Below are 57,671 nucleotides of genomic sequence, written 5' to 3'. Positions count from 1 at the left end.
GAGATCACGACCGCCGTCGCTGCAATCATCACAGCTGACAGTCCGTCCGCACGCAGCGCGACGCCAAGCGGTGGCACCCAGCCGCCGAGCAAATAGACGAGGTGACCATCGTTCTGCGGCAACGCCAGCAGAATAGCCACAGCGACCGCCAGCCCCAACGGCATGACTGCGAAGGCAACCAGCCGGACGTGACGGTCACCGAGAGCGAAGGCCAGCACGACGCCCGCGACCGGCAGGACGATCGACAGCACCAGCAGGAAGCCGTTTGCCGTCGTCGCCAGCGCGGGAGCAGCGGGCAGCATCAACCACCGGAGGCGTCGGCGCGCCGGCCCATGCGCGGCGCGTCGCTGCGCAGTGTCGTGGAGCCGGAGGTCTGGAACAGCCGCAGCAACAGGGCGATCGCAAGGGCTGTCGCGGAGAACGCAACGACGATCCCGGTAATCACCAGGGCCTGCGGCACCGGATCGTTGCCAAAGCCCGCCGCAGCGCCCCGGCGTCCGATGATGCCGAACAGGAGGAATACGCCGCTGCCGAGCAGGTTGAACGCGATGATCTTGCGCAGCGGCTGCGGGTTCGTGATCAGGCCGTAGAGCCCTAGTCCGACCGCGGCAGCCGCGCTCAATCCGAATACCGTCACGGCGCTCATCGCTGCACACTCCGTTCCGGTGCGCCGGCGAGCAGCAGGGCGAGCGTGGCCGCAATCGTCAGCAGCATCGCGATCTCGATGCCCAGAATCAGCGGCTTGGCGAAGGCGATCGGATAGGCAAGAAACGCCGAGCCGAAGCAGAGCCCGCCAAGACCGATGAGGAGGAACAGGCCGGGCCCGGCCACGAGGACAAGTCGCAACCGTCGGCTGCTCGCAGGCGGCGTGTCCGCCAATCCCGCCATGATGACCAGGAGCCACATCGATGCCAGAACCGCGCCGCCCTGAAACGCGCCGCCCGGATGATCGGCGCCGGTCCACAGGATGTAGATGCCGATGACGATACCGGCGGGCGGCAAGAGACGCGCAAGAAAGGCGAGAACGCCATTCGGATCGGCTTCGTGGCGGGGTCCCGGACGGCCCCCCCAGGCCTGATCCGATGCGAGCGACCAGACACCGATGGTGGCGAGCAGGAGCACGACTTTCTCGAGCATGGTGTCCATCCCGCGGAACGCCATCAGCACGTTGGTTACGGGGTTGGCGAGGCTTGTCGCCGAGGCATTCGCGACGGCTGCCGGCGCGAGCGTTGGTGCGGGATCAGGCAAGAGCAGGATCAAGATCGCTAGTGCGGCAGCGACTGCCGCGGAGAGTACAGCCCCGCCGAGACGCACCATCCGGCTCGGTGTTTCCGTGGTCGTCGCCTCTGTGTCCCGTAGCCGGGCGGCGGCACCCAACAGCACGATTCCACCCAGGCCTCCGCTAATTGCGGCCTCCGTCAGGGCGACGTCAACGGCGTCCAGACGCACCCAGATCAGCGCAACCAACAGTCCGTAGGCGACAAAGCCGACCGTTGCCGAATAGGTCTCGCGTACGGCAATCGTCCAGAGGGCGAGGCCTAGTACCACGGCGGCGAGCACGATCTCGAAGACTGTCGCGATGCTCATCTGGCCGATCCGCTTTGGCGCGCGCTACGCGCGATCAATTGGGAGACGGTTGCGCCTGCCAGCAGCGCCAGCAACCAGATGCTGATCAATTTCAACCCGTCACGCAGGCTTGCTGCCTGCGGGAGCAATCCGAGCACGACGAAGCCCAGGCCGAGATTGTCCGCCTTGGTGAGCGCATGCAGACGGGTCAAGGTGTCGGGAAAGCGAAGCAGGCCGACGGTGCCGGCCAGAAAGAAGAAGGCGCCTGCCGATACGCTCGCGATCGTTACGATGTCGCCTGCGAGGCTCATGGGCTGTCTGTTGAATCGGCTTCGAGGCGCGAAAGCCCCTTCTTGACGAACGCGATGGATGCGAAGGTGGCTAGCAATGCCAGGATCAGCGCCACGTCGACGGCAGCCGGCACGCCCGTGACCGTGCCAAGCAGCAGCAGCGCAGCGATCCCTCCGGTCCCGATCAACTGCGCCGACATCATGCGATCGGCGTCCCCCGGACCGCGCAAGATCGACACCAGCCCGAGCGCCAGCATCGTCAGGATGAAGCCGACCGCTGCGGTTAGAAAATCAGTCATTGTACAGAGCTCGAATGAGCGCCGCTTCCTCTGCGGCAAGGTCGGCAAGCACGGGCTGTTCGACGTCGAGACAATGATAGAGGATATCTCCGTTCCTCTCCCCGGATGGCACCGTTCCCGGCAGCAGGCTGGTAAACGTCGTGAACACGTTACGTCGCATGCCGGGCGAAAGACGGGTTGGATAAGCCACGAATCCCGGGCGGAGCGGCAGCCGGGGATCGAGCGCGCGTCGTGCAACGTCCAATCCGGCGACGACGGAGTGGTACAGGAAGAGCAGCGCCAGTCGGGCAATCGCATTGAGCGAACGCCGCGATGGGCTCGGCTTCAGCAGGTGCAGGCTCGTCCAGGTTGCGGCCGCCACGGCGGCCGCCGCGGCAGGAAGATCTGCCGGCCTGGCACCGGCCAGCACGAGCCAGAGACAGAGGAACAATGCGGCCCGCGAGATCACACTCGACCACACGCCGCCATTCGTGATGCCCGAGCGTGCATCTTGGTCGCCTGAGGATCCCGTCATGTCGGCTTCCTCGATCGCCCGCGGATCACGCACCGGGCTCGGCCGTGTCTTGAACCGGCCTTGCACGCTGCAACGACGGACGATTGCATCATGCGCCATCGGTGGAACCGGGGAATATCGGGTGATTGCCTGATCGCGTCCCGGGAATCTCCTAGGGTCCGAACCCTGGCTAACCACGATTCCATCCGGCCACACCGAGTAGAATTACCGATGTTGACGGCCGGGCCCTTCAGCAAAAATGCCGGAGACAACACCGGGAACCCGCAACCTTCGGAACCGCTGATCGCCCGGCAACCACTCGATTCCGGAACGCGAAGGGCCCAGCTTCATGTGCGGCTGCCGAACGACGTCTCGTCAGGTCTTCCTGTTGACGCTTGCGGCAGCATCGTCGCTGCTGCTGGCGGGCTGCGGAAGGCAAGACGAAACGAAAAATGTGCCGCAGCCGCGCCCGGTTCGCACCGAGACGGTCGAAAAGCGCGAGGCCCGTTCGCCAGTGACCTTCACGGGGCGCATCGAGGCCGAGGACGAAGTGAGCGTCGCATTCCGCATTTCGGGGCGCCTGCTCGCGAACGACACCAAAATCGGTGATCGGGTCGAGGCGGGACAATTGCTGGCTCGACTGGAGTCGCAGAATGAGCTGAACGCGCTGCGTCAGGCAAAGGCTGGTCTTGCTGCGGCCCAGGGCCAGTTGACGCAGGCGCGCAACCACTATGAGCGCCAAGAGACCTTGCTGGCGCAGGGCTGGACCACGCGGGCGAACTTCGAGGCGGCGACGCAGGCCCAACAGACTGCCCAGGCGCAGGTCGATGCGGCCGAAGCCCAACTGAACTCCGCGAACGACCTCGTCAGTTTCACCGAGCTTCGCGCCGACGCGCCGGGCAAGATCACCGCGACAGGACCGTCGGCCGGCGAGGTTGTTCAGGCCGGGCAAATGATCGCGAGGATCGCGCGGCAGGATGGCCGTGACACGGTTTTCGACGTTCCCGCTCAACTGGTCAGGTCGGCACCGGCCGGCGTGGAGGTGATTGTCAGCCTGGCCGACGATCCGAGGGTCACGGCGCGGGGACGCATTCGCCAGATTGCAGCGCAAGCCGATCCCGTCACCCGGACGTTCGAGGTCAAGGTCGGCTTGACCGATCCTCCCGCGGCGATGCAGCTCGGCGCAACCGTGAACGGACGCGTCGAAACCAGCTCGGGACCGGTCATCGACATACCGGCATCGGCGCTGACCCGGCTGAACCAGCAGCCCGCTGTGTGGATCGTCGATCCCGCGACCAACTTGGTTTCGGCGCGCAACGTCGAAGTCCTGCGCTACGACCAGGCGCAGGTGATCATCTCGCAGGGCCTGGCCGCCGGTGACATCATCGTCACCGCGGGCGTTCAGGCGCTGCACCCGGGCCAGAAGGTTCGCGTGCTCGGGTCGGAGCCATGACCGGTTTCAACCTCTCCGAATGGGCGCTCAAGCACCGCTCGCTGGTCGTCTATATCATGATAGTCGCGGTGGTTGCCGGGTGCCTGGCGTATTTCCGGCTGGGCCGGAACGAAGATCCGTCCTTCATTATCAAGACCATGGTCGTCCAGGCCGCCTGGCCGGGAGCCTCGGCCGAGGAGACCATGAAGCAGGTTACGGAGCGGCTCGAACGCCAGTTGCAGGAAACGCCGCATCTGGATTTCCTGCGCAGCTTCACCCGGGCAGGTCTCACCACGATCTTCGTCAACCTGAAGGGAAGCGCGAGCGCGAGGGAAGTCTCCGATACCTGGTATGAGGTGCGAAAGAGCGTCGGCGACATGCGTCAAACCCTGCCGGCCGGCGTGATCGGTCCGGGCTTCAACGACGATTTCGGCGATACTTTCGGGATCATCTACGGTTTTACCAGCGACGGCTTCACGCAGCGCGAGTTGCGGGACCATGTCGAGGACATCCGCTCCCGATTGCTGCAGGTCCCCGACGTGTCGAAGATCGAGCTGCTCGGTGTGCAGGACGAGGTGATCTTCGTCGAATTCTCCAAGCAGGAACTCGCCACCCTGGGCATCGATCGCGCGGCACTGCTCGCCGCACTGCAGGCGCAGAACATCGTGCGGCCCGCAGGCACGATTCAGACGGGCAAGGAGAGCATCTCGGTCCGGGTGTCGGGCGGCTTCTCGTCGGAACAGGATATCGCGAACGTCAATTTCGTGGCCGGCGGCCGCATGATCCGCCTGAGCGACATCGCGCGGGTGCGGCGCGGCTACGTCGATCCTCCGCAACCGATGTTTCGGGTCAATGGTGATCCGGCAATCGGGCTCGCGATCGCAATGCGTGACGGCGGCGACATTCTTGCGCTCGGCAGGAACATCAAGAAGGCGATGGCCGAGATCACGGCAAACCTTCCCATCGGAATCGAGCCGATCCTGGTGGCCGATCAGGCGGTCGTGGTGGACGGCGCGATCGGCGAGTTCATGACGTCGCTCCTGCAGGCAATCGCCATCATTCTCGCCGTGAGCTTCATCAGCCTCGGCGTTCGTCCAGGCCTCATCATCGCGCTTGCCATCCCGTTGACGCTCGCGATCGTCTTTCCGATCATGAAGCTGATCAGCATCGACATGCAGCGGATATCGCTTGGCGCTCTCATCATCGCGCTCGCGTTGCTGGTCGACGATGCGATGACGACCACGGACGCCACGCTAAACCGGCTGGCGGAAGGCGACAGCAAGATGGAGGCGGCGACGTTCGCGTATCGCAGCCACGCCTTTGCCATGCTCGCCGGCACGCTCGTGACGATCGCGGGCTTCATACCGGTCGGCTTTGCCGCGAGCTCGGCCGGCGAGTACACGTTCTCGCTGTTTGCCGTGGTTGCGATCGCGCTCCTGGTGTCGTGGTTCGTGGCTGTGATCTTTACGCCGTTGCTGGGCGTCGTCATTCTCGTTCCGCCGAAGCAGAGAAGCACGGCGGCGCCCGGCAGGATATACGGCTTCTACCGGAGCTTTCTCTCGGTCGCCATGCGCGCCAAATGGCTGACGATCGCGATATCGCTTGCGCTGTTCGTTGCGTCCATTCTGGCTCTGCCATTGATCCCGCAGCAATTCTTTCCGTCGTCCGATCGGCCAGAATTGCTGGTGGATCTCAGCCTGACGCAGAATGCGTCGATCTACGCGAGCGAAACGGCGGCGAAGCGCCTCGATACGGCCTTGGCCGGAGATCCGGACGTCCATCATTGGAGCACCAATGTGGGACGCGGCGCGATCCGCTTCTATCTGCCGCTCAACGTCGAGCTGCCGAACAATTTCTTCACCCAGGCCGTGGTGGTGGCAAAGGATGTTGCGGCGCGCGAGCGCCTGCACGCGAAACTGGAGCGCTTCCTGGCGGAAGAGTTTCCAGGCGCGGTTTCGGCCGTGTCTCCTCTGGAGCTCGGTCCGCCGGTTGGCTGGCCGCTGCAATATCGGGTCAGCGGTCCCGACGTGGAGAAGGTACGGGAGATCGCGCTGAGGGTCGGGCAGACCATCGCCTCCAACCCCAACGCGAAAAGTGTCAATTTCGACTGGATGGAGCCCGACCGCCAGGTGCGCATCCGCGTCGATCAGGATGAGGCGCGCTTGCTTGGATTGAGCTCGCAGGCGATCGCCGGCGTGTTGAACACCGTCATATCCGGTGCAACTGTGACCCAGGTCCGGGACGACATCTATCTGGTCGATGTCGTGGCACGAGCACTCGATGAAGAGCGGGTCTCGCTGTCCACCCTGCGTACGCTCCAGGTGCCGCTCCCGAGCGGGAAGACGGTGCCGCTCAACCAGTTTGCGACATTCGAATACCAGCAAGAATATCCCCTGATCTGGCGGCGCAATCGCGTTCCGACCCTGACGGTCCGTGCCGACATCACCGGCGGCGTACTCCCGGGCGCCGTCGTGGACTCACTGTCGCCCGCCATGGAGAAGCTGAGGACCACGCTTCTCCCTGGATACGATGTGGTCGTCGGCGGGACCGTGGAAGAGAGTCAGAAGTCGCAGGCGTCCGTCATCGCGGTCGTACCCATGATGCTGTTCGTCATGCTCACGGTTCTCATGGTTCAGTTGCAGAGCTTCCCGCGATTGCTGATGGTCTTGAGCGTGGCGCCGCTCGGGATGATCGGCGTGGTAGCCGCGTTGCTGCTCTCGGGCAGGCCGATGGGCTTTGTCACAATTCTCGGCGTGCTCGCGCTGCTTGGCATGATCAGCAAGAACGCCGTGATCCTCATCAGCCAGATCGACGCGGAGCGTGCGCAAGGCAAGGGTCCCTGGGAGGCGGCCGTAGATGCCAGCAGCTCGCGATTTCGGCCGATCATGCTGACGGCCGTATCGACCGTTCTCGGCATGATCCCTATTGCGCCGACCGTATTCTGGGGACCGATGGCCGTCGCCATCATGGGCGGGCTTCTGGTTGCGACCGTTCTGACACTCGTTTTCCTGCCGACATTGTACGTGACCTGGTTCGGTCAACAAGGACGAAGCTAGGATTGCGATCGCCTGAAGCCGGTGTCCAGCGAGGGGAATCCTGATCCGCGATTAGGTAATCACCCGATGTTCCCTGTGACATCGACGGCGCATAGTCGCAACCCGAAGGTGCTGGAAGACGCTGCCGGCTGTGCGAGGCCTCCATGACCGCGACGTCATCGACGCAAAAGCTTTCGCTGTTCGCGCTGACCGCGATGGTGGTCGGATCGATGGTCGGCTCGGGCATCTTCTCGTTGCCGCGGACCTTCGGTATCGCAACCGGCCCGTTCGGAGCCATCTTTGCTTGGTGCATCGCCGGCGGCGGCATGTTCACACTGGCCCGCGTCTTCCAGTCGCTGGCCGAACGCAAGCCCGATCTCGATGCCGGCGTCTATGCCTATGCGAAGGCGGGATTTGGCGACTATCCCGGTTTCCTGTCCGCGCTCGGCTACTGGTCCGGGAGCTGCATCGGCAACGTGTCCTACTGGGTTCTGATCAAGTCGACGCTCGGCGCGTTCTTTCCCGTGTTCGGCGATGGCAACACCGTCACCGCGATCATTGTCGCCTCCATCGGCATCTGGCTGTTCCACTTCATGATCTTGCGCGGCGTGCAGCAGGCGACCGCGATCAACACCATTGTCACCATCGCCAAGATCGTGCCGATCCTGGTCTTCATCGCGATCCTGATCTTCGCCTTCAAGGCGGACATGTTCCGCGCCAATTTCTGGGGCGGCGAGGGCATGCCGGACAAGAGCCTGTTCGAGCAGATTCGCGCGACCATGCTCGTCACCGTGTTCGTCTTTCTCGGCATTGAGGGCGCCAGCGTTTATTCGCGCTATGCCAGGGAGCGTTCCCATGTCGGAGCCGCAACGATCCTTGGCTTCGTAATCGTGACGACCCTGATGGTGTTCGTCACCATGCTGCCCTATGCCGTGCTCCCGCGCGCCGAGATCGCGGACATGCGGCAGCCGTCGATGGCGACGGTGCTGGAGGCGGTCGTCGGGCACTGGGGCGCCGTCTTCGTCAGTATCGGACTCCTGATTTCGGTGTTGGGCGCCTATCTTGCCTGGTCGCTGATCTGCGCCGAAGTGCTCTCTGCCGCCGGCCGGACCCGAGACATGCCGGCGGTGTTCGGCACCGAGAACGCGAACAAGGTGCCGGCCGCGGCGCTGTGGTTGACGAACGTGGTCGTCCAGCTCTTCGTGATCAGCACCTATTGGTCGCGAGACGCGTTCGCATTCATGCTCAATTTGACGAGCGTCATGAATCTCATCCCGTTTTTCCTGGTTGCCGCCTACGGGCTCTTGCTGGTCAAGCGGGGCGAGACCTACGAGAAACGTCCGGACCAGCGCAGGCGCGACCTGATCTTCACCGGCATCGCCGTCGTCTACACGCTTTTCCTGATCTATGCGGCTGGGATGAAATACTTGCTGCTGGCCGCCATTCTCTACGCGCCCGGTACGGTTTTGTATTTCTGGGCTCGCCTGGAGCAGAAGGCAAAGGTCTTTCAGCCGGTCGAATGGATCATCTTCATCGTGGCCGTGATCGGCGCCGTGGTCGGAATTCACGGATTGGTCACCGGCTACATCACCATCTAGGCAAGGCAGCCCCCATGGCAAAGCAAGCTTCGGACTCCTCCACTGCTTTCGGCGTGCATTCTGAGGTCGGACAGTTGCGCAAGGTGATGGTCTGCTCGCCTGGCCGTGCCCATCAACGCCTCACGCCGTCCAATTGCGACACGTTGCTGTTCGACGACGTGTTGTGGGTCGACAACGCCAAGCGCGATCATTTCGATTTCGTGCAGAAGATGCGCGACCGCGGCATCGAAGTGGTCGAGATGCATAACCTTCTCACCGAGACCGTCGCGATCCCCGAGGCCAGGAAATGGATTCTCGATAATCAGGTCGTTCCCAACCAGGTCGGGCCGGATCTCGTCGATGACCTGCGCGCCTATCTGGAAAGCCTCAAGCCGCGTGAACTGGCCGAAACGTTGATCGGCGGTGTTTCGACCTACGATTTTCCGGACGCCCATGGCGGCGAGACGCTGCGGCTCATTCGCGAGGCAGCCGGGATGACCGAGTATCTGCTGCCGCCGCTGCCGAATACGCTGTACACGCGGGATACGACCTGTTGGATCTATGGCGGCGTCACCCTCAATTCGCTCTACTGGCCAGCGCGGCATGAAGAGCCGATCCTCGCCACGGCCATCTACAAGTTCCATCCAGATTTTGCGGGCAAGGTCAACGTCTGGTGGGGCGATCCGACCCAGGATCATGGTCTTGCCACGCTGGAAGGCGGCGACGTCATGCCGATCGGTAAGGGCAACGTTCTGATCGGCCTCAGCGAGCGCACCTCGCGGCAGGCGATCAGCCAGCTTGCGGCTGCCTTGTTCAAGAAGAAGGCGGCGGAGCGCGTGATCGTGGCCGCAATGCCCAAGCTCCGCGCAGCGATGCATCTCGATACAGTGTTTACCTTCGCCGATCGCGACTGTGTGCTGATCTATCCCGACATCGTCGATACCATCAGGGCGTTCTCTTACCGGCCCGCTAGCAACGCCACCGGCATCGAACTGCGCAAGGACGACAAGCCGTTCGTGCAGGTCATTGCGGAGGCGCTGGGCCTGAAGAAGCTCCGCGTCATCGAGACCGGCGGCAGCGCCTATATGCGCGAGCGTACGCAGTGGGACAGCGGCGCCAATCTGGTCTGCGCGTCGCCCGGGGTCGTATTCGCCTATGACCGCAATACCTACGCCAACACCTTGCTGCGCAAGGAGGGGATCGAGGTCATCACCATCGTCGGCGCAGAACTCGGCCGCGGCCGGGGTGGCGGTCATTGCATGACCTGCCCGATCACTCGGGACGCAGTGGACTATTAGGGGCGGACGGGCTCGGGCGCTTGGGTGTGGTGCGGAATATGTTTCCGCCACCACACCCCCCCGTTTGACGGCGTTTTAGTCTCTGTTGCATCGATGTTGAGCGTCGGTTCGCGGCCGATTTGGCACGAACTGCACAATCACGCGCACCCGGACTTCATCTTTCACATATTCGGGATTTCAATCGGCATAGGGTGCTACTTGGTAGTGTACCTGATCCGGCGGTGTATAATCACGCAAGCCCGAGGGCGCGGGTTCTGATCCAGAGATGATCACGGGGCAGGGAGCAACTCACGCGTTCGGGAACGTTGAAGGCTCGGCATCGAGCTTCGATGCCGAGGTCGCTCAAAGAGTGAGTGCGTACCGTGAAGCTACGTGGCTCCCCTACTTGCGAGTCGAACCGTGCCAGCGTCAGGGAGTGGCTGTCGATTGGTCCGGAAGAACGACTAGGCGACGTGCATCCGAGCGCCAGCCTGGTGTCCCTCCAGGAGCGCATCCAGCAGCGGATCGCGTCCGATCTTCACGATTCAACCTGCCAGTATCTGATTGCTGCAAGCCTCGGCCTGATGCGCCTGCGCACCTGCCTGAACGATCAGGCAGGAGCCGCGCAGCTATGTGACGAGATTGATGCCTCGATCGACGAAGCGCTGCGGGAGATCCGGGCGTTCGCCTATCTGGTGCACCCGCAGAATCTGACCGTCGACGGTCTGAAAGCGACGATCGAACGCTATTCGCGGGGATTTGCCGCGCGGACATCGCTGCACGTCACGACCCGGATTTCGTCAGATATCGATCGCTTGTCGCGCGACAAGCAGCATTCGTTGCTCCGGGTCATCCAGGAAGCTCTCACGAACGTCTTTCGTCATGCGAAAGCGACGCAAGTGAGAATCGCCATCGCCTCGACCGGCAGCCATTTTCAACTGACGGTCAGCGACAACGGGCGGGGCTTTCCCGCTGATCGGGCAAGATCCGGTACGAAGGCTGTGATGGGCGTCGGCATTCCGGCCATGCGGGCCAGATTGCAGCAGATCGGAGGCACGCTTCATATCCGATCCGACTCAGCGGCGCGACATTCCGGCGCCACATTGCTGGCGGTGTTCCCGCGCGATTACGTCGAAAGCAAACGCAACAGGAAGGCTACAACAGTCGCGAGGGTCCACGCAGGCACATCGTGAAAGAAAACTGATCGCCGGTGGTGGCCGAAATCATCTGTCGCGCCTGGCGCCTGGGGCTGCCACCGTGTCAAAAAAGTTGGAGTGCGCTGCCATGAAGCGATTTCTCATCGCAGATGATCACGAGGCCGTGCGGTCGGGCTTGCGAGCCGTGCTCGAGCAGCGGGCGGATTGGGAGGTGGTCGCTGAAGCCAACGACGGCAGCAAGGCGGTTGCAGCTGCGATCGCCAACCAGCCCCACGTCGCCATCGTCGATTTTTCAATGCCGCGCATGACGGGGGTGGAGGTCGCACGGCGGATCAGGGAATACCCGCTTCAGACTGAGGTGCTGATCTTCACGGTGCACAATTCCAGCCTGCTCGCGCAGGAGGCGTTCCAGGCAGGCGCGCGCGCCTTCCTGCTGAAGTCCGACGCCAACAAGCTGCTGCTGGCGGCGGTGGAGGCGCTTCTGGCGCACAAGCCGTTTTGTACCAGGAGCTGTCAGAACGAACTGGATCGCGGGCTGAGCTCCGGCATGGACAGCAGGCAGGCGCTCACCCCGCGGGAGCAACTCGTCGTCAAGCTGGTTGCGGAGGGCTATAGCAACAAAGGCATCAGCTCCATCCTGGACCTCAGCGTCAAGACGACGGAAGCGCACCGGGCAGCGGCGATGCGCAAGCTCGACGTGAATTCGACGGCCGGGCTGGTCCGCTACGCGGTGCGGGCCGGGCTGATCGATGTGTGAGGCCCAAGGTATGAGGCCCTTGAGTACAATCGCCGTGGGATTTCAGGGTTTTGTGGGATAACCCGCTGGACCGCGACCGGTATGATCGCTCGATCTTCCTGCCGGTCGCCTCCATCGATCGCCCGATGGGCCCGCGGGCCGGCATACGGGAACGACGTCGTGAAGCGCATCGTGATTGCGGATGATCATGAAGTCGTGCGCTCCGGGCTGCGGGCGATCGTCGAAACCCGCTCCAACTGGATCGTCAGCGGAGAGGCGACCAACGGTGAGCAGGCGGTTGCATTGGCGCTGGAGACGCGGCCCGATATCGTGATCGTCGACTATTCGATGCCGCTCATGAACGGGCTGGAGGTCAGCCGTCGTCTGAAGGCGCTGCATGTGCGCACGGAAGTGCTGATCCTGACGATGCACGAGAACGAGGAACTGCTGACCGAAGCCATCCTGGCGGGGGTCCGCGGGTTCTTGTTCAAGTCGGATGCCAGAAACCACTTGATTTCGGCCATCGAGGCACTGCTCGACGGCCGGCCTTACTTCACCAGCCTGCTGCTGGAGAAGCTGCTCCACGACTACCAGCTCAACAAGCAGAACAAGTCGGCCATGCTGCTCACGTCGCGCGAGCAGAGCGTGGTTCAGCTCATCGCCGAAGGGCATACCAACAGGTCCATCAGCACGATCCTGAAGCTGAGCGTGAAGACCGTCGAGACGCACCGCGCCTCGGCGATGCGCAAGCTCGGGATGTCGTCGACGGCTGAGCTGGTCCGCTATGCCATTCGCAAGAGGCTGGTGGCGCCGTAAAGGCCAACCTCCTGAGAGGTCGCGTCTCGGTGACGGTCCCCCGGGCAGCACGATCAGCAGCCTCGACAGATCGCCAGCTTGCTGTCGACGGTGTTCTCTTCGCGCGTGGGCCCAAGTTCGCTTGCGAGAGACGGATCCTCGTTCCGTGTTACCTGCCGCTCGGCGGGCAGAGGCGCATAGTCCAAGAGGCGCGAGCTGGGCGTTAGGAAAGGCGGGACCGCCGGATTGGCTGGCGCCGCCAAACCTCCGCCGTGTGCGCTGCCTCTTGCATAGGCTGCGGCCGCTGCAACCAGAATAAGAATTACTGCTGCGACATGCACCGTGGCTCTCTGCATGTTAGCCTCCATTCAATTTGCCCGGCGTCAACTTCGGCGTCGCGCGAATTATCCCTCTGACAATTCACGCGGGTAGACAAATCGGTGTGAGTTGCAGCCTTCGTCGATGAATCTTCGTTAAGGCTGGCGTCGAGTCGTGAGCGCGAAACTGGAGAGCAGGTTGGAGATGACCGCTCGGGTCTGCTCAGCCTATGGTCATCAAGGCGCGGTGGATGGCAGCAAGGATTTCATCGATCTGGCAGGAACCGGTGGGACGGTTGATCTTATTCCGTGTTGGAATGACCTGTTGAGCAATCGTCGTTTGACGGCCTTGAAAAGACTAGAATACTTCGGCAGGCTCATGCAAACACCGCATGACTTCCTTGTGGCGCTTCCTTGGCCGGGCAGCAACGAGTTTTCGATGGCTGCGCGGCATGTCCGAGCTGCCGCCTGTCGAAAATTAGCCATTGACCAGCGTGCCACTTCAGTTCGATCAAGGGGCCGGCGCGCCCAGCCAAGCGCAACGGCGCCATCCAAATCAACGCCGACTTCGGAAAGCCTGTCATGTCCGTCACATCAGCCCCTCAGACCCAAGCTCACACCGCCGATCTTGCCGCTGAGGTCGACAGGCTCCTCACCGACCTCGGCGTGAGCCGTGCGAGCTACACCGAAGGCACGCTCGCCGTGCAGACGCCGATCACTGGCAAGATCGTCGGGAAGGTCAGGGAAGTCAGCGCCGCCGATGCCGCCGCGCTGATTGCGAAGGCGCATGCGGCGTTCCAGATCTGGCGGCTGGTGCCAGCGCCGAAGCGCGGTGAGCTGGTCCGGCTGTTCGGCGAAGAGCTGCGCGCCAACAAGCAGGCTTTGGGTCGGCTGGTATCGATCGAGGTCGGCAAGATCGTGTCCGAGGGCCTCGGCGAGGTCCAGGAGATGATCGACATCTGCGACTTCGCCGTCGGGCTGTCCCGCCAGCTCTATGGCCTGACCATCGCCACCGAGCGCGGCGAGCACCGGATGATGGAGAGCTGGCATCCGCTCGGAGTGACCGGCATCATCTCCGCGTTCAATTTCCCGGTTGCCGTCTGGGCATGGAACGCGGCGCTGGCACTCGTCTGCGGCAATAGCATCGTGTGGAAGCCGTCCGAGAAGACACCGCTGACGGCGCTGGCGACACAGGCGCTGTTCGACCGCGCGCTGACGCGCTTTACGAAGGACGGTGGAAGCGCGCCTGCAGGGCTCGCGGCGCTGCTGATTGGCGGCCGCGACCTCGGCGAGCTGCTTGTCGACCATACGAAAGTCCCGCTGGTATCGGCCACGGGCTCGACCGCGATGGGTCGAGCCGTGGGGCCGCGGCTCGCCAAGCGGTTCGCGCGCGCAATTCTCGAGCTCGGCGGCAACAATGCGGCCATCGTCGCGCCGACGGCCGATCTCGACCTGACGCTGCGCGGCGTTGCCTTTGCCGCGATGGGAACAGCCGGCCAGCGTTGCACGACGCTTCGGCGTCTCTTCGTTCATGAGAGTGTGTATGACAGCTTTGTTCCGCGGCTGAAGCGGGCCTACGCCTCTGTTGCCGTCGGAAGTCCCCTGGAAGCCGGCACGCTGGTTGGTCCGTTGATCGATGGCGCGGCCTATCGTGCGATGCAGGGCGCGCTCGAGGCCGCAAAAGCGGCGGGGGCTGCCGTTCACGGTGGCGAGCGGATTGCCGTCGAGGGAGCCACGGATGCGCACTACGTTCGTCCCGCGCTGGTCGAGATTGCATTGCAGACCGGGCCTGTCGAGCAGGAGACCTTCGCGCCGATCCTCTATGTGATCAGATACAGCGATTTCGATTCCGTCCTCGAACTGCACAATGCAGTTCCACAAGGGCTCTCCTCGTCGATCTTCACCAACGATTTGCGCGAGGCCGAGACGTTCCTGTCGGCACGCGGCTCCGATTGCGGGATCGCCAACGTCAATATCGGTCCGTCCGGCGCAGAGATCGGCGGTGCCTTCGGTGGCGAGAAGGAAACCGGCGGCGGACGCGAGTCCGGGTCCGATGCGTGGAAGGCCTATATGCGCCGGGCTACGAACACCATCAATTATGGCCGGACGCTCCCGCTGGCCCAGGGCGTCAAGTTCGACGTGGTGTGAGACCTGATGCAGGATCCCCGATCGCACGGTCTTTGGGCGCTGACGGCCCCGGCCGCGCCCGAGACCAGACCGCTCGTGGGCGAGCTGGATGTCGATGTCGTCGTCATAGGCGGCGGATACACCGGCATTTCGTCCGCGCTTCATCTGGCTGAGGCAGGCTCGGGCGTTGCTGTGCTCGAAGCGTCCGACATCGGCTTCGGCGGCTCGGGACGCAATGTCGGCCTCGTCAATGCGGGCATGTGGGTCATGCCTGATGCTCTCACCGCGACGCTGGGGCAGACCTTTGGCGAGCGCCTGATCGATCTCCTCGGTCACGGACCGGCGAAGGTGTTCGATCTCATCGAAAAGCACGGCATCGATTGCGAGCCGGAGCGGGCGGGCACGCTGCATTGCGCCGTCGGAAGCAAGGGGCTGGCCGAGATCGAGGCCCGTGCCGAGCAATGGCGGCGGCGCGGTGCGCCCGTCGAGGTGCTCAACGCCGAGGTGACGCGCGCCAAGATCGGCGGCGGCGACTACGCTGGCGCGCTGCTGGACAAGCGCGCCGGCACCATTCAGCCGCTCGCCTATGTCCGGGGCCTCGCGCGCGTCGCGCTCGGGGCGGGCGCGAAGATCTTCACCCAAAGTCCCGCTCTCGCTGCGTGCAAGGACGGCTCGCGCTGGAAGATCGACACCAAAGCGGGATTGGTCCGAGCGGATTGGGTGATCGTTGCCACCGATGCCTATGCGCAGGGACCGTGGTCGCAGGTTCGGCAGGAGCAGATTCATCTGCCTTATTTCAACTTTGCGACTGAGCCTTTGTCGAACAATCTGGAGGCGTCGATCCTGCCGGAAAGGCAGGGGGCCTGGGACACCAAGCAAGTGCTCTCCTCGTTCCGCTTCGACCGCGCGGGCCGGCTCGTGTTCGGCAGCGTCGGTGCGCTCGATGGAAGCGGTGCCGCGATCCACCGAGCGTGGGCCATTCGTTCGCTGCGAAAATTGTTTCCGCAGCTTGCCGACATCAGGTTCGAGGCCGGCTGGTTCGGGATGATCGGCATGACCTCGGACAATCTGCCGCGCTTTCACAAGCTCGACCGCAACGTCATTGCCTTCAGCGGCTACAACGGCCGGGGCATCGCGCCGGGGACGGTGTTTGGCGGCGTGCTGGCGTCCTACGTGCTCGGCCATGTCGCTGAAAGCGACCTTCCGCTGCCGGTTGCAGCTTGCGAGGAGCCGCGCTTCCGCTTCGCGCAGGAGGCCCTCTACCGCGCCGGATCCCAGCTCGTTCATCTGACCGAAGCGCGGCTCTGAGTCGTCGAACCATGAAAGAGGATGCCTTGCTGCGTTACTTCACTGCTGCTGAGGTCGAGGCCGGCCTCGACTATGCCAGACTGATCGACGCGCTGGCCGAATCCTTCCGGCGCGGCGGCGAGGCGATGCCGGTTCGGCAGAGCTACGACGTCGGAACTCCCGACACGCCCGGCCACCTCCTGACCATGCCGGCTTGGGAGCGGGGTAAGGCGCTGGGGGTGAAGCTCGTGACGGTATTCCCCGCGAACGCGTCCCGCGGCCTCGGTGCCGTGTCGTCGCTCTACACGCTGTTCGACGGCACGACCGGCCGGCCGCGTGCGATGATCGACGGCGAGACGTTGACAAACCGGCGGACGGCTGCAGCTTCCGCGCTTGCCTCGCGGTATCTCTCGCGCCCGAACAGCAGCACGTTGCTTGTCATTGGGACAGGTCGCATTGCGGCCTGTCTGCCGGTTGCGCACCGCGCCACGCGTTCGATCGCACGCGTGCTCGTTTGGGGCCGCAATCTGCAACGCGCGCAGGCCTTTGCAGGCGAGATCTCCCGGCAAGGGTTCGCCACCGAGACGGTTGTCGATCTGCCGACGGCATTGGCCGAGGCGGACATCATCAGTTGCGCGACGACATCGGTCGAGCCCCTCGTGCTGGGTCGATATTTGAGGCCCGGCACACATCTCGATCTCGTCGGCGCGTTCACGCGCAACATGCGTGAGAGCGACGACGAGGCCGTCTGCCGCAGCCGCGTCTTCGTCGATACTTATGGCGGCGCGCTCGCGGAAGCCGGTGATCTGCTCCAGCCGATCGCTGCCGGACGCTGGGACGCCGGCAGGATTTGTGGCGATCTGCATGAGCTGACCAGCGGTGCGCGGCCGGGTCGTCTGGAGGAGAGCGAGATCACCCTGTTCAAGTCAGTCGGGGCGGCGTCCGAGGATCTCGCAGCCGCCTCGCTCCTCGTCGGCAGGTGGGACTCCTGAATGGGCGAGGCCGCTTCATTAGGTCAGCGATCGGCGGTCAATTGCTGGCGATACCGTTCTGCGTCCCAACTCAGCAACGCGTGCTCGTTCTCCGCCGAGAGATAGCGGACCTGTGCCGTCAGAGGCAGACGGCAGGTCACGAGTCCGAGACAGGTCAGCATAGCTTCGGCACCATCGCTTGCATCCTTGCGAATGACGCAGCCGAGGCCGGGAACGAGGAGCGCAACCGGAGGCGGCAGCCTGTCCGCCTGGGCTCTCGACGTCAGGAGGCGCAGGTCCTCGCCGTGGTCCAGCACGGGCAGGCCGGGACCAAGAAAGACGACATGGTCCGGATACAGCGAGCCGCTCGTCGCGACGGCACGGCTGAAGCGGTCGATCGCGACGCCGTGGCAGAGCGGATCTTTTGGCGAACGATAATCCGTACCGGCGCAGATTGAACGGAGCGCCTCATCATCGGCGGGTATGGCACTGCGCGGGCTGAGTGCGAGCCGTCTCTCCACCTCGTCCACCAGCACCTCCGCCGCCGCGCAGCTTTCTGCGCCGACCACCAGCCCATGGTTGCCGAGGATCAGGACATCCACGGCATCCTCGGCCAGAACATCGTTCACGGCCTTCGCCAGCGGCAGTCCCGGATGATGATAGTCGAGCCAGCGCCAGGCCAATCCGTCGAGGCGTCTTGCAAGCTCCTCGCGCGCATCGGACTGCACCGCCCACGCGATCGTGTTGACCGAATGGACGTGCAACACGACGGGATGGGGCATGAGCGCGTGGAGCGAGGTTTCGATCGAGGCGCGCAACGTGGTATTGGCATCGGGAGCGAGAGGAATCTTTTCTTCGCCTTGCCTGAGCGCGGCGCGTGCTGCACCAAGCGGCACCGGAACGAAGATGTCCTTTGCTTCCGCATCCGCAAGCCAGGTGCCGGACGCCTTCACCCAGAGCACGTCGTCATCCTTGATCGAGGAATTGCCGCCGGCGCCCTGCACCAGCAGGATGTTGCGGCCGACGCGGGCCGACATCTGGCGGAGATCGTCGAGTTGCGCAGGCTCCCGCATGGAAAGGCCTCACCAGGTCAAGTGATTCATCAGCCAGTTCGGCGCCGCGCCTTCCGATCCCGCCAGCATGCGGATCGCCGCCGGCAGATCGGGCGCGCCTGCGAGCGCGTCCCTGTGCACGCCCGCACCGAGGAGCAGGGTCAGCATTCCCTTCGCCCGCGCGCCGGCGACGTCGTGATCGAGGGAATCGCCGATCATCAGGACCCGCTTCGGATCGGGATGGCCGAGTTGCTCCAGCGCCGCCTCGAAGATCGGCGCGTGCGGCTTGCCGACGAACGCCACGGCACCCCCAAGCTTCTCGTAGAACCGCGCCAAGGCGCCCGGCGCCGGGATCAGTCCGTTCGCGCTGAACATGGTCAGATCAGGGTTGGCGCACAGCATCGGCAATCGCCGCGCTGCGGCCGTGACAAAACGCGCACGCCAGTGCTCGGGCTCGGCGACGTCATCATCGAGGCCGGCGAGCAAGATGAAATCGGCGTTCTCGATCCCGGTCACGATCGAAAGGTCGAGACGGTCGATAACCGAATGATCGCCGCCGCGCGTGATGAGAAAACATGATCGGCCGAGATCGGTGAACGGGGCGCGTACACGTTGCCGCAGGCCCGCCCAGGTCACCTCGCCGGAGGTCAGGATTCCGTCATAGGCCTCCGGCGGCAGGCCGAGCCTTACAAGCCGCTCTTCGTTGCTGCGTGCACGCTTGCCGGAATTCGACAGCACCAGCACGCGCTTGCCTGCGGCCTTGAGCTTCGCCACGCAATTCCGCGCGGCCGGAAAGACGTCGCCGCCTTCATGCAGCGTGCCCCATTGGTCGAGCAGAACGTGATCGAACCGGTCGGCGATCGCGCTCAGCGCATCGATTTCGACGGTGCCGGCTCTCATGACGGGCTGCCGTGCAAGGCCAGCAGCGCAGCGCCATAGCTTGCCTCGGTTTGCTCGGCCGTCGTGACGGCAACGCCGAGCGCGCGGCGTCTGATCTCGGTCCATGCCGCGTTCTTCGCACCGCCGCCAATGCTGACGACGCGGCGCAGTTGCGGGGCTCCGAGCGCAGCGAGACGCTGATAGGCGAGGGATTCGACCGACGCGATGCCTTCGAGCAGGGCCTGGAAGAAGCGATGGTCCTTTGCCGGGCGCGGTGTGATGCGTGCGGCCAAGGACGGATCGGCAATCGGGAAGCGCTCGCCGGGTTTTGGCAAAGGATAGTAGTCGAGCCCAGTTGGTTCCTCCGGCCGCAATTGCGGGGTCAGCCGTTCCATCTCCGCCGCCGAAAAATGCGCGAGCAGCGCGCCGCCGCCGGAATTGGAGGCGCCGCCGGCAAGCCAACGCTCGCCAAGCCGGTGTGAATAGACGCCCTGATCCGCAGCGAAGATCGGCTGCGTGGCCAGCAGCTTGACGACCAGCGTCGTTCCGAGCGAGGTCACGGCATCGCCGGGGCTGTCGGCGCGCGTCGCGATGAAAGCGGCGACACCGTCGGTAGTGCCGGCCGTAATGCGGGCCGCTTTCGACAAGCCGAGCTCCGAGGCAATCGCTGGATCGATCTCGGCAAAGGGCGTCCCCGGCACCAACACGCGCGGCAAAAGTGTGTGTGGCACGCCGAGCTGATCGAGCCAGGCCGGCCAGCTGCGCGTGACGGGATCGTAGCCGAGTTTCAACACGTTATTCTCGTCGCTGACGCCGTGGGTGCCCGCCAGCCGGCCGGCGATCCAATCGGCCTGATGCACGGCAAAACGCGCGCCTCTCGCTTCGCTGTGGCCCAGCAAGTGAAGCAGTTTCGCCAATGCGCTGCTGGCGCCGTGAGCGCCGCTTTCCTTTGGCGCAACCGACGCAATGCGCCCGGCTTCCTTCGCCGCGCGGGCATCGTTGTACATCAGCCCCGGCGTGCAGGGCCGGCCGGCAGCGTCGATCAGGAGCAGCGTGCCGGACGTGCCGTCGACGCAAATGCGCTCGACGGCTTCGAGATCGATGCTGCGTCCGAGCTTGCTGATCGCAACAACGCTCGCGTGCCACCAGAATTCGGGGTCCTGGTCGATCGCATCACCGTCCTGTCGCGGCGGGGGCAGGGTGGCCGCTTCCATGCCCAGGATGTCGCCGCGCACATCGACGGCGCAGGCGCGGACGCCGCTGGTTCCAACGTCGATGCCGAGGAACATACCCGTCATTGGATCTCACCTCCCTTTGGCACCTCTGACGATGGCGGCCCAGATCACAATCACCGCCGCGATTGCACTGCAGCACGTTTGGGGGATTGACGTCCCGGCCGGCCTCTGCAATTTTTTGCAGGGCGTGAAGAAATTTGCAAGCGAGCTTTTTCGCCGTGGTGATGCAACCCGACAGGCTGGCGACGATTGACGGCGAAGCGTCGCTCGCGACACGCGCGGCGTGGCTCTATTTCGCTGCCGGACTGACCCAGTCGGAGGTCGCCGACCGCCTCAACATCCAGAGCACCAAGGCGCACCGGCTGATCGCGCGCGCCAGCCGTGAGGGCATGATCCGGGTCTTCGTGGAAGGGCCGGTCGCCGAATGCGTCGCGCTGGAGAACACGCTGGTCGAGCGCTACGGGCTCTCCTTCTGCCGCGTCGCGCCCGATCTCGGCGAGGGCGACTTGCCGCTGAAGGCGCTGGCGCTGGAGGGCGCGAGCTTCCTGCGGCAACTCCTCGAGCGCGGCGAGCACAGGATCATCGGCGTCGGCCACGGCCGCACGCTCGCCGCGATGGTGGAACAATTGCCCCAGACGCCGGCGCGCGGCGTGCAATTCGTGTCGCTGCTTGGCGGACTGACGCGGAAATTCGCGGCCAATCCCTTCGACGTCATCCATCGCCTCGCCGAGCGCACAGGCGCGGAGGCTTATCTTCTGCCGGTTCCCGTGTTCGCCAATTCCGTCGCCGACCGCGCCGTGCTGATGCAGCAATATGGCATCGCCGACGTATTCGCGCTCGCCCGCAAGGCCTCGTTGCTGTTCGTCGGCATCGGCCAGATCCACGCCGAGGGTTTTCTGGTCTCTAGCGGCATGATCAAGCCGGACGAAGTCGTGGAACTGAAGCGGGAAGGCGCCTGCGCCGATCTGCTCGGCCATTTCTTCAACGCCGATGGCAAGATGCTCGACATCGATCTGTCGGCGCGCGCCACCTCGATGGAGGCGGCGGACTTACGGAAACATCGCATCGTCGCCATCGGCGGCGGATTGGCAAAAGTCACGGCGCTGCGCGCGGTTTTGCGCAGCGGCCTCCTGCACGGCCTCATCATCGATGAGGTGACAGCGCAGGCACTCGCTACCGACAAGCCGGAGGCAACATCCGGCAAAACCAAGAACAAGGGTCGGAAGGGAACGTAAACGCGCACCATGGGAGGTTACTATGTACGACCGCGAGAAGAATCTGTTCGATTCCTACGCCGGCAAACGTATCAGCCGGCGTGATCTACTGGATGGAGCCGCCAAGCTCGGCATCGCCGGCGCAGCGGCCAACGCAGGCTTCGCCTCCGCGATGTCGCGGGCGATGGCCGCGGACTTCAACTGGAAGGCCTATAGCGGCAAGTCCATCAAGCTGCTGCTGAACAAGCATCCCTACGTCGATGCGATGATCGGCGATCTCGAAGCGTTCAAGGCGCTGACGGGCATGAACGTCACCTACGACATCTTCCCGGAGGACGTCTATTTCGACAAGGTGACCGCGGCGCTGTCCTCGAAATCGGATCAGTACGACGCCTTCATGACCGGCGCCTACATGACCTGGACCTACGGTCCGGCCGGCTGGATCGAGGACCTCAACACCTACATCAAGGATCCCGCCAAGACCAACCCGGCCTTCGCCTGGGACGATGTTCTGCCCGGCCTGCGGTCATCGACCGCGTGGGACGGCGTTGCGGGTTCCGAGCTCGGCTCGGGCAAGGCCAAGCAGTGGTGCATCCCCTGGGGCTACGAGCTCAACAACATCACCTACAATCGCAACATCTTCAGCAAGGTCGGCGTCAAGCCGCCGACGAACCTCGACGAAATGCTCGAGGTGGCCGCGAAGATCACCAAGGACGCCGGCGGGCCCTACGGCGTCGGCGTTCGCGGCTCGCGCTCCTGGGCGACCATCCATCCGGGCTTCCTCTCGGCCTATTCGAACTTCGGCCAGAGGGATTTTGTGATGGAGGGCGGCAAGCTGAAGGCCGCGATGAACACCAAGGCTTCGAAGGATTTTCACGAGAAATGGGTCAAGATGATCCAGACATCGGGCCCGAAGAACTGGTCGACCTACACCTGGTACCAGGTCGGCACCGACCTCGGCGCCGGCGCGTCCGGCATGATCTTCGACGCCGACATTCTCGGCTACTTCATGAACGGCGGCGACAACAAGGAGAAGGGCAATCTCGGCTACGCGCCGTTTGCCGCCAATCCGGCCGCCAAGGCGCCGACGCCGAACGTCTGGATCTGGTCGCTCGCAATGTCGAGCTTCTCCAAGCAGAAGGATGCAGCCTGGGTGTTCATGCAATGGGCGGCTTCCGTCGAGCACGACCTGTTCGGCGCCCGCAAGATGGACTTCGTCAACCCGGTGCGCGCCTCGGTCTGGAAGGACTCGGAGTTCCGCGACCGCATCGCAAAGTCCTATCCCGGCTATCTGGAGCAGCATGACGTTTCGGCCCCGGGCGCCAAGATCTACTTCACGGCGCAGCCGCTGTTCTTCGACCTGACCACCGAATGGGCAGCCTCGCTCCAGAAGATGGTCGCCAAGGAGATCAGCGTCGACGAAGGCCTCGATAAGCTCGCCGACAGCATCAACCGTCAGCTCAAACAAGCAGGTCTTGGATGAACTCGCCTCGGTTGACGCCTTTCGTGGTGTCTTAATTCCTCCACGCCACGACAACCCGCCGGTTCGGAACGCCTACGATCCGGGCCGGCGGTGTTGCAGTGAGAGTATGATCCCGTATCATCATGAGCATGGTTCAACTCCTTCAGACCTCTGCGCTTCCGCGCCGCACCACGAGGCTGCGCGGTCGCATGCTGCCTTACCTGCTGAGCCTGCCGGCTCTGCTCGTCTGCATCGCCATCCTCGTGCCGTTCGTGACGGCCGCGGTCTATTCGCTCCAGCGCTACCGGCTGAACCTGCCTTACCTGCGCGGCTTCATCGGGGTCGACAACTATATCGACTTCCTCACCGACCCCGCATTCTGGAATACGCTGCGTATCTCGCTCGTCTATACCGCGTTGACGGTGGTGCTCGAGCTTCTGCTCGGCCTGGGCATCGCGTTGCTCCTGCGGCGGCCGACACGCTTCCACAATGCGGTGTCGATCGTGCTTCTGCTGCCGCTGATGACGGCGCCCGCGATTGCCGCGCTGATGTGGAAGTTGATGACCAATCCGAGCTTCGGCATCCTGTCCTATCTGGTCAGCCTGTTCGGCGTGCACGACTTTAAGTGGGCCTCCGACCCATCGAGCGCGCTGTTCACGGTCGTCCTGGTCGACGTCTGGGTCTACACGCCCTTCATCATGATCCTGCTGCTCGCCGGCCTGCGCTCGCTGCCGCGCCAGCCGTTCGAGGCCGCGGCGCTCGATGGCGTTCCGGCAAGCTTTGTGTTCTTCCGCATCACGCTGCCGATGCTCGCGCCCTACATCATCACGGCCTCGCTGTTCCGCCTGCTCGATTCCATCCAGCAGTTCGACATCATCTATGCGATGACGCAAGGTGGCCCCGGTGACCGGCTGATGGTGTTCCAGGTCCAGGCCTATCTCGAATTCTTCCAGTACACCAATGTCGGCCGCTCGGCGGCGCTGCTAATGATCCTCTGGCTGATCACCAACATCCTGTCGAACATTTTCATCAAGAACTGGCTGCGGCTGCGTGCACGCGCCCACGGTCACGCGTAAGGGCGGGGGCAGCGATGGATCATTCCAGTCTTGCAGGTCGCATCTTCCGGGGCGTCGCGCTGGCGCTGGTGCTCGTCTTCTTCATGTTCCCGATCGTCTGGATCCTCATGATGTCGTTCCAGACGAATGAACAGATCCTGCGGATTCCACCGCACATCCTGTTCGAGCCGACGCTTTCCAACTATCAGGCTTTGATCTCGGGCCAGCTTCGCACCACGGCAGGCAATCTCGAGATCTCCTTCATGCGCAACCTCATGAACAGCTTCGTGCTGTCGAGCGCGGCGGTGCTCCTGGCCCTGCTGCTCGGCGTGCCCGCGGCCTACGCGTTCGCGCGGTTCAAGTTCCGGCTCGGCGAAAGCATCGCCTTCACGTTGCTGTCGTTCCGCTTTGCGCCGCCTCTGCTCGTGCTGCTGCCGCTGTCACTGTACTACCAGCAACTCGGGCTCAGCGACACGTATTTCGGTATCGTCTGGGTCTATCAGCTCATCGCGCTTCCCCTGATCCTGTGGATCGTGCGCGGCTATTTCGAGGACATCAGCCCGGACATCGAGCACGCCTATCGGCTCGCCGGCCATTCCTGGCGCGAGGCCTTTACCCGCATTGCGGTGCCGCTCGCCGGTCCCGGCATCGCGGCGGCGGGCCTGCTGTCCTTCATCTTCTGCTGGAACAATTTCGTCTTCGCGCTGATCCTGGCCTCTGCCGACAAGCAGCCCGTGACAGTGGGCGCGCTGGCCTTCGTCACGGCCTCAGGCATCCAGTACGGCCAGATCGCAGCTGCGATCGTGCTCTCGGTTACGCCGACCTTGCTGCTCGCGCTCTATGCGCAGCGCTACCTGGTCGAGGGGCTCTCGCTCGGCGCGGTGAAAGGCTGACCCATGGCGCGTCTTGAACTTAATTCCGTCGGCAAGGCTTTCGGCGCGGTGCGTTGCGCGGAAAACCTGTCGCTGGCGGTCGAGCCCGGCGAGATCGTTGCGGTGTTCGGCCCCTCGGGCAGTGGCAAGACTGTGCTGCTGCGCATGATCGCGGGCATGTTCGAACCTGACGAGGGCGACATCCTGGTTGGCGGCCGCTCCATCGTCGGCGCGCCACCGGAGCAGCGCGGCATCGGCATGGCCTTCCAGAACTTCGCGCTGTTCCCGCACATGAGTGCGCAGGACAACATTGCGAGCGGCCTGCGGGCCAAAGCCAAGGGCGGCGAGTTGGCCTCGCGAGTCACGTCGATCAGCCGGTTGTTGAAGATCGAGCATGTGCTCGGCCATATGCCGCGCGAATTGTCCAACGGGCAAAAGCAGCGCACGGCGCTCGCGCGCGCGCTGATCGGCAATCCGGAGGTGCTGCTGCTGGATGATCCCTTGCGCAACGTCGATGCAAAACTTCGCTATGAAATGCGGCTCGAGCTGCCGAGCCTGTTGCGCCGCAGCTCTGCCGCGGTGCTCTACGTCACCCAGGACTATCGCGAAGCGATGGCGATTGCGGACCGCATCGCGGTGCTGATCGAGGGCCGTCTCGTCCAGGTCGCGCGCCCCGAAGAGATTTACGCCCGGCCGGCATCGGTTGCGGTGGCGCGCCTGTTCGGCGATCCCAGCATCAATCTGGCCGAAGTCACGCCCCACGCAGAGCAGGCGGGCCTGACGGCCGAGATTGCCGGGACAAAAGTCAGGCTCGATCCCGTGGATCAGCAGGCGACCGACCTCAGTCGGTGCTGGCTCGGCGTTCGCCCCGACGATCTCGTCATTACCCGGTCAGCCAGCGAAGACGCCGTTCCAGCGCGCGTCGTCGCGGTTACACCGATGCACGAAAGGGCCGTGCTGCTGCTGCGCTTTGCCGATGGCTCTGAATGGCTCGCGGCGCTGCCGCCGGATTCACCGATGGCGAGTGCCGACGACAGCGTTTTCGTCCGTTTCGCGCCGGAGGCGGCACTGTTGTTCGATCGTGCGACCGGGCTCCGGGTTGGTCTGCCGTACCGGCGTCAGGCGGCGTGAGGGAAGCGAACCCATGGCCATGCTCGAAATCAAGAATGTCGACAAGGTCTACAGCAGCCGCGGCAAACCGCCGGTGCACGCCGTGCGCGCGCTCGACATGGACGTGAAGAAGGGCGAGATCGTCGCTCTATTGGGCTCGTCGGGCTGCGGCAAGACCTCGACTTTGCGGATGATTGCGGGCTTCGAGAGCGTGACCTCGGGCGCGATCGCGCTGTCGCAGCGGCGGATCGACGAGCTGCCGCCCGCGAAACGGAAAGTGGCGATGGCCTTTGAGGGCTATTCGCTCTATCCGCCGCTGACGGTGCGCGAAAACATTGCCTTTGCGCTCAAGGCGCAGCAGCTCTCGCGCAGCGAAATATCGCGCCGGGTCGAAGCGATCGCGCGGCTGGTCGAGATCGAGGATATCCTGGACAGCTTTCCGCGTGCCATCTCCGGCGGGCAGCAGCAGCGTGTGTCGCTGGCGCGTGCCTTGGTGCGCGACGCCGACCTCTATCTGCTCGACGAGCCCATGGGCCAGCTCGAGCCGCAACTCCGCGCCGTGCTGCGCGGCCGGATCAAGGGTCTTTTGGCCGAGCGCGGCATGACGGCGATCTTCGTCACGCATGACCAGACCGAGGCGAGCGCGCTCGCTGATCGCATCGCGGTGATGGAGGACGGTGTCCTTCAGCAATTCGCCAGCGAAAGGGAATTGAAGAACCGCCCGGCCAACTTGTTCGTCGCGAGCTTCATTGGCGAGCCGCCGATGAACCTGCTGGAGACGGACGTTGCACCCGCCGATGGCGGTTTCCGACTGTCGGTTGGCTCCGATATCGCGTTCCGGATTCCCGGTGATACGCTCGATCAGGCCGCGCGACGGTCCCTTGAACCGGGCAAGCGCGTCCGGGTCGGCATCCGCCCGCAGAAGGTCGCGGTCGGGACGGGCGATGTCCGCGTGCGCGTCGTGTCCAATCAATGGCTCGGCGACCAGTCGCATGTCGCAGGGGAATGCGCCGGCCATCTCCTCATCGCGGTGACGCCGAACCGGATTGCGGCGCGGCCGGGCGACGTCATTCCATTCGCGCTGGAGCCGCGTCACCTCCACATTTTTGGGGCCGACGGCGCCTGCATTCGCCATGCGGAGGGGGGCTGAGCATGCAGGCCTCGCCGCAGCGCGACGTGATCATCGGTATCGATGCCGGCACGTCTCTGATCAAGACCGTGGCGTTCACGCGCGACGGACGGCAGCTCGGCGATTTCTCTCTGCCCAATACATATACGACCTCGCCCGGCGGCCACGTCGAGCAGGACATGTCGCGGACATGGACCGACACGGTCGCCGCATTGCGCGGGCTGGTGGCGGCGGTGCCGGATATTTCCCGGCGTCTCGCGGCCGTCGCGGTCACAGGGCAGGGCGACGGCACCTGGCTCATCGACGATGACGGCCGTCCGGTCGCGCCGGCGCTGCTGTGGCTGGATTCCCGCGCCGCCAGCCTCGTCGAGGGAATCCGCTCCAGCGAGCGCAATGCCGCACTCTATCGGCGTACCGGTTCCGGACTCAACGCCTGTCAGCAGGGGCCGCAACTCGCTTGGCTACAGAAGCATGCGCCCGTGACACTGTCCCGGGCCGGCACGGCCTTTCACTGCAAGGATTGGCTTTACTTCCTGCTCACCGGTCAGCGTGCGACCGATCCGTCGGAGTCGACCTTTACTTGTGGGGATTTCCGCAAGCGCGGCTTTGATGTGGAGACCGCGAGGCTGATCGGCATCGCCGATTGCGCGGCCCTGTTTCCCGAGGTCGTGGACGGGGTTACGACGACGCATCCGTTGAGTGCTGCCGCTGCGATTGAGACCGGACTGCCTGAGGGCGTGCCGGTCTCGCTCGGTTATGTCGATGTGGTCTGCAACGCTCTCGGCGCGGGCCTCTACGATCCTTCACCCGATGTCGGCTGCACCATCATCGGGTCCACCGGCATGCATATGCGTCTCGCCGCCAGCGCCGACGCGGTCACGCTGAACGCGGAGGCGACCGGCTACACCATGCCGTTCCCGGTCGCCGGCCACTATACGCAGATGCAGTCCAACATGGCGGCAACGCTGAACATCGACTGGCTGCTCGATCTGGCGCGCGATCTCTTGGCCGCCGAGGGCGTCGTGCGTTCGCGCGCCGATCTGATCCGCCGTCTGGACGAGAAGGTGTTGACGGCGAAGGCCGGCGAGCTCTTGTTTCATCCCTTCATCTCCGATGCCGGCGAGCGCGGGCCGTTCGTTGCGCATGAGGCTTGCGCCCAACTGATCGGTCTGCGGTCGCGCCACGGCTATTGGGACCTGATGCGGGCCGTGATGGAGGGGCTCGCCTTCGCCGCGCGCGATTGCTATGCCGCGATGGGGGCGCTGCCGGGCGAGGTGCGGATCACCGGCGGCGCAGCGCGCAGCCGCGCGCTCGGGGCCATCCTTGGGGCTGTGCTCGAATGCAATGTTCGCGTCTGCAGCCGCGGCGAAGCCGGGGCGGGAGGGGCCGCGATGATCGCGGCCGTCGCAACAGGCCTTTATTCCGATATGACCAGTTGTGCTGAGGATTGGGTGAAACCGTATTTGAACGAGCCACAAACGCCAGACGCCGCATTGGCCGCGCGCTATGCGAAAATGTTCCCGGCCTATCTGGAGGCGAGGCTGGCGTCTCGGCCGGTCTGGAAGCAACTCGCGGCGCTGCGTGCGGGAGCCGGTCATGTCTAGCTCCATCGCCATCGTCGGTGACCGCTTCATGCTGCCGTCGGTCTTCGCCGAGAAGATCACGGCTGCCTGCGGCAACGGCGTCGACATCCGCCTACTGGAGCAGCCCTGGCCGGATGAGCCGATGGAGCACGGCTATGCCGGCTCCAAGCTCGATGGGCTGAAGGAGTTCATGGGCGACCCGGACGAGGTCGCGGAATTCATCGGAGACGCAGCGCTGCTGGTGACGCACCTCGCGCCGATCTCGCGATCAATGCTGGAGCGCTTGCCGAACCTCAAATTCATTGCGGTCTCGCGCGGCGGTCCCGTCAATATCGACATGCAGGCCACGCGCGATCACGGCGTGATCGTGGTCAACACGCCCGGCCGCAACGCGAGTGCGGTGGCCGAGTTCACCATCGGAGCTATTCTTGCGGAGACGCGCCTGATCCGCAGTGGACACGAGTCCCTGCGCGGTGGCGAATGGCGCGGCGATCTCTATCGTGCCGATCGCACCGGGCGGGAGCTCGGCGAGATGACCGTGGGCATCGTCGGTTATGGCGCGATCGGCACCCGCGTGGTGAAGCTGCTCAAGGCCTTTGGCTGCAAGATCCTGGTCGCCGATCCCTACGTTCAGCTCAGCGCGCAGGACCGCAATGACGGCGTCGAGCACGTGGGCCTGGCAGACCTGCTGGCACGCGCCGACGTCATCAGCCTGCACGCGCGGGTCAACACCGAGACGACGGGCTTCATCGATCGCGCGGCACTCGAGCGGGTCAAGCCCGGCGCGGTGCTGATCAACACGGCGCGCGGCCCGCTGGTCGACTACCAGGCGCTCTTCGAGGTGTTGTCCTCGGGGCGCCTCGGCAGCGCCATGCTCGACACGTTTGCGGTCGAACCGGTGCCGCCGGACTGGCCGCTGCTGCAACTGCCGAATGTCACGCTGACGCCGCACATCGCCGGGGCCTCCTTGCGCACGGTCACCATTGCCGCCGATCAGGCCGCGGAAGAGGTTCGGCGCTATCTCGCCGGCGAGCCGCCGCTCAACCCTTGCTGAAGACGAAAGGTACTTTGACATGACCCGTGAGGAGCGACTGTTACGCGAAGCGATCATCGCCAAGTGCCGGTGGATGAACGCCTCGGGTCTGAACCAGGGGACGTCAGGCAACATCTCCGCCCGCTACAACGACCGGATGCTGATCACGCCGTCGGCGACGCCCTATGAGGCGATGCAGCCGGAGATGATTGCTTCGATGCCGCTCGAAGGTGAGCACGGCTCCTGGGAAGGACCGCTGCAGCCGTCCACCGAATGGCGCTTTCATCTCGATATCATGCGCGGACGGCCGGATGTCGGCGGCGTCGTCCACACGCACTCGACCTACGCGACCGTGCTCGCGATTGCCCGCAAGCCGATTCCCGCCTGCCACTACATGATGGCGGCGTTCGGCGGCAACGACATCCGCTGCGCCGGCTATGCTCGCTATGGCACGGCTGAGCTGTCCGAACTCGCCCTGCAAGCGCTCGAGGGCCGCAACGGCTGCCTGCTTGCCAACCACGGCATGATCGCGGTCGGCGCCAATATCGACAAGGCGATGTGGCTCGCCGTCGAGCTCGAGACCATCGCGCGGCAATACTATCTCTCGCTCGCGCTCGGGGGGCCGCATATTCTCAGCGAAGCGGAGATCGCCGACACGGCAAAGGGATTCTCGACTTACGGCTTGCAGGCGCCCAAGCCCAATTCCAAGCCCAGTTCCAAGTTCACGGCCAAGTCGAGTCCAAAGCCGGTCAAGGCGCGCGCCGCGAAGGCGGCGGCACGGCAACGGGTCGAGAAGAAGCACAGCGGAAAGCGATGACGGGCGCTGCGCCTGGGGCGGGCAGGGATCACGGGCTTGTCGACATCGCCATCATCGGCGGTGGCATCAATGGCGCCGGTATCGCCCGCGATGCGGCGGGGCGCGGGCTGAGTGTCCTCTTGTGCGAGAAGGACGATTTCGCCGAAGGCACCTCGTCGCGCTCGGGCAAGCTCGTCCATGGCGGGCTGCGTTATCTCGAATACTACGAGTTTCGCCTGGTCCGCGAGGCCCTGATCGAGCGCGAGGTGCTGCTCGCATCGGCGCCGCACATCATCTGGCCGATGCGCTTCGTGCTGCCGCACTCGCCGGAGCACCGGCCGGCCTGGCTGGTTCGCACCGGTCTGTTCCTCTACGACCACCTCGGCGGCCGCAAGCGCTTACCCGCGAGTCGCGGGCTCGACCTCGCGCATGAACCGGAGGGAGCGCCGCTGCGCGCCGAATTCCGCCGCGGCTTCGAATATTCGGATTGCTGGGTCGACGATGCCCGGCTCGTGATCCTCAATTTGATCGATGCCGCAGACAATGGCGCAAAAATCCTGCCGCGCACCCGCGCAGTGAACGCGCGCCGGGAGGGGGACGTCTGGCGTCTGGAGATGCAGAGCGAGGACGGCAGCACGCAGATCGTCCGCGCGCGTGCGCTCGTCAATGCGGCAGGTCCCTGGGTGCAAGACGTCGTGCAGGGCGTAGCGGGCCTCAACTCTGCGCACAATGTCCGGCTGGTCAAGGGAAGCCATGTGGTGGTGCCGAAATTCTGGAGCGGGCCGCAGGCCTATCTGCTCCAGAACGAGGATCGCCGCGTGATCTTCGTCAATCCCTATGAGGACGATCTCGCGCTGATCGGCACCACGGACATTCCATACGACGGCCGCGCCGAGGACGTCGCGATCGACCAGGGCGAGATCGATTATCTGCTCAAGGTCTTGAGTCGCTACTTCCGGGCTCCGCCGCGCGGAAACGAAGTGGTCCATGCCTTCTCCGGAGTTCGTCCACTCTACGACGACAACGCAGACAATCCGTCCGCGGTGACGCGCGACTATGTTTTCGAGATTCACGGCACGCCTGATACGCCGCCGCTGCTGTCGATCTTCGGCGGCAAGATCACGACCTATCGCAGGCTCGCCGAGCACGCGCTCGGGCGTCTGGAGGGCTGGTTTCCAAAGATGCAGCCGGCATGGACGGCGGGAGCGCCGCTGCCGGGCGGCGACATCGGCGGCCCCTTCGACAGTTTCGTCGTCAACCTCGCGCGCGATTATCCCGATCTTCCGCGCAAGCTGATCCATCACTATGCGCGCCTTTACGGGACGCGCGCCCGTGAGCTTTTGGGCGCGGCTCGCATCTCCGCCGATCTCGGACGTCATTTCGGCGGCGACTTCTATGAACGCGAAGCAGCATACTTGCGCGAGAAGGAGTGGGCCAAAAGCCCGGCCGACTTCCTGGATCGCCGCACCAAGCACGGCCTGCATCTGACGCCAGCCCAGCGGGTCGCGTTTGAGGGCTACATCTAGGCTTGCTCCCTGGTGTGATAGTTCGATAGAAAGATCATACCGGGAATTGCGGTTGGATGGAGCGGGACGGGTGACGAAGTGGTCTGGGCAGGGGGGCATATCCGGCACCCTGTTGCTGTTCGCAGGACTGATCTTCGCCAACGTCGCCGCATGGATCTGGGCTTTCGCGCTGTTCGCCGACCGGCCCGCCGTGATGGCGACCGCGCTGCTCGCCTGGGTGTTCGGCCTGCGCCACGCCGTGGATGCCGACCACATCGCGGCCATCGACAACGTCGTGCGCAAGCTGATGCATGCGGGCGACACACCAAAAAGCGCCGGGCTCTATTTTGCGCTCGGCCATTCCACGGTCGTGGTGGTGGCCACGCTGCTGCTCTGCCTTGGCGTGGTGAGCCTTGGCGGCGAAAGCCTGCTCAAGACGGTCGGCGGCGTGATCGGCACCTCGGTGTCTGCGCTCTTCCTGCTGTTGATCGCCGTGGTCAATCTCGCGATCTTCGTCGGCCTGTGGCGGACGCTGCGTGCGGTCCGTGCCCATGGCACCCATGATGCGGAAGGCATCGAGGCGCTGCTGGCCGGCCGTGGTTTCCTGGCACGGCTGCTTGCGCCGATGTTCCGCATGGTCTCGAAATCTTGGCACATGTATCCGCTCGGCTTCCTGTTCGGGCTCGGCTTTGATACCGCGACCGAGATCGGGCTCTTGAGCATCTCGGCGACGGAAGCCGCCCGCGGCGCGTCGCTGTCGGATGTGCTGGTGTTTCCCGCGCTGTTCGCCGCCGGCATGGCGCTGGTCGACACCGCCGACTCGACGCTGATGGTGAGCGCTTATCGCTGGGCCTTCGTCGATCCCATGCGCAAGCTCTGGTACAACCTCACCATCACCGGCGCCTCCGTGGTGGTCGCGCTGTTCATCGGCGGCGTCGAGGCTCTCGGCCTGATCGGCCAGCGTTTTGGCCTCGACGGCGCGCTGTGGATGCTGATCGAAGGCCTCAACGGCTCGCTCGCCAATTTCGGCTTCGCGGTGATCGCCCTGTTCGTGCTCGCCTGGATCGTCTCGATCGTCACCTATCGCGTTACATTCGCCACGCCGAGCACGGCGTCCTGAAGTGCGTCGATGCGGTCGAGTTGGTCTGATTGTTTTGCGCGCGGACAGCGATTAGCCGCGTTTTCGACGCTCGTCGCGTGCCTTGCTTGCGCTGAAGGGAGAAGTGCATTCGCGCAGAATGCTTCTGCCGTGCTCGAATTGCCACCCATCGCGGTGACGCGCAGTGAGACGCCGCGGAAGACAGCAAGGCCCGTGCCGCAACGCTCTAGAAGGTCCACGGCCTCGACGACGCGGCTCGTTGTCTATCCGACTGCGGTCGCGGGGGCTGCCGTCAGCGGCGTCGCCTCCGGCCCGCCAGCGTCGCCTTCCATGGCAAGCGAAACGACCGTATCGGGCGAGGATCTGCGCGCACGGCCCGCCACGCGTCCAGGCGAATTGTTGGAGGCTGTGCCCGGCCTGATCGTGACCCAGCATTCCGGCGAGGGCAAAGCCAACCAGTATTTTCTGCGCGGCTATAACCTGGATCACGGCACCGATCTGGCGATCTATGTCGACGACGTGCCGGTCAATATGCCCACGCACGCGCACGGCCAGGGATATGCCGATCTCAACTGGCTGATCCCGGAAACGGTCGCCGCGATGGACGTGCGCAAGGGGCCGTATTTCGCCGATGAGGGGGATTTCTCTTCTGTCGGCAGCGTGCATATCGGCCTGATCGATCGCACCGTGAAGGGTTTGGCGCAGATGACGGCCGGCAGCTTCGGGTATCGCCGCTTTCTCGGCATGGATTCGGTCAAGCTCGGCGACGGTTCGCTGCTGATCGCTGGCGAGGCCGACACCTATGACGGCCCGTGGGACAATCCCGACACCATGCGCAAGCTCAACGGGCTGATGCGCTACAGCCAGGGCACTGCGACCGACGGTGTCTCGATGACCGGCATGGCCTACGTCAACAAATGGAATTCGACCGACCAGGTGCCACAACGCGCGATCACCTCCGGCCTGCTCGACCGGTTCGGATCGGAGGACCCGAGCGACGGCGGCAACACCAATCGCTTTGCGCTGTGGGCGCGGCTCGCGCAGAGCGACGACAGGGGCGGGTGGAAGGCCAACGCCTACGTCGTCAACAGCGAGCTCGATCTCTACAACAACTTCACCTATGTGCTCAGCGACCAAACTTTTGGCGACCAGTTCCACCAGCATGATGACCGGCTGATGGCCGGCGCCAACATCGCGCGCACGCTGAACGGATCATTTGCGGGCCTGCCCGTCGAGACCACCATCGGCTTGCAATCGCGCTACGACGCGATCGATCTCGCACTGACGCGAACGTTTCAGCGCGACTTCCTGTCGAATATCCGCAGCGACAAGGTGGGTGAGGGCAGCGTCGGCGTCTATGCCGAGACCACCACATACTGGACCAGCTGGCTTCGGACCACGGCCGGTTGGCGCGGCGATTACTACGCCGCTGATGTCGCCTCGCTGTACGACGCCAACAACAGCGGCCGCACCAACGCCGCGATCGGCAGCCCGAAATTCCGGATGGTGCTCGGTCCCTTCGACAGGACTGAGTTCTTCCTCAGTGCCGGCTACGGCATGCACTCGAACGACGCGCGCGGCGCGACGACGACCGAAGACCCCGGCGATCCCGGCACGAAGCTCTCGCCGTCACCGCTGCTGGTGCGCACCGGGGGCGCGGAGGTTGGCGTGCGCAGCAAGATCATTCCCGATCTTGAGACCTCGCTCAGCCTCTTCGTCCTCGACCAGGATTCCGAGATCCTGTTCTCGGGCGATGCAGGCGATACCTCGGCGAGCCGCGCCAGCCGCCGCTACGGCTTCGAGTGGACCAACCATTATCGCCCAAAATCCTGGATCGACATCGACGCCGATCTCGCGATGACGCACGCGCGGTTTCGCGGTTATGACGGCGAGCAGGCGGCGATCTATGCCTCCCTCGCAGGTTTCCCCGAGGTGCAGATCGGCAACGCGCCCGGCAACTATATTCCGAACGCGCCGGCCATGGTGGCGTCGGCCGGCATCACGCTCGGTGAGAAGACCGGCTGGTTCGGCGGCGTGCGCTGGCGTTATCTTGCCTCCAGTCCCCTGACCGAGGACAACGCGTTCCGCTCGCAACCGACCAGCATCGTCAATGCGCGGCTCGGCTATCGGACCGACAATGGCTGGCGCATCCAGCTTGACGTGCTCAATATCTTCAACACGAAAGCGAACCAGATCACCTATGCCTACGGCTCGCTTCTGAAGACGGATTCCCTTTACAATCTCTGCTACGTTCAGCAGACCGCTCCGGCGGCCGTGTGCCAGAATGGCGTGATGGATTACGTGTTGCACCCGGTCGAGCCGCTCACCTTCCGGGTGACGATGGCCGGCGCATTCTAGGGGCAATCCGGCCGGGAACCGCGGGAGCGGCGATCCTTGATCTGGGTCAACAGGACTGCACGAGGCCGATCGATATTTCTGCAAATGCTGCCTTGAGATGAGAGACCGCCGTGAAGACGCTTCGTCAGCTCTTGTCCGCAGAAGATATCATCCAGCTCTTGATCCGGCTGGGCCTGCTGGCTCTGCTGATCATCTGGACGTTCGTCATCATCCGTCCCTTCGTCTCGATTCTGACCTGGAGCGCGGTGCTTGCGGTCGCGTTCTATCCCGCCTTCAGCTGGCTTGCGAAACTGCTTGGCGGACGTCCTCGAACCGCGGCAGCGATCCTGACGCTCATCGCGCTCGGCATCGTTCTGGGCCCGGCCGCCTGGCTCGGCGTGAGCGCGGTGGAGGGCGTGAAGGATCTGGCAAGCCAGCTCGGTACCGGTGACCTTGCCCTTCAGCCGGCACCGGAACGGGTCAAGACGTGGCCATTGATCGGCCCGCAGCTCTATGAACTCTGGGATCTGGCCTACACCAACGTGCGGGCGGTGTTGCGCGAGGTGGCGCCTTATCTGAAGCCGCTTGCGGGACCGCTGTTGTCATTCGCAGGCGATGCCGGTCTCGGCACGCTTCAGTTCCTGCTGTCCGTCTTCGTCTCCGGCATTCTCCTGCCTTTCGGGCCGCAACTCGTGGCGGTGACCCGCGGTTTCCTGTCCCGGATCGTGCCCGAACAGAGCGAGCATTTTTTGGCGCTTGCGGGTGCGACCATCCGGGCGGTGGCGCAGGGCGTGATCGGTGTCGCGATCATTCAGGCCTTGCTGGCCGGTATCGGCTTCAAGCTGGCCGATATTCCAAGCGCGGGCCTGCTGGCGTTCGTCGTCCTGCTGTTGTCGATCGTGCAGATCGGTCCGCTCATCGTGCTTCTTCCCGTGGTCATCTGGATCTGGACGGACAAGGATGTCACGACGGCACTGCTCCTGACGGTGTTCCTCGTCCTTGTCGGCTTCCTCGACAACATCCTGAAACCGCTCGTGATGGGACGTGGCCTGACCACGCCGACGCTCGTCATTCTCATTGGCGTGATCGGGGGAACACTCGCGCATGGGATCATCGGCCTTTTCATCGGGCCGATCATCCTGTCTGTGGCCTGGGAGCTAGCCGCGGCGTGGATCCGCATCGACGGCGCCGGGCCGGTGGAAAAAACGACGAGCGGCTGAAGCTTAGCAGAGCTCAAGGATCAGATGGACCGTTTGCGGATCACGACGCGCGGCGGGCTTGAAGCCGGCCCTTTCGAACACGCGCAGCATTGCCGTGTTCTCGGGAAGGACCTCTGCCGTCAATTCCCGTAATCCGCCGTCGCGCGCGATCCGGATGAGTTGCCGCATGAGGAGCGAGCCGAGTCCGCGTCCCTGGAAAGCATCGATCACGACGAAGGCCATTTCTGCGACCCCTGGTTCGAACACGATGAAGCGGCCACCCCCGACAATCACCTGTCCATCGCCTTCGCGGACAAGCGCAGCAAGCGCAACGTGATTTTTGAAGTCGACCTGCATGAAGTAGGCACGCTCCTTGTCCGAGAAGTGGCGCTTCATGGCAAAGAAGCGGCGCTGCAGAGATTGCGGGCTCGTCCGCTCGATCGCGGCCAGCATGTCCGCCTCGTCCTCGGAACGTAGCGCCCTGATCTCGACCGGGCTCCCGTCCTTCAAAAACTCCTGGGCTGAATAGTGTGCCGCCTCTGTCATGAGGGTCCCGATACCATCTCGGCCTGGCTCACTGCCGAGCGCCATATCTCGACATCGCTTTAATGGTCCCCCCGACGTTGACCTAGATCAACGCTTGCCAGCGGACACGCACCTTGAATAACGCAGCGCGACAGCGAGGTCGGAACATGTCCATGGACAAAGCACAGCAACTGGACAAACCACAACTGGACAAACCACAACTCCCTGGCGGTCCCATGTCTGGGCTGGTTGCGTCCGCCGTCGAATATCTGGTGGATGCGGGTCAGCGCAGCGTCCTGTTCCTGGACATCATGCGTCAGCGCGGTGACCAGTACCGGGAACATGTCGCGCAGACTGCGCCGCATGTCCTGCAATATGCCGCCGAATTGATCATGGACGGCCGCAAGCTGGACGAGCCGGTCAATTACGCGCTGGTGCGTATCATTCCGCCCAAGGGCGTCGAAATCGATATGAAGCGGCGGCCATTCATCGTGGTCGATCCCCGCGCGGGCCACGGGCCGGGCATTGGCGGCTTCAAGGCCGACAGCGAGATCGGTGTCGCCATGAAGGCGGGACATCCCTGCTATTTCATTGGCTTCCTTCCGGAACCGATGCCGGGACAAACGATAGAGCGCATTGCGCGTGCCGAAGCGCTGTTCATCGAAAAGGTGATCAGCCGCTATCCCGAGGCAGACGGCAAGCCCTGCGTGATCGGCAATTGCCAGGCCGGCTGGGCGGTCATGATTTTGGCCTCGCTGCGGCCGGAACTGTTCGGGCCGCTGATCATTGCCGGTGCGCCGCTCGCCTATTGGGCAGGCGTGCATGGCAAGTACCCGATGCGCTATTCGGGTGGGCTGCTCGGCGGAAGCTGGCTCACGGCGCTGGCGAGCGATCTCGGCGGTGGCAAGTTCGATGGTGCCTGGCTGGTGCAGAACTTCGAGAACCAGAATCCCTCGAACACGCTCTGGACCAAGCAATATAACGTTTATTCCAAGGTCGACACGGAAGCCGATCGCTATCTCGAATTCGAGCGCTGGTGGGGTGGACACGTCAACCTCAATGCCGAGGAGATCCAGTTCATCGTCGACGAGCTGTTCGTCGGCAACAATCTCGCGGCCGGCAAGATCGAGATGTCCGACGGCCGGAAGGTGGATTTGCGCAACATCCGCTCGCCGATCGTGGTGTTCTGCTCCAAGGGCGACAATATCACCCCGCCGCAGCAGGCATTGCACTGGATCCTCGATTGCTATGCCGATGTCGATGAGATCAGGGCCTACGGGCAGACGATCGTCTACACCGTGCACGAAAGTGTCGGCCATCTCGGCATCTTCGTGTCCGGCGGCGTCGCCAAGAAGGAGCACGCGGAATTCTCGAGCAATATCGATCTGATCGATGTGCTGCCACCGGGACTCTATGAGGCCACGTTCGAGGCGAGGGGTTCCGATACTGTCCATGCCGATCTCGCCACTGGTCAGTGGATCATGCGCTGTGAGGCGCGCACACTGGACGATATCCGCGCCATGGGCGGCAATTCGCCCGAGGATGAGCGGCGCTTTGCCGCCGCCAAGCGCGTCTCGGAACTCAATCTTGCGGCCTATCAGAGGTACGTGCAGCCCTGGATCAAGGGCATGGTGACCCCGCAAATGGCGGAATGGGCGCGCAACGTTCATCCGCTGCGGTTGCAATACGAGGCCTTCAGCAGTCAGAATCCGTGGATGTCGGTGGTGAAATCGGCCGCCGACGCGGTCGAGGACAAGCGCAAGCCGGCCTCGAAGGACAATCCGTTCCTGGCGTTCCAGGAACAGATGTCCAAGCAGATCGTTCACGCGCTGGACAGCTGGCGGGATTCGCAGGAGGCGCTGAGCGAAGCCATCTTCCTCAATCTTTATGGTTCGCCCGCCTTGCAGGCGGCAGTCGGGGTGGATCCGAACGCCGCGCCATCCGGCAGGCGAGAGATGACGGCCGAACACCGAGCGATGTTGGAGAAGCGGATCGCCGAGCTGAAGTCGAAGATCGGCGAAGGCGGCCTTCGCGAGGCTGCCATTCGTGCACTGCTTTATGTCGGATCGGCGCGCGGCATGGTTGACGAACGAAGCATCGAGGCGCTGCGCCAGATTCGACGCGACCATACCGGAACGCGGTTGACGCTGGCTGAGTTCAAGATGCTGGTTCGCGAGCAATTCTTCATGTTGCTGCTCGATCGGGACGGAGCCCTGGCTGCGATTCCGAAGATGTTGCCTGACGACGTCAATCAGCGGCGCGGAGCTTTCGCGGGGATACGCGAAGTGCTGTCCGCGAGTGCGGACATCACGGGCGAGCGGGCAAAGCGCTTGAAGCAGGTTGCCGGGCTCTTCGGCCTCGGTGAGGAAGGCGAATCGAATGTCGCCCCTTTCGATCCCAAGGCAAAAGCGTCGTAGCGCAGATTGGCAGAATTGGGAGCAGCACCATGTCAGCCGACACGACGCAAACGAAAGCAGGCAGCAAATACGACCGTCTGATCGTGGCCGCCAAGGCCGTGCCGCCCACGCCGACCATCGTGGTCCACCCCTGTGACGAGACTTCGCTGCGCGGCGTCGTTGACAGCGCGAGTGCGGGCATCATCCGGCCGCTGCTGGTCGGGCCGGAGCGGAAGATCAGGGAGACCGCGAGCCGGTTCGGTCTCGATATTGCCGGGTATGAGATCGTCGATGCGGCACACAGCGACGCGGCCGCAGCCAAGGGCGTCGAGTTGGTTCACGCGGCTCGCGGCGAATTGTTGATGAAGGGAAGCCTGCACACCGACGAGCTGATGCGCGCCGTCACGGCCAAAACCGGCGGCCTGCGCACCGACCGGCGCATCAGCCACGTCTTCGTCATGGACGTGCCGGCCTATGCCGAGACCATTTTCGTCACCGATGCGGCCATCAACATCTTCCCCGATCTCGACGCCAAGCGCGACATCATCCAGAACGCGATCGACCTCTACAATCTTGCCGGCTTCGGCAAGGCGCCGCGGGTAGCGATCCTATCGGCGGTCGAGACGGTGACGTCGAAGATTCCGTCCACGATCGAGGCTGCTGCGCTCTGCAAGATGGCCGATCGCGGCCAGATCACCGGCGGCCTGCTCGACGGTCCGCTGGCCTTCGACAACGCCATCGATCTCGAAGCGGCGCGGATCAAGGGCATCAAATCAGAGGTGGCCGGCCGTGCGCAAATCCTCGTCGTGCCCGACCTCGAGGCCGGCAACATGTTGGCGAAGAATCTGGCTTACTTCGCCAAGGCGGACGGCGCTGGCATCGTGCTCGGTGCGCGCGTGCCGGTTGTGTTGACCTCGCGCGCGGACAGCCCGCGGGCGCGGATGGCGTCCTGCGCCGTGGCCGCGCTTTACGCCTATGCACGGCGCCACAAGGCGCCGACAGTTGCCGCGTGACTGCCATGGATACGATCCTCGTCATCAATGCAGGTTCCTCGAGCGTCAAGTTCCAGGTTTACTCGGTCGAGGGTGAGGGTACGCTCCGCCGGCAGATCAAGGGACAGATGGACGGCATCGGCAGCCGGCCGCGCCTGCGGGCGAGCGGGGCGGATGGCGATCCCCTGGCCGATCGGGCCTATCCGATCGAGGCGATCCCGGACGTTCCGGCCGCGATGCAGGTGGCGGGTGAGTGGCTGAGGGACGAGGCTAGCATTCAACCCTTGGCTGTCGGGCATCGCGTCGTCCATGGCGGGCCGGAATATGAGCGACCGGTCCTCATCGACCACGGTGTGGTGGCGCGTCTGGAACGCTTTATCCCGCTGGCGCCGCTGCACCAGCCGCATAATTTGGCGCCGATCCGTGCGATCCTCGCCGACTTTCCTTCGCTTCCGCAGGTCGCCTGCTTCGACACCGCGTTTCATCGCAGCCATGGGCCGCTTGCCGATCATTACGCGATCCCGCACCAGCTCCATGCCGAAGGCGTGCGGCGCTATGGCTTTCATGGCCTCTCATACGAATACATCTCGAAGACCTTGCCGCAGATCGCGCCCGGCATTGCGAAACGGCGGGTGATCGTTGCGCATCTCGGCAGCGGCGCCTCGATGTGCGCGATGAAGGGTGGGCAGAGCGTCGAGAGCACGATGGGTTTCACGGCGCTGGACGGCCTGCCGATGGGCACGCGTCCCGGCCAGCTCGATCCCGGCGTCGTGCTCTATCTGATCTCCGAGAAGGGCATGTCGCCTGCGAAGGTGCAGGATTTCCTCTACCGCGATTGCGGATTGAAGGGGCTGTCCGGCGTCAGCAACGATATGCGGGAACTGGAAGCGAGTGCGGACCCGCGCGCAAAGCTTGCGATCGACTATTTCGTCTATCGGATTGGCCTTGCCGCCGGAATGCTCGCAGCCGCCTTGCAGGGCCTCGACGCATTCGTCTTCACTGCCGGCATCGGTGAGAACTCCGCCAGCATTCGAGCGCGCGTCGCGGAGCAGCTCGGCTGGCTCGGCGTCGCGCTCGATGCTGCCGAGAATGCGCGGCACTCGCGGCTGGTTTCGCGTCCGAACAGTCTCATTCCCGTCTACGTGGTGCCGACCGACGAGGAACTGATGATCGCGCAGCACACGCTGTCGCTTCTGATGAGCGGACAATCGCAAAACGCCAGATCTAAGAGGGTGTCATGATTCCCGTGTATCCAGAGACCAAGGTTGCGCTGAAGGGCAAGAAGGGTCTGGTCGTCGGCATCGCTAACGATCAGTCGATCGCCTGGGGCTGCGCACGGGCGTTTCGCGCATTAGGCGCCGATCTCGCGGTGACCTATCTGAACGATCGCGCCAAGAAGCATGTAGAGCCGTTGGCGCAGGCGCTCGAAGCGCCGATCTTCATGCCGCTGGACGTGATGGTCGAGGGCCAGACCGAGCAGGTGTTCGAGCGCATTGCGAAAGAGTGGGGCCAGCTCGATTTCCTGCTGCATTCGATCGCCTTCTCGCCGAAGGAGGCGCTGCACGGACGCGTGGTCGACGTCGGCCGCGACGGCTTTCTCAAGACCATGGAGGTCTCCTGCTGGTCGTTTCTGCACATGGCGCACCTCGCGGAGCCGCTGATGAAGAATGGCGGCACGATGTTCACCATGACCTATTACGGCAGCCAGATGGTCGTGGAGAACTACAACATCATGGGCGTGGCAAAGGCCGCGCTGGAATCGGCCGTCCGCTACGTCGCCGCGGAGCTCGGGCCGAAGGGCATCCGCGTGCACGCGATTTCGCCGGGACCGCTGGCGACACGTGCCGCTTCAGGCATTCCGGAGTTCGACGAGCTCATGGACAAGGCGCAGTCGAAAGCCCCCGCACGCAGCCTCGTCAGCATCGATGACGTCGGCCATGCCACGGCGTTCCTGGCGCTCGACGGCGCCAAGCTGATGACAGGCAGCGTCATCTACATCGACGGCGGCTATCACATCATCGATTGAGGCGAGGCGGCGGTATCAGACCGCAGGAGGCAACCATCGGCTCTCTCGTGCCGTCGGCAGCGGCCAGCGTATTCAGCGGAAACGATCTCGTCTCGTTCTAGAGCATGATCCGGAAAAGCGTGTAGCGGTTTTCCGAAAAGATCATGCTCAAACAAGGAGCTAAAGCGCGATGACGGTTCAACCGAATCTCATCGCGCTTTAGCGCAAGGTGAATTGAAAGACTGCTCCACAAGGCTCATTCGCGCCCGCCCATATCCGTCCCCCGTGCGCTTCGACGATCGAACGGCAAATCGATAATCCCATGCCCATGCCACCGGACTTGGTCGTGTAGAATGCGTTGAAGATGTGGTCAGGATTCGCCGGGTCCAGTCCCGGACCCGAATCCCGCAGGCTGACGAGCACCCCATTCAACCCATCTCTGCCGGTGCTGATCAGCAACTCCCGCGCCCCTTCGCCGACGCCGCTGATTGCTTCGACGGCGTTGACGATCAAGTTGAGGACCACTTGTTGCAATTGGACCCGATCTGCTTGAATGAGCGGCAACCCCTTCGCCAGTTCCGTCCGCACCGAGATGCCGTTCTTCACCACTTCGGCACGGGTCAGGGCTATGACCTCAAGCACCGCCTCGTTGATGTCCAGGTCTTCCTTTCGCGGCGGCGTCTTCTTCATAAGGGCCCGGATTCGGCTGATGACGTCGTCGGCTCGCCGGCCGTCGCCGACGATCCAGCCGAGCGTCTTTCGGGCCTCCTCCAGATTCGGCGGTTGCGCAGCGAGCCAGTTCAAGCCAGCCTGTGCGTTGGTGATAGTCGCTGCAATCGGCTGTCTGATTTCATGGGCAATCGAGGCCATGAGCTGCCCCATCGTCGCGACGCGGCTCGCGTGCGCCAGCGCCTCCTGCACTTCGCGATAACGGCGCTCGCTGTCTCGTGCTTCGGCTTCCGCCTGCTTGCGCTCGGTGATGTCATTGAAAAGAATTCCAACGCGTCTGCGCTTGGGGTCCTCGACCCGGAAGGCGTAAACGTCATACCAGCGTCCGAGTTGTTTGGCTTCATTTTCAAAGCGCATCGGCTCGCCCGTCAGAGCGATCCTGCCGTAAATCTCGAACCAATGTTCTTCGTGCTGCGGCGCGATTTCGCGCATCCGTCTGCCGGCGGCATTCTTGATTCCTGTCTCCCGTTCAAACGACGGGCTGATTTGCAAAAAGCGATAATCGACCGGCTTTTCGTTCTGGTCGAATAATACTTCAATCGTGCAAAATCCCTCGTCAATCGATTCGAACAGCGTGCGGTAGTTCTGTTCCGACTCGCGCAATTCCGCCTCGGCGCGCTTGCGCTCGATGAACTGACCGATCTGGCTGCCGACGGTAGCCAGCATATTGAGCAGTTCCTGATCGGGCTGCCTGATCTCGCGACTGAAAAACTCGATCACGCCAAAGACGTCTCCCCCGAGCAGGACAGGAAAGCCGATGGCCGCGTGCAGTCCTTCACGTTGGGCGATGAGTCCGCGCGGAAAGTTGCGATCGGGAACGACATCGGGCACATATTCGGGCTTAAGGTTGGACCACACCCGGCCCGGTAGTCCCACCCCCCGAACGAAGGTGAACTCACAACCGGCGTTTTCAAATTCCGGGACGTCTATCGACGCTTCATGCCAAAGATCGACACAGCGTAGCGCCTCGGCGTCTCGGTCCACGCGCCAGAGCGCGCCCACGTCCCATCCCAGACACTCGCCCATAGCCCGCAGTATCCTGGGAGTGGCCTCTTCGATCGTGACTGCCTCGGCCAAGATCTGCGCGACGATGTGCTGCACGCGAAGGCGCTCCTCTGCGCGCTTGCGCTCCGTCAAATTGAGCACGAATGCGACACCTTGGGTCCCGACTTCCTGGAAAGTCGCCGCGCCGATCAGCACGGGAACACGGCTACCGTCTTTCCGGAAATACTCCTTCTCGAACGGCTGCGAACTCCCGGTCCTCCTCAATTCGGGCACCCAGCGTTGTTCATCGCGGTCAAGCCATTCCGGCGGCGTGAGCTCCGTCCAGCGTATGCGACCCGAGACGAGAGCCTCTCGGTCGTAGCCAATTATGCGGAGAAATGCGTCATTGGCCTCGATGATCCGACCGTCGAAATCCCAGATCACGATGCCGATGATATTGGCATCCACCAGGCGCCGGATCTTCGCTTCGCGCTCGGCGAGATCGCGGTACAAACGGTTATTCTCCAGCGCGATCGCCGCTTGCGAGGCGAGTAACTTCAGCACCGCGATGCGGGCCGGCGCGAAGACGCGAGGAGTCAGGTTGTTCTCCAGATAGAGCACCCCGATGAGCTTGCCCTGGTTGAGCAGAGGCAGACAGAGAATCGAACGGGCACGGTGCTGATGGATATACGGATCCGCGGAGAACGGGTTCTGTGCCGCGGCATCATCGAGGATCACACCCTCCTGCGTGCGCAAGGCGTAATGTAGAACCGACTCCGGCAACATTGCTGCAGTTACGGTCTCCTCGCGGAGTTGCACGATGACCGCGTTGCCGCTGGTCGTGGCTTCTGCCGCGGTTCGCTGCTCAAGCCCTCGCGAAAGAATCAACAGGCCGCGCTCGGCGCCAGCTTGAGTGATTGCGGTGCGTATGAGTGTGTCGATCAGCTTGTCCAGCATGATCTCGCCAGAGACGGATTGCGACACCTTGATCACGGTCGCGAGGTCGAGGTGTTCGACTGGGGTGCCGATCGTGCCCATCGCAGCGGGCGCCGGCACTTCCTTACGAAGGTTCGGGTATATCTCATCGAGCTGTCGCGCCTTGCCAAGGGCACCCCAACGGAGATAACCATCGCGCGCGCTTGTCAGATATAGGCGCGCGAACTCATCGAACCCGCGCGCCGCGTAGAAGCGCGCGGCCAGTTCATACGCAAGCGCCTCGTTGTGAACAAAGCCGTTTGCGCGCGCCGAGTGGATCGCTTTCTCGTATAGACGCGCGGCCTCGAGCTCCCGGCCTTCGATCCGCGCGATCTCGGCCCCTACGAGCGCGGCGCGGTTCTCGAAATTCTCCGGGCAATTCGCGGCCCAGATCTCGATCTGTCGGTGGTGCGCGGCGAGGGACTCCAAATGCTGTTGCCGCTCGTCGACCGCAGCGATATCCCACGATGAGGCGCGCGTCAGCGCGCCATAGAAATGATACTCTGCCGTTTCCAGGTGTGACAGCGATGGCCAAGGCAGCGGTTGCGCCCTCGACGCAGCATCGACAGCAGCCACATAGTCGCCGGCAAGAAAGCGTGCCTGCAGCTTTCGTATCCAGTACCCGCACTCGGAAAGCCCCAATGCCGGCTGACTTGACAGATGGCGCTCGAAGGCACGTTCATCGAACTGCCCATCGTTGAAGGCACCGAATTTCGCCGTCAGGCCACGCAACGTCCGGATCAGGGCGAGCTGCCCGGTGATCCAAGCGAGGACGAGACCAAACCGGAATTTCTGCGCAAACTCGAGACTATTTTCCGCTTCGATTTGCGCCTCCACGAGTGGGTCGCCTGCCATGAGAAGATTGGTGTTCAGCTGGGCACAGCTGTATCCTGCATAAGTGAGATCGCCGACACGGTTTGCGATTTCAAACGCGCGACGCAGGAAATCACGGCCGGTCCGGACGTGTCTCCTCCAGGGCACGACGAACCCGAAAATCTCGAGCGTCCTGCCCTGGAAGCGCTTCAGCTCCGGTTTTTCGACGAGCTCACAGCCGAGGCGGCCAAATCGAAATCCGGCATCGTAGTTGCCGAAATACGGCCCGGCCAACATGGCAAGCAGCTCATAGGCGGGACACGAGGCGTCGCTGTGGCCGTGCTCGAGACTGAGGTTGACGGCTCTACAGGTTGCCAGGGTTCCCAAATGGGACGACGTAAAGAAGGCGGGCAGTGCGATCCTTATCAGGACGTCGACTGTCGCGAGCGATTCCGGATCGCTCATCAAGGGTAACTTGACGAGCTCCTCGATCGTGCGTTTCCCGAGCTGCGACCAGATGCGCTCGTATTCGCGGTGTGCCTCCTCTTCTGTGGGGTGCGAGGGCCAGTTGATGCCAAGGTGCTGGAGGTAGTCCAGACCGACTGCGATGGCGCGGTCGCTCTGATCGATGGTCATATACAGATCCACGCGCAAGCACGCCACGGTTGCTCGCTGGACCGTCGTTGCAGTGCGCGGCGCAAGCGCAGCCAGGCGCTCGTCCGCTTCCGTCAGAGCGCCCGTCACGAACTCGCATTCGGCCCGGTGCAGCTCCAGCTCGAAGATCAGTTCATGCCGGCGCTCCCACCGGTCCTCCGGCAGCAGTGCCGCACCGGCGGCGAGATAGGTGAGCGCCGAGGCATAGGCGGTAGAGGCCTTGGCGCGCTTGCCCGCGATCAGGTTGAGCTCGGCCAGCCGCTCGCGCTCCTCCGGTGCCGTGATCAGCGTGGCGCCGCGGTTGAGGTGATTGACAATGTCGAAGATCGCTTCCTCGCGTTTCTCGGGAGGGATGTGTGCCGCGAGCAGTCTGCCGATTCGAAGGTGTGCTTCGCCGCGAAGCGCCTCCGGGATCAGCGAATATGCGGCTTCCTGAACGCGATCGTGGACGAACCGGTAGCCGTCGGCCACGCGCTCTACAAATTCCTGCCAGACCGCCGGCAGCAGGGCCGTGTGGACGTGCTCCTCCGACGTCCCGTGGACGAGTGAAAGGGTCTTGATCTCGGCGATGTTTCCGAGACAGGCCAGGCGCCGCAATGCATTCTGCGTTTCGATTGGCAGGCGGGTAAACTTACCGACCACAAGGTCCACGACGTTGTCGGTGTATTGTTTGGATCGAATGCGGTCGAGATCCCAGGACCAGCTCGCGGCATCATGATCGAAGGCGAGCATTCCTTCTTCGGCCAGCGAAGAAATGAACTGAACGGCAAAAAACGGATTCCCACCTGTCTTCTCATGCACAAGTTGCGCGAGCGGCGCGGCGCGCTCCGGCTCGCAGCGCAGCGCGTCCTCCATGAGCTGCCCAAGGTGCTCGCGAGAGAGGGGTGCAAGCGTGATCTCCGCCACCTTTCCGCCTGCGCTCTTGATGGCGTCGAGCTTCCGCATCAACGGATGGACGGCAGTGACTTCGTTGTTGCGATAGGCGCCGATCAGCATGAAGTGCTGCAGATCCGACCGGGTCAACAGATCCTCGAGCAGATCGAGCGTCGCCGCATCGAGCCATTGCAAGTCGTCGAGAAAGAGTGCCAGCGGATGTTCCGGCCGTGCGAAGACACCGATAAGTCGCCGAAACACCAGCTGGAAGCGCCGTTGCGCGTCCTGTGCGGCAAGCTCAGGGACGGGTGGCTGTTCTCCGATGATGAGGTTCAACTCGGGGACGACGTCGATCATGAGCCGTCCGTTCGGGCCCAGCGCCTCCTGCAAGGCGTCGCGCCAACCGCTTAGCTCGGCGTCGCTTTTGCCGAGAAGAGGCCGGACGAGACTCTGAAAAGCCTGAGCGAGCGTCATATATGGGATGTCGCGCCTGTACTGGTCGAATTTTCCGGAGGCAAACAGGCCGTGTCGCGGCACGAGCACCTTGTGCAGCTCATGGACGACCGAGGACTTGCCAATGCCGGAATATCCCGAGACCAGAACCAGCTCCGGCGAGCCGCTCTTGACGATGCGATCGAAGGCGGCGGTCAACGTCTCGACCTCGCGCGCTCGCCCATACAGCTTTTCGGGGATCAACAGCCGGTCCGGCGCGTCGTGGTCGCCGAGCGCAAACGGGTCGATGCGCTGCTGACGCTGCCATTCGGCAAGACAGTGCCGAAAATCGGTCTCGACGCCGGCGGCAGTCTGGTAACGGTCCTCGGCGGACTTGGCGAGCAGCTTCATGATGATCTGGGAGACCGCAGCCGGGACATTCTCCAACCTCTCGCTCGGTGCCACCGGCTTTCTGGCGACATGGCAGTGTACCCATTCCATGGGATCGGACGCGGTGAACGGCAGTGAGCCCGTGAGCATTTGGTACAGCGTGACACCCAGCGCGTAGAGGTCGCTGCGGGAATCGATCGAACGGTTCATGCGCCCGGTCTGTTCGGGCGCCATGTAGGCGAGCGTCCCCGCAATCGACTCGGGCGGATCGGGCGCCTGCCGCTCGCGCGGCAGGCGCGAGGCGAGGCCGAAGCCGGTGAGCCGCACTTCGCCGCCCGCACTGGTCACCATGATATGGGCCGGCTTGAGGTCCTTGTGGGCGAGACCGCGCTGGTGGAGCTGCCCCAAAGCCGAAGAGATGCCGACGGCGAGGCGCAGGAAGCGTCCCATCTCCATGGGGCCGCCGAGCAGCGCGGCGAGCGGCTCGCCCCCGGAGTCCTCGAGCACCAGAACGGTCCGTCGGCCATCGCGCCTGAGGTCCAGCGGCCGCACCGCCCAGGCACCGTCCAGTTCGTCCTTCAATCCGAATTCGTGGCCAAGGCGATCGATGCAGGCGGGCGTTGGGTGCTCGGCAGCGGGCCGCACGGCGAGCACGGCCTTGCGCTGGCCATCGAGGTCCAGCCACCATTCCCGGCAGACGACGCGTTCGCTGTCCTGCCACAACACCCGGAGGCTGCCGTCCCCATCAGAGCCGAACTTGGAGGATGGGTTCATATGCCGGAGTTTATCACTCACGAGCCGCCGTGACGACGTCCTTTCTCACCCACGAAGTCGGTCCGCTCCCTGCGGTCGTGTCGCGCGCGAAGTAGAACAGGGCGCCAGCCGAAAGAACGAGAATGCCAGGAGATCGTGAGACAGGTTGCGGTAGTTTCGAAGCCGAGGTGATAAAAACTGCAGCATCCAGGCCGCCCAGCCGCTGTCAGCGGACAAGCCGACATCAGCCGCGCCACTGACCAACCCAACTATGGGTAAACGGCCTAGGACACCAGGTCAGGACAGTTGCGGCTGATCATGGCATCTTGCCGGTGATTTGCCCGACGCGTCAAGTCGAGTTCTGTTATTCCGCAATAGTCGTGTCGCTCCCTGGCTACTTTGCATGGGGTTGTTTTTCAGTTTTTTGTTTTCAGCGGTAGTGCAGGGCGATCAGCTCGGCGACGCAGGCGGGCTTCTTGCCGCCTTCGATCTCGATCACGAGATGATAGTTCACGCGCAGGCCATCCGGCGGAACGTCCTCGGCTTCGGCGACAGTGACGCGGCCGCGCAACTTCGAACCAGCCGGCACGGGCGCGAGATACCTGATCCTGTCGGCGCCGTAGTTGAGGGTATTGCGCAGGCCCTTCAGGCCAACCACGGAGCGGATGAAGAGCGGCGCTAGCGCGAGCGACAACAGGCCGTGGGCGATCGTCCTGCCGCCCGGCATCTCCTTGCTGGCGCGCTCCTGGTCGACATGGATCCACTGCTCGTCGCAGGTCGCCTCGGCGAACCGGTTGATGCGGCCCTGCGTGATCTCGATCCAGTCGCTGGCGCCGATCTCGGTGCCGATGGCGGATTTGATCTCCGCGAAATCGCTGAATATCCGCATGCTCTTGCCCGTCAGATCTTCATTTCCGGTACGCTATCGGGAACAGCAAGCTCGGCGTCCGTCACTGCCATCACTTCGCCGATGCTGACGCCGGGCGCGGTTTCGAGCAGCGTCGCCCTGCCGTCGGGAAAGCCGATCACGGCCATGTCGGTGACCACCAGGCTCACCGGCCGCGCCGAGGTCAGCGGCAGTGTGCATTTCGCGACGATCTTCGACTTGCCCTTGGCCGCGTGCTGCATGGCGACGATGACACGCTTGGCGCCGCTCACGAGGTCCATCGCCCCGCCCATGCCCGGCACCATCTTGCCGGGGATCATCCAGTTGGCGAGGTGGCCATGCACATCGACCTGAAGGCCGCCGAGCACGGTGACATCGACATGGCCGCCGCGGATCAGCCCGAACGACATCGCACTATCGAAGGTGGAGGCGCCGGGCAGGGCGCTGATCGGGCGCCCGCCGGCGTCCGTCAGCGTCGGATGCGCCATGCCTTGTTCCGGGATCGGCCCGGTGCCGATGAGGCCGTTCTCCGATTGAAAGTACACCTTCAGATCGGGCGGAACGTAGTGCGCCACCAGCGTCGGAATGCCGATGCCGAGGTTGACGAGGTTGCCGCTCTTCAGTTCCTTGGCGACTCGCCGGGCGATGATGGTCTGTGCATCCATGATCTCACCCGTTGGTAATGAGAAAATCGACGAGTGGCGCCGGCGTCACGACGTGATCCGGCGCAATGACGCCGACCGGAACGATGTTATCAGCCGTGACGATGACGGTGTCGGCGGCCATCGCCATGACGGGATTGAAGTTGCGGGAAGTGAGGGCGTAAGCGAGGTTGCCGAGATAGTCGGCGAGAAAGGCATGCACCAGCGCGAACTGCGCCCGCAGCGCAGTCTCGAGCAGGAAGGGCTTGCCGTCGACTTCGATCTGTCGCTTGCCTTCGGCGACCAGCGTGCCGACGCCGGTCGGGGTCAGAACGCCGCCGAGACCACACCCGCCCGCGCGAATCCGTTCGACGAATGTGCCCTGCGGAACGAGATCGACGGCAATCTGGTTCGCCAGCATTTGCTGCTGCGCCTTCGGATTGAGGCCGATATGCGTCGCGGTCAGCCGCGAGACTAGCGTCGCATCGAACAGCTTGCCGACACCCTTGCCGGGGATGGCCGCGTCATTGCAGATCAGCGTCAGGCCGGTCTTCCGCTGCCGGACGACCTCATCGAGCAGGCGCTCCGGTGTCCCGACACCCATGAACCCACCGACCATGACACTCGCGCCTGCCGGGATCATTGCAACGGCTTCTTCGACGGAAACGGCCTTCATGGCGGCAACTCCGATGAGATGCAACGAGCGGATGTTTGCCGGCTGTCACAGCCTTCCTTTGATTTGCATCAAGGCTTCTCGTCATTTGGATCGGCGATGCCGACGCTTTGCAGCATTTCGCGCCACAGCCTGCGCACCTCGGTATGGCGACGTTCGAGGGCGGAGTTGACGGCCTCGCGATGGGACACGAGGTCGGGACCCTTCAGCGACAGGATTTGTGCCTGGAGCAGGCGGCCGCTTTCGAACTCGATGCGGCGCAGCGCCATTGCAAACGGATCCTCCGGATTTGCTTCGGCCGGCAACAATGCTGCCGGCCGGATAGCCGCGTGAACGGCGTGGGCGAGCGTCGCAAGACCGGCTGCCACTGCCAGAGGCCAGTCCGAAATCTCGTAGACCGGCGCCGGAAACCAGGCGCTTTCCCAGGCCACGGTCATATAGCCCAGGCCAGGGTCAGGCGCCCAACTCGTCGCGCGCATCAGAAGTGAGACGATCTCGGTCTCGCGGAAGAGCTGCGTGTTCAGCTCCGTCTGCCAGGCGGACTCGAGCTTTGTGGGCAAGGTGAATGCGGACTGTCGCGCCAGCGCGCCGTGGGCGGAGATGAGGAATGCAGCGACACGCGTCTGCTGGTGCGGCGGCACGCGGCCCTCGGTGTCGAGTGGTCCGAAAAATCCGCTCATGTCGAGGCCCTCCGTACAGGGATCGCGCGGAGGTGATCATAGCCTTCGGGGAACGGCGTGAGCTCGCCGCCGGGCTCTTCCGGCGCGATCCAGACCGCCTTGTCACCTCGCCAGCGTCCGGCGAGCAGGTCCTTGGCGAAGCGTGCGAGCAGGTCGGCCGTAAGCGCCCCCTTCTCGAGCGTGAAGGCATGATAGGCCTTCGGGATGATCACCAGCGAGCTGTTCGGGATTTCGACCCGCAGGGTCTCGTGCAGCGCGCGCGGCGTCAGGAAGTCGAACTCGCCGTTCAGGATCATGGTCGGCACCGTGATCGACGCAAGCTGTGGTGTCAGCGGCTTGAAGTCAAGGAAGGACTCCATCAGGTTCTGTAGGGCGTAGACGTCGTTGACGAGCCAGCCCTGCCGCTTGACGCTGTCGAGCTTGTCCAGGAGTGGCTTCAGCCACTGGTCGGACAGGTTCATCGGCAGCAAAAGATCCTGGAGATAGCCGGTGCCGCCGAGGATCAGGCCGGTGCGCAAGGCGTTGCCGATCAGGAGCAGTTGTGGGGAGAGTTCCGCAAAGCAGCTCATCGGCACGAGGCCGGACAGCCGCTCTCCGTGCTCGATCGCGTAGCGCAGTGCAATGAGTCCGCCGAAGCTGATGCCGCTGAGGAAGATCGGTCCATCGCCGAGTTCGCCGATCACGCGATGCAGCGCGGTAACCTGGTCGTCCTGGTTGATGAACAGGGCCGGCTTGTCTGAGCCGCCCTGGCCGAGCAGATCGAAGGTCGCCACGCGGAAATGCCGGGCGACGAGCGCTTCGCGATAGGCGGCCCAGAGCTCGGCATATTGCGTGAGGCCGTTAACCAGAACAAAGGCGGGGGCATCCTGCGGCCCTTCGAGCTCATAGCGTATCCGATATGAGCCGTGATTAAGGAAGGGCATCGCGACGACCGGTTGCCATGTCTGATTGCTGCAATCTTCAATCTCTGGTCGGAGATTCCATTGAGCTAAATCAAAGCTCTCCCGGGCGACGTCCCTAGCGTTTTTGCAAAACACCGCCAGGAGGATTCCGCCATGACCGGGAGAGACGTGCTCAAGCGTTGCGTCGTCAGCCTGATCGTGTTGCTGGTCGGCACGGCGCTCGCTGTCGCCCAACCCTTCACCCGCCGCTCATCGCAGATGCAGCATGATGGGCTGAAGAAGACCTACGAGATCGCCAACTTCCGCCTCGGCGGCAAGTACGATCTGTCCGATCCGTCCAAATGGGAGAATGGCGGCGAGGGCGGCGTGACGCTGGAATCGCTCGGTGCCGGCAAGCTGCGCGCCTCCTACATCGCGATCGGCAAGGCGCGGCGCAATGCCAATGACGAGATCACAAACGCCGTGGTCATCAACTCCTACTATTCCGGCGACTCCACCGACATGTTCGAGCAGTGGGTCAAGGGCGCTCCCTTGTCTGGCGGCGTGCCCATCATCGGGCCGGGCCGCCCGATCGATACCGACCGCTACTTCGTCATCATGGTCGATCCGCTCGGCACCTGGGGCGACAGCAAGCCGTCCGACGGGTTAGGCGTGAAATTCCCGCAGTACAGCTACTTCGACATGGTGCAGGCGAATTACCGCCTGCTGCGCGATCATCTGAAGGTCGCGCGCGTGGCGCTGGTGACCGGCGTCTCCATGGGCGGCACGCAGACCTACGTCTGGGGCGTGATGCATCCGGAGTTCATCAACGCGCTGATGCCGATCGGCGGCACCACACAATCAGACGCGGGCGATCCCGTCGGCAACTGGACGTTCCAGATGATGACGGCCGCGATCGAGTCCGATCCCGTGTGGCAGGCCACGAACGGCGACTACTACAAGCTGCCCAAGGAAAAGCATCCCGTGCCGGGCGTTGCGTTCGGCTGGTCCATCCTTGGAATGACCGGGTACGACTTCGGTTATCGCACGACCCAGAATTTCACTGCGGTCCAGCCCGAGATATTCTACTGGGATCCGCCAAATGAGAAGGCGGGGTTGAACGTCACCAACCGTGCCAAACTCTATGACGCCGTCGATCTCGTATGGCGCAATCGGGTCGGCGAAACTCACAACATCAACGCGTATCTCGGTCGTATCCAGGCACGCACGCTGGTGATGCACATCACCAATGATCTCTGGTTGAACTTCAAGCTCGCCCAGCAGGCCGTCGATCGTGTGCCCGGTGCAGACCTCATCGCAGAGGAGAGCCCGGTTGCCCATTATGGCGTCTTCCCGCTCATTAATAACCGCAAGAACGATCCGAAGTTCGTCGCCTTCATGGACGACGTCGCAAGCCTCGACCGCGCGCAGCGATTCGTCGACAAGAACTATCGCGTGCCGGGCGTCGCCGAGAACATCGATCCCAAGAAATCCTTCTGGAAGGATTTCGTGACATATCCCTATCCGGTCAAATTCGCCAACGCCAAGGACAAGAGCGGCAACACCTGGCAGATCGGTTACATGGACGAATATGCCGGCACCACCAAGGATCCGAAGGTTCTCGTCATCATCCATGGCAAGGGTGCGTTCGGTGGGCACTACGGCAATATCATGCAATACGCCTTGCGCAGCGGCTTGCGCGTGATCGTGCCTGATCTGCCGCATTACGGCATGTCGGGGCCCGGTAATCTCGATAAGAGCCCGGCGCGCACCATGCAGGACATGCGCGAGGTCATCTACGACCTCGTCGTCAACCAGCTCGGCGTCAAGAACGCCTATTATCTCGGCCATTCGCTCGGCGGTCAGTTCGTGATGGGCTATGCGTTGACCTGGCCTGATGCTGTGCAGGGCCTTGCACTGGAGGCGCCATCAGGCCTCGAGGAATATCCGCGCGACATCACCATCGCCAAGGACAAGAAGGTCCGCCTGTTCGACCAGGCCTTCGATCACGACTTCGATAAGTGGAAGGCGACGTGGGACCAGACCGGCATTCTGGCCGCGGAGAAGGCTCGCGATGAGCAGAACATCCGCGACTTCTTCTACTTCAAGAAGCGCGACACGAACACCGGCGCGGTGTCGGCGGCCAAGAGCGGCTATTTCTTCAGCGACAGCGAATATGCCCGCTTCCACACCGAGCAGCGCGTCGGGCTGACCAAGGGCAATCCGAAGGAGCTCGAGCAATGGTGCAACGTCTTCATTTACGACATCTACACTATCGGCTCTGAGCTCCAGCAGGACGACCCGAAGAACCTCTACGAGCGACTCACCCAAATCAAGGCGCCGATCTTCCTCGCGTTCGGCGACAAGGAGCCCTTCATCCCGACGCCTGCGTTCAACGGGCTAACGGATCTGGGGCGCGACGTCATCTCGCCGTTCATGACGCGGATGACCAATGCCGGCAACCGGCCGATCCTGAAGATCTATCCGGAAACCGGGCATTTCATCCACACGGACAATCCGGTCGAGTTCTCGGTTGACGTCGTGGACTTCGTGACCAAGGGCAGCGTCGACACCTCGTCGCCGCAGGGTATCGATCGCATGATCAAGGGGGCCGTGGTATCGGCCTTGCCCGTGGCGCCGACGCCGGCTGGCGCTGCGCCCACGGCCGGCCTGAACAAATAGGCCCGCTCATGCCAAGGGTGCAGGCGGGCGAGGTACAGTTGAGCTGGCGAGAATGGGGAGAAGGCGAGGTCACCGTCGTCTTCATCCACGGCAATCTCGCCAGCAAGGACTGGATCGAGCTCGCCGCGCCGATGTTTCCCTCTGGCCTCCGCGTGATCGGCATCGATTGGCGCGGTTGCGGCGACAGCGACCGGCCGAAGCCCACGGCCGACTATTCGAACTACTCGATGCAGCAGCATGCGCAGGATATGCTCGCGGCGCTCGATGCGCTGGGCATCAGCTATTGCCACCTCGCCACGCATTCGACGGGCGGCATCATCGCCGCGCGGATGCTCTTGATGCAGCCGCAGCGCTTCGGACGCGTGTTCGCACTCGATCCGGTGACGCCGCTGGGCATGGCCTTCAATGCCGATCAAATCGGGCTTTTCCGAGCGATGATGGCGAGCAGGGAGCTGACGCGGACGGTGATGGCGACGGCGGCCTCCTCGCTGTTCGTGCCGGAGAGCATGGCGCCGAATGCAACTCCCCGATTCCGTGACGGGCTGGGGGATATTCCGGCGTTGTTCGACCGCATCGTCGAGCAGACCTTTGGCGTCTCTGAAGGTATCTGGATCGGGACGCCAGTCAACCTCACCCGGGAAAAGGAGACCCGGGAGCTGGGGCGCCGCATGCCGGAGATGGGGCATCCGCATCTGGTGCTGTGGGGCGAATGGGACGGCTGGATTCCGCCCGCTGACTTGCGCGCGATGGCCGAGGCGATGCCGGACTGCCGGCTGATTGTGGTGCCCCGCGTTGGGCATTCGATGAATCTTGAACTGCCGGCTTTGTACGCTGGTTATTTTGGGGCGTGGTTCGGCGGGCTTGCAGCGTAACCCCTAAGGAGCGACATCATGGCGGAAATCCCATCGACCGAGAACATGCGTACGATGATGAGCGAAGCACTTGGCCGTCTGCGCAAGGCCAATACCGAGTACTTTGATCTGCTGGAGAGAGGCTTGAGCTCCTCGCCGCTGCCGATCGCGAATCAGGCCAAGGAGTTCTGCAGCCATCTGCAACGCAACGTCTCCGCGACGTTCGATCTGGGTGACAAGCTCGTCCAGGCCAAGGACATGCAGGAAGCGCTCAAGATCCAGTCCGATTTCTTCCAGGACCAGATGCGCTCGCTGACCGACCAGGCCAGAAACATGGGCGAGTCCGCGATGAAGGCGGCAAGCGGCATGTTCACGCCGAAGAGCTAGGCACCCAAATAGAGACGAGAGGACGATGGCGCTTCAATTCCTGGTCGGCACCATCGTCAGCCTAGCCAATATCATGATCCACGCATTGGTGACCGTCGGCGCCATCGGTGTCGAGCGCTACGCCGGCTTACGCCACACGCTCTGGCCGCGATTGCATCTGATGGTCGTGATGGTCGAGACCGCGGCTGCCCTGATGGTGGCCCACACACTCGAAATTCTCGTATGGGCGCTCGCATATCGGGTGGTCGGTGCAGCGCCCGCCGGGAGCGATCTGCTCTATTTCGCCTTCGTCAACTACACCACGCTCGGCTACGGTGATATCACTCCGGTCCCGGACTGGCGGCTGGTCGACCCGATGACCGCGATGAACGGCATCCTGCTGTTCGGCTGGTCGACCGCCGTGTTGTTCGAGGTGCTGCGCAAGACGCTGGAGCACCTCGCGGCGAGCAAGGCCGAGGTTTCAGTTCTGGAGATCTAGGTTAGCGAGCTGCCGGCGGTCCAGGAGCACGATCTGGCGCTGGGTATTGCCGACGAAGCCGAGGATGCCGAG

General features: G+C 63.6%; 47 protein-coding genes and 1 pseudogene (1 of these 48 running past the window's edge). 31 read left to right on the top strand and 17 right to left on the bottom strand.

Features of this window, described 5'->3' with window-relative positions; all coding sequences use genetic code 11:
* From SO156_RS16350 to SO156_RS16325, 6 genes are all read right to left on the bottom strand, one after another.
* Positions 1-164: the 5' end (the start) of a complex I subunit 5 family protein gene (locus SO156_RS16350; RefSeq protein WP_498535559.1), read on the bottom strand. Its footprint begins 1,468 nt before the window's first position; 164 of the gene's 1,632 nt are visible here — the first part of the coding sequence; its start codon is at positions 162-164; its stop codon lies off the left edge, out of view.
* A gap of 137 nt (positions 165-301) precedes the next feature.
* Complete coding sequence (locus tag SO156_RS16345; protein WP_498535503.1) at positions 302-646, bottom strand: NADH-quinone oxidoreductase subunit K; 345 nt, start codon at positions 644-646, stop codon at positions 302-304.
* Positions 643-1,587: an MnhB domain-containing protein gene (locus SO156_RS16340; protein WP_498535502.1), complete on the bottom strand. Its 945-nt coding sequence runs from the start codon at positions 1,585-1,587 to the stop codon at positions 643-645. The genes SO156_RS16345 and SO156_RS16340 overlap by 4 nt, the downstream gene beginning before the upstream one ends.
* Positions 1,584-1,877, bottom strand: coding sequence for a cation:proton antiporter (locus SO156_RS16335; protein WP_498535501.1), 294 nt, complete (start codon positions 1,875-1,877; stop codon positions 1,584-1,586). The genes SO156_RS16340 and SO156_RS16335 overlap by 4 nt, the downstream gene beginning before the upstream one ends.
* On the bottom strand, positions 1,874-2,155 hold the full coding sequence (locus SO156_RS16330) for an MrpF/PhaF family protein (protein WP_458150349.1): 282 nt from the start codon (positions 2,153-2,155) through the stop codon (positions 1,874-1,876). The genes SO156_RS16335 and SO156_RS16330 overlap by 4 nt, the downstream gene beginning before the upstream one ends.
* Complete coding sequence (locus SO156_RS16325; RefSeq protein WP_458150350.1) at positions 2,148-2,669, bottom strand: Na+/H+ antiporter subunit E; 522 nt, start codon at positions 2,667-2,669, stop codon at positions 2,148-2,150. Before SO156_RS16325 ends, SO156_RS16330 begins: the two co-directional genes overlap by 8 nt.
* Positions 2,670-2,997: 328 nt before the next feature.
* Between SO156_RS16325 and SO156_RS16320 the strand changes: the two genes are divergently transcribed.
* The 10 genes from SO156_RS16320 (at position 2,998) to lhpI (ending at position 17,380) form a co-directional block, all read left to right on the top strand.
* Positions 2,998-4,101, top strand: coding sequence for an efflux RND transporter periplasmic adaptor subunit (locus SO156_RS16320; protein ID WP_458150351.1), 1,104 nt, complete (start codon positions 2,998-3,000; stop codon positions 4,099-4,101).
* Positions 4,098-7,136 (top strand): efflux RND transporter permease subunit, encoded by a 3,039-nt coding sequence (locus tag SO156_RS16315; protein ID WP_498535500.1) that lies wholly within the window; start codon positions 4,098-4,100, stop codon positions 7,134-7,136. Before SO156_RS16320 ends, SO156_RS16315 begins: the two co-directional genes overlap by 4 nt.
* A 143-nt stretch (positions 7,137-7,279) precedes the next feature.
* A complete protein-coding gene (locus SO156_RS16310; protein WP_498535499.1) occupies positions 7,280-8,713 on the top strand; it encodes a basic amino acid/polyamine antiporter in 1,434 nt (477 codons plus the stop codon).
* Positions 8,714-8,727: 14 nt separating this feature from the next.
* Positions 8,728-9,990: an arginine deiminase gene (arcA, locus tag SO156_RS16305; protein ID WP_458150354.1), complete on the top strand. Its 1,263-nt coding sequence runs from the start codon at positions 8,728-8,730 to the stop codon at positions 9,988-9,990.
* Between the two features lie 353 nt (positions 9,991-10,343).
* Positions 10,344-11,162 (top strand): sensor histidine kinase, encoded by an 819-nt coding sequence (locus tag SO156_RS16300; protein WP_498535498.1) that lies wholly within the window; start codon positions 10,344-10,346, stop codon positions 11,160-11,162.
* A gap of 91 nt (positions 11,163-11,253) precedes the next feature.
* A complete protein-coding gene (locus SO156_RS16295; protein WP_498535497.1) occupies positions 11,254-11,883 on the top strand; it encodes a response regulator in 630 nt (209 codons plus the stop codon).
* A 159-nt stretch (positions 11,884-12,042) separates the two neighbouring features.
* Positions 12,043-12,678 (top strand): response regulator transcription factor, encoded by a 636-nt coding sequence (locus SO156_RS16290; protein ID WP_027521051.1) that lies wholly within the window; start codon positions 12,043-12,045, stop codon positions 12,676-12,678.
* An 878-nt stretch (positions 12,679-13,556) separates the two neighbouring features.
* Positions 13,557-15,122 carry an L-piperidine-6-carboxylate dehydrogenase gene (gene amaB, locus SO156_RS16285; RefSeq protein ID WP_458150357.1) on the top strand — a complete coding sequence of 522 codons (1,566 nt, stop codon included), beginning with the start codon at positions 13,557-13,559 and terminating at the stop codon, positions 15,120-15,122.
* Positions 15,123-15,125: 3 nt separating this feature from the next.
* A complete protein-coding gene (locus tag SO156_RS16280; RefSeq protein ID WP_498535558.1) occupies positions 15,126-16,409 on the top strand; it encodes an NAD(P)/FAD-dependent oxidoreductase in 1,284 nt (427 codons plus the stop codon).
* 11 nt (positions 16,410-16,420) lie between these two features.
* A complete protein-coding gene (gene lhpI / locus SO156_RS16275; protein ID WP_498535496.1) occupies positions 16,421-17,380 on the top strand; it encodes a bifunctional Delta(1)-pyrroline-2-carboxylate/Delta(1)-piperideine-2-carboxylate reductase in 960 nt (319 codons plus the stop codon).
* Positions 17,381-17,403: 23 nt separating this feature from the next.
* On the opposite strand, the gene SO156_RS16270 is transcribed toward lhpI, so the two are convergent.
* From SO156_RS16270 to SO156_RS16260, 3 genes are read right to left on the bottom strand one after another with little or no spacing between them, the layout of a single operon-like run.
* Positions 17,404-18,432 carry a class II aldolase/adducin family protein gene (locus SO156_RS16270; protein ID WP_498535495.1) on the bottom strand — a complete coding sequence of 343 codons (1,029 nt, stop codon included), beginning with the start codon at positions 18,430-18,432 and terminating at the stop codon, positions 17,404-17,406.
* Positions 18,433-18,441: 9 nt separating this feature from the next.
* Positions 18,442-19,311, bottom strand: coding sequence for a TIGR01459 family HAD-type hydrolase (locus SO156_RS16265; protein ID WP_498535494.1), 870 nt, complete (start codon positions 19,309-19,311; stop codon positions 18,442-18,444).
* On the bottom strand, positions 19,308-20,588 hold the full coding sequence (locus SO156_RS16260; protein WP_498535493.1) for an FGGY-family carbohydrate kinase: 1,281 nt from the start codon (positions 20,586-20,588) through the stop codon (positions 19,308-19,310). Before SO156_RS16260 ends, SO156_RS16265 begins: the two co-directional genes overlap by 4 nt.
* Positions 20,589-20,749: 161 nt before the next feature.
* Here SO156_RS16260 and SO156_RS16255 point away from each other — a divergent pair, with 161 nt between their 5' ends.
* The 13 genes from SO156_RS16255 to SO156_RS16195 all read left to right on the top strand — a co-directional run bounded on the left by SO156_RS16255 (position 20,750) and on the right by SO156_RS16195 (position 36,940).
* Positions 20,750-21,760 (top strand): sugar-binding transcriptional regulator, encoded by a 1,011-nt coding sequence (locus SO156_RS16255; RefSeq protein ID WP_498535557.1) that lies wholly within the window; start codon positions 20,750-20,752, stop codon positions 21,758-21,760.
* Positions 21,761-21,782: 22 nt separating this feature from the next.
* Positions 21,783-23,222, top strand: a complete 1,440-nt coding sequence (locus SO156_RS16250) for an extracellular solute-binding protein (RefSeq protein WP_498535492.1) — start codon at positions 21,783-21,785, stop codon at positions 23,220-23,222.
* Between the two features lie 128 nt (positions 23,223-23,350).
* A complete protein-coding gene (locus SO156_RS16245; RefSeq protein ID WP_458150367.1) occupies positions 23,351-24,277 on the top strand; it encodes a carbohydrate ABC transporter permease in 927 nt (308 codons plus the stop codon).
* A gap of 14 nt (positions 24,278-24,291) precedes the next feature.
* Entirely contained in the window at positions 24,292-25,149 is an 858-nt protein-coding gene (locus SO156_RS16240; protein ID WP_498535491.1) for a carbohydrate ABC transporter permease, read from the top strand.
* A 3-nt stretch (positions 25,150-25,152) separates the two neighbouring features.
* A complete protein-coding gene (locus SO156_RS16235) occupies positions 25,153-26,259 on the top strand; it encodes an ABC transporter ATP-binding protein (RefSeq protein ID WP_498535490.1) in 1,107 nt (368 codons plus the stop codon).
* A 19-nt stretch (positions 26,260-26,278) separates the two neighbouring features.
* Positions 26,279-27,388 carry an ABC transporter ATP-binding protein gene (locus SO156_RS16230; protein WP_458148989.1) on the top strand — a complete coding sequence of 370 codons (1,110 nt, stop codon included), beginning with the start codon at positions 26,279-26,281 and terminating at the stop codon, positions 27,386-27,388.
* Between the two features lie 2 nt (positions 27,389-27,390).
* Positions 27,391-28,971, top strand: a complete 1,581-nt coding sequence (locus tag SO156_RS16225; protein WP_498535489.1) for an FGGY family carbohydrate kinase — start codon at positions 27,391-27,393, stop codon at positions 28,969-28,971.
* Positions 28,964-30,004, top strand: a complete 1,041-nt coding sequence (locus SO156_RS16220) for a 2-hydroxyacid dehydrogenase (protein WP_458148937.1) — start codon at positions 28,964-28,966, stop codon at positions 30,002-30,004. The genes SO156_RS16225 and SO156_RS16220 overlap by 8 nt, the downstream gene beginning before the upstream one ends.
* 19 nt (positions 30,005-30,023) lie before the next feature.
* Positions 30,024-30,800: a class II aldolase/adducin family protein gene (locus SO156_RS16215; protein ID WP_498535488.1), complete on the top strand. Its 777-nt coding sequence runs from the start codon at positions 30,024-30,026 to the stop codon at positions 30,798-30,800.
* Positions 30,797-32,305, top strand: a complete 1,509-nt coding sequence (locus SO156_RS16210; protein WP_498535487.1) for a glycerol-3-phosphate dehydrogenase — start codon at positions 30,797-30,799, stop codon at positions 32,303-32,305. Before SO156_RS16215 ends, SO156_RS16210 begins: the two co-directional genes overlap by 4 nt.
* Before the next feature lie 70 nt (positions 32,306-32,375).
* Entirely contained in the window at positions 32,376-33,404 is a 1,029-nt protein-coding gene (locus tag SO156_RS16205) for a HoxN/HupN/NixA family nickel/cobalt transporter (RefSeq protein WP_498535486.1), read from the top strand.
* Between the two features lie 309 nt (positions 33,405-33,713).
* Positions 33,714-35,741 carry a TonB-dependent receptor gene (locus SO156_RS16200; protein ID WP_498535485.1) on the top strand — a complete coding sequence of 676 codons (2,028 nt, stop codon included), beginning with the start codon at positions 33,714-33,716 and terminating at the stop codon, positions 35,739-35,741.
* A gap of 110 nt (positions 35,742-35,851) precedes the next feature.
* Complete coding sequence (locus SO156_RS16195; protein WP_458148942.1) at positions 35,852-36,940, top strand: AI-2E family transporter; 1,089 nt, start codon at positions 35,852-35,854, stop codon at positions 36,938-36,940.
* Positions 36,941-36,943: 3 nt separating this feature from the next.
* On the opposite strand, the gene SO156_RS16190 is transcribed toward SO156_RS16195, so the two are convergent.
* Positions 36,944-37,465 (bottom strand): GNAT family N-acetyltransferase, encoded by a 522-nt coding sequence (locus SO156_RS16190; RefSeq protein ID WP_458148943.1) that lies wholly within the window; start codon positions 37,463-37,465, stop codon positions 36,944-36,946.
* Positions 37,466-37,680: 215 nt separating this feature from the next.
* Here SO156_RS16190 and SO156_RS16185 point away from each other — a divergent pair, with 215 nt between their 5' ends.
* From SO156_RS16185 to fabI, 4 genes are read left to right on the top strand one after another with little or no spacing between them, the layout of a single operon-like run.
* On the top strand, positions 37,681-39,861 hold the full coding sequence (locus SO156_RS16185) for a DUF3141 domain-containing protein (protein ID WP_498535484.1): 2,181 nt from the start codon (positions 37,681-37,683) through the stop codon (positions 39,859-39,861).
* A 29-nt stretch (positions 39,862-39,890) separates the two neighbouring features.
* Entirely contained in the window at positions 39,891-40,853 is a 963-nt protein-coding gene (locus SO156_RS16180; RefSeq protein ID WP_498535483.1) for a phosphate acetyltransferase, read from the top strand.
* 5 nt (positions 40,854-40,858) lie between these two features.
* Positions 40,859-42,073: an acetate/propionate family kinase gene (locus tag SO156_RS16175; RefSeq protein ID WP_498535482.1), complete on the top strand. Its 1,215-nt coding sequence runs from the start codon at positions 40,859-40,861 to the stop codon at positions 42,071-42,073.
* Positions 42,070-42,858 (top strand): enoyl-ACP reductase FabI, encoded by a 789-nt coding sequence (fabI, locus tag SO156_RS16170; protein ID WP_498535481.1) that lies wholly within the window; start codon positions 42,070-42,072, stop codon positions 42,856-42,858. The genes SO156_RS16175 and fabI overlap by 4 nt, the downstream gene beginning before the upstream one ends.
* 198 nt (positions 42,859-43,056) lie before the next feature.
* Here fabI and SO156_RS16165 read toward each other — a convergent pair whose 3' ends face one another.
* The 6 genes from SO156_RS16165 to SO156_RS16140 form a co-directional block, all read right to left on the bottom strand.
* On the bottom strand, positions 43,057-49,461 hold the full coding sequence (locus SO156_RS16165; RefSeq protein ID WP_498535480.1) for an AAA family ATPase: 6,405 nt from the start codon (positions 49,459-49,461) through the stop codon (positions 43,057-43,059).
* Between the two features lie 409 nt (positions 49,462-49,870).
* Positions 49,871-50,329 (bottom strand): MaoC family dehydratase, encoded by a 459-nt coding sequence (locus SO156_RS16160; protein ID WP_498535479.1) that lies wholly within the window; start codon positions 50,327-50,329, stop codon positions 49,871-49,873.
* Between the two features lie 11 nt (positions 50,330-50,340).
* The gene (locus SO156_RS16155; protein ID WP_458148950.1) at positions 50,341-50,991 is read right to left on the bottom strand and encodes a 3-oxoacid CoA-transferase subunit B; all 651 of its coding nucleotides are present in this window, start codon (positions 50,989-50,991) and stop codon (positions 50,341-50,343) included.
* A gap of 4 nt (positions 50,992-50,995) precedes the next feature.
* Positions 50,996-51,643 carry a CoA transferase subunit A gene (locus tag SO156_RS16150; protein WP_458148951.1) on the bottom strand — a complete coding sequence of 216 codons (648 nt, stop codon included), beginning with the start codon at positions 51,641-51,643 and terminating at the stop codon, positions 50,996-50,998.
* Between the two features lie 68 nt (positions 51,644-51,711).
* Entirely contained in the window at positions 51,712-52,320 is a 609-nt protein-coding gene (locus SO156_RS16145) for a hypothetical protein (protein WP_458148952.1), read from the bottom strand.
* On the bottom strand, positions 52,317-53,243 hold the full coding sequence (locus SO156_RS16140; RefSeq protein WP_498535478.1) for an alpha/beta fold hydrolase: 927 nt from the start codon (positions 53,241-53,243) through the stop codon (positions 52,317-52,319). Before SO156_RS16140 ends, SO156_RS16145 begins: the two co-directional genes overlap by 4 nt.
* A 132-nt stretch (positions 53,244-53,375) precedes the next feature.
* Here SO156_RS16140 and SO156_RS16135 point away from each other — a divergent pair, with 132 nt between their 5' ends.
* From SO156_RS16135 to SO156_RS16120, 4 genes are read left to right on the top strand one after another with little or no spacing between them, the layout of a single operon-like run.
* Positions 53,376-55,883 carry an alpha/beta hydrolase gene (locus tag SO156_RS16135; RefSeq protein ID WP_498535477.1) on the top strand — a complete coding sequence of 836 codons (2,508 nt, stop codon included), beginning with the start codon at positions 53,376-53,378 and terminating at the stop codon, positions 55,881-55,883.
* Positions 55,884-55,891: 8 nt separating this feature from the next.
* The gene (locus tag SO156_RS16130) at positions 55,892-56,755 is read left to right on the top strand and encodes an alpha/beta fold hydrolase (protein ID WP_498535476.1); all 864 of its coding nucleotides are present in this window, start codon (positions 55,892-55,894) and stop codon (positions 56,753-56,755) included.
* Positions 56,756-56,773: 18 nt separating this feature from the next.
* Positions 56,774-57,121, top strand: coding sequence for a phasin (locus SO156_RS16125; RefSeq protein ID WP_458148956.1), 348 nt, complete (start codon positions 56,774-56,776; stop codon positions 57,119-57,121).
* A 25-nt stretch (positions 57,122-57,146) separates the two neighbouring features.
* Positions 57,147-57,599, top strand: coding sequence for a potassium channel family protein (locus SO156_RS16120; protein WP_498535475.1), 453 nt, complete (start codon positions 57,147-57,149; stop codon positions 57,597-57,599).
* Here SO156_RS16120 and SO156_RS16115 read toward each other — a convergent pair.
* Positions 57,582-57,671, bottom strand: a pseudogene (locus tag SO156_RS16115) (helix-turn-helix domain-containing protein); the annotation flags it as partial. The gene SO156_RS16120 and the pseudogene SO156_RS16115 overlap by 18 nt on opposite strands.

Source organism: Bradyrhizobium sp. UFLA05-125 (genome assembly GCF_059803515.1).
Note: the sequence above shows the minus strand (reverse complement) of the source record. Positions and strands in the feature narration are given on the sequence as shown.

Coding starts and splice junctions, on each gene's coding strand:
- SO156_RS16345 (WP_498535503.1), bottom strand. CDS start 646: ATGAGCGCCGTGACGGTATTCGGATTGAGCGCGGCTGCCGCGGTCGGA.
- SO156_RS16340 (WP_498535502.1), bottom strand. CDS start 1,587: ATGAGCATCGCGACAGTCTTCGAGATCGTGCTCGCCGCCGTGGTACTA.
- SO156_RS16335 (WP_498535501.1), bottom strand. CDS start 1,877: ATGAGCCTCGCAGGCGACATCGTAACGATCGCGAGCGTATCGGCAGGC.
- SO156_RS16330 (WP_458150349.1), bottom strand. CDS start 2,155: ATGACTGATTTTCTAACCGCAGCGGTCGGCTTCATCCTGACGATGCTG.
- SO156_RS16325 (WP_458150350.1), bottom strand. CDS start 2,669: ATGACGGGATCCTCAGGCGACCAAGATGCACGCTCGGGCATCACGAAT.
- SO156_RS16320 (WP_458150351.1), top strand. CDS start 2,998: ATGTGCGGCTGCCGAACGACGTCTCGTCAGGTCTTCCTGTTGACGCTT.
- SO156_RS16315 (WP_498535500.1), top strand. CDS start 4,098: ATGACCGGTTTCAACCTCTCCGAATGGGCGCTCAAGCACCGCTCGCTG.
- SO156_RS16310 (WP_498535499.1), top strand. CDS start 7,280: ATGACCGCGACGTCATCGACGCAAAAGCTTTCGCTGTTCGCGCTGACC.
- arcA (WP_458150354.1), top strand. CDS start 8,728: ATGGCAAAGCAAGCTTCGGACTCCTCCACTGCTTTCGGCGTGCATTCT.
- SO156_RS16295 (WP_498535497.1), top strand. CDS start 11,254: ATGAAGCGATTTCTCATCGCAGATGATCACGAGGCCGTGCGGTCGGGC.
- amaB (WP_458150357.1), top strand. CDS start 13,557: ATGTCCGTCACATCAGCCCCTCAGACCCAAGCTCACACCGCCGATCTT.
- lhpI (WP_498535496.1), top strand. CDS start 16,421: ATGAAAGAGGATGCCTTGCTGCGTTACTTCACTGCTGCTGAGGTCGAG.
- SO156_RS16270 (WP_498535495.1), bottom strand. CDS start 18,432: ATGCGGGAGCCTGCGCAACTCGACGATCTCCGCCAGATGTCGGCCCGC.
- SO156_RS16265 (WP_498535494.1), bottom strand. CDS start 19,311: ATGAGAGCCGGCACCGTCGAAATCGATGCGCTGAGCGCGATCGCCGAC.
- SO156_RS16260 (WP_498535493.1), bottom strand. CDS start 20,588: ATGACGGGTATGTTCCTCGGCATCGACGTTGGAACCAGCGGCGTCCGC.
- SO156_RS16255 (WP_498535557.1), top strand. CDS start 20,750: ATGCAACCCGACAGGCTGGCGACGATTGACGGCGAAGCGTCGCTCGCG.
- SO156_RS16250 (WP_498535492.1), top strand. CDS start 21,783: ATGTACGACCGCGAGAAGAATCTGTTCGATTCCTACGCCGGCAAACGT.
- SO156_RS16245 (WP_458150367.1), top strand. CDS start 23,351: ATGGTTCAACTCCTTCAGACCTCTGCGCTTCCGCGCCGCACCACGAGG.
- SO156_RS16240 (WP_498535491.1), top strand. CDS start 24,292: ATGGATCATTCCAGTCTTGCAGGTCGCATCTTCCGGGGCGTCGCGCTG.
- SO156_RS16235 (WP_498535490.1), top strand. CDS start 25,153: ATGGCGCGTCTTGAACTTAATTCCGTCGGCAAGGCTTTCGGCGCGGTG.
- SO156_RS16230 (WP_458148989.1), top strand. CDS start 26,279: ATGCTCGAAATCAAGAATGTCGACAAGGTCTACAGCAGCCGCGGCAAA.
- SO156_RS16225 (WP_498535489.1), top strand. CDS start 27,391: ATGCAGGCCTCGCCGCAGCGCGACGTGATCATCGGTATCGATGCCGGC.
- SO156_RS16220 (WP_458148937.1), top strand. CDS start 28,964: ATGTCTAGCTCCATCGCCATCGTCGGTGACCGCTTCATGCTGCCGTCG.
- SO156_RS16215 (WP_498535488.1), top strand. CDS start 30,024: ATGACCCGTGAGGAGCGACTGTTACGCGAAGCGATCATCGCCAAGTGC.
- SO156_RS16210 (WP_498535487.1), top strand. CDS start 30,797: ATGACGGGCGCTGCGCCTGGGGCGGGCAGGGATCACGGGCTTGTCGAC.
- SO156_RS16200 (WP_498535485.1), top strand. CDS start 33,714: ATGGCAAGCGAAACGACCGTATCGGGCGAGGATCTGCGCGCACGGCCC.
- SO156_RS16190 (WP_458148943.1), bottom strand. CDS start 37,465: ATGACAGAGGCGGCACACTATTCAGCCCAGGAGTTTTTGAAGGACGGG.
- SO156_RS16185 (WP_498535484.1), top strand. CDS start 37,681: ATGTCTGGGCTGGTTGCGTCCGCCGTCGAATATCTGGTGGATGCGGGT.
- SO156_RS16180 (WP_498535483.1), top strand. CDS start 39,891: ATGTCAGCCGACACGACGCAAACGAAAGCAGGCAGCAAATACGACCGT.
- SO156_RS16175 (WP_498535482.1), top strand. CDS start 40,859: ATGGATACGATCCTCGTCATCAATGCAGGTTCCTCGAGCGTCAAGTTC.
- fabI (WP_498535481.1), top strand. CDS start 42,070: ATGATTCCCGTGTATCCAGAGACCAAGGTTGCGCTGAAGGGCAAGAAG.
- SO156_RS16165 (WP_498535480.1), bottom strand. CDS start 49,461: ATGAACCCATCCTCCAAGTTCGGCTCTGATGGGGACGGCAGCCTCCGG.
- SO156_RS16160 (WP_498535479.1), bottom strand. CDS start 50,329: ATGCGGATATTCAGCGATTTCGCGGAGATCAAATCCGCCATCGGCACC.
- SO156_RS16155 (WP_458148950.1), bottom strand. CDS start 50,991: ATGGATGCACAGACCATCATCGCCCGGCGAGTCGCCAAGGAACTGAAG.
- SO156_RS16150 (WP_458148951.1), bottom strand. CDS start 51,643: ATGAAGGCCGTTTCCGTCGAAGAAGCCGTTGCAATGATCCCGGCAGGC.
- SO156_RS16145 (WP_458148952.1), bottom strand. CDS start 52,320: ATGAGCGGATTTTTCGGACCACTCGACACCGAGGGCCGCGTGCCGCCG.
- SO156_RS16140 (WP_498535478.1), bottom strand. CDS start 53,243: ATGCCCTTCCTTAATCACGGCTCATATCGGATACGCTATGAGCTCGAA.
- SO156_RS16135 (WP_498535477.1), top strand. CDS start 53,376: ATGACCGGGAGAGACGTGCTCAAGCGTTGCGTCGTCAGCCTGATCGTG.
- SO156_RS16130 (WP_498535476.1), top strand. CDS start 55,892: ATGCCAAGGGTGCAGGCGGGCGAGGTACAGTTGAGCTGGCGAGAATGG.
- SO156_RS16125 (WP_458148956.1), top strand. CDS start 56,774: ATGGCGGAAATCCCATCGACCGAGAACATGCGTACGATGATGAGCGAA.
- SO156_RS16120 (WP_498535475.1), top strand. CDS start 57,147: ATGGCGCTTCAATTCCTGGTCGGCACCATCGTCAGCCTAGCCAATATC.